At 73.0% G+C, this 55,078-nt stretch carries 52 protein-coding genes and 5 pseudogenes (1 of these 57 only partly in view); 27 read left to right on the top strand and 30 right to left on the bottom strand.

Annotated features, from left to right (window positions below):
• From ACFYOV_RS22790 to ACFYOV_RS22780, 3 genes are all read right to left on the bottom strand, one after another.
• Window positions 1-369: the 5' end (the start) of a DUF4142 domain-containing protein gene (locus ACFYOV_RS22790; protein WP_389090146.1), read on the bottom strand. Its footprint begins 381 nt before the window's first position; 369 of the gene's 750 nt are visible here — the first part of the coding sequence; it begins with the start codon at window positions 367-369; its stop codon lies beyond the left edge, outside the window.
• Between the two features lie 117 nt (window positions 370-486).
• Window positions 487-1,182 (bottom strand): HAD family hydrolase, encoded by a 696-nt coding sequence (locus ACFYOV_RS22785; RefSeq protein ID WP_389090145.1) that lies wholly within the window; start codon window positions 1,180-1,182, stop codon window positions 487-489.
• A gap of 20 nt (window positions 1,183-1,202) precedes the next feature.
• Entirely contained in the window at window positions 1,203-1,679 is a 477-nt protein-coding gene (locus tag ACFYOV_RS22780) for an Lrp/AsnC family transcriptional regulator (protein WP_389090144.1), read from the bottom strand.
• 275 nt (window positions 1,680-1,954) lie between these two features.
• On the opposite strand from ACFYOV_RS22780, the gene ACFYOV_RS22775 reads away from it, so the two are divergent.
• Both ACFYOV_RS22775 and ACFYOV_RS22770 read left to right on the top strand, forming a co-directional pair.
• Window positions 1,955-3,442 (top strand): FUSC family protein, encoded by a 1,488-nt coding sequence (locus tag ACFYOV_RS22775; protein ID WP_389090143.1) that lies wholly within the window; start codon window positions 1,955-1,957, stop codon window positions 3,440-3,442.
• 183 nt (window positions 3,443-3,625) lie between these two features.
• Complete coding sequence (locus ACFYOV_RS22770; protein WP_389090141.1) at window positions 3,626-4,651, top strand: lactonase family protein; 1,026 nt, start codon at window positions 3,626-3,628, stop codon at window positions 4,649-4,651.
• Window positions 4,652-4,746: 95 nt separating this feature from the next.
• Here ACFYOV_RS22770 and ACFYOV_RS22765 read toward each other — a convergent pair whose 3' ends face one another.
• The 6 genes from ACFYOV_RS22765 to ACFYOV_RS22740 all read right to left on the bottom strand — a co-directional run bounded on the left by ACFYOV_RS22765 (window position 4,747) and on the right by ACFYOV_RS22740 (window position 12,696).
• Window positions 4,747-5,670, bottom strand: coding sequence for a sirohydrochlorin chelatase (locus ACFYOV_RS22765; protein ID WP_389090140.1), 924 nt, complete (start codon window positions 5,668-5,670; stop codon window positions 4,747-4,749).
• Between the two features lie 84 nt (window positions 5,671-5,754).
• Window positions 5,755-6,786 carry an N-acetylglucosamine kinase gene (locus tag ACFYOV_RS22760; RefSeq protein ID WP_389090138.1) on the bottom strand — a complete coding sequence of 344 codons (1,032 nt, stop codon included), beginning with the start codon at window positions 6,784-6,786 and terminating at the stop codon, window positions 5,755-5,757.
• Entirely contained in the window at window positions 6,783-7,460 is a 678-nt protein-coding gene (locus ACFYOV_RS22755; RefSeq protein ID WP_389090137.1) for a uracil-DNA glycosylase, read from the bottom strand. Before ACFYOV_RS22755 ends, ACFYOV_RS22760 begins: the two co-directional genes overlap by 4 nt.
• A gap of 73 nt (window positions 7,461-7,533) precedes the next feature.
• Window positions 7,534-8,688, bottom strand: coding sequence for a WD40/YVTN/BNR-like repeat-containing protein (locus ACFYOV_RS22750; RefSeq protein WP_389090136.1), 1,155 nt, complete (start codon window positions 8,686-8,688; stop codon window positions 7,534-7,536).
• Between the two features lie 104 nt (window positions 8,689-8,792).
• Window positions 8,793-10,889: a HEAT repeat domain-containing protein gene (locus tag ACFYOV_RS22745; protein WP_389090134.1), complete on the bottom strand. Its 2,097-nt coding sequence runs from the start codon at window positions 10,887-10,889 to the stop codon at window positions 8,793-8,795.
• Between the two features lie 118 nt (window positions 10,890-11,007).
• The gene (locus tag ACFYOV_RS22740) at window positions 11,008-12,696 is read right to left on the bottom strand and encodes an acyl-CoA dehydrogenase family protein (RefSeq protein WP_389090133.1); all 1,689 of its coding nucleotides are present in this window, start codon (window positions 12,694-12,696) and stop codon (window positions 11,008-11,010) included.
• 93 nt (window positions 12,697-12,789) lie between these two features.
• Between ACFYOV_RS22740 and ACFYOV_RS22735 the strand changes: the two genes are divergently transcribed.
• Complete coding sequence (locus ACFYOV_RS22735; RefSeq protein WP_389090131.1) at window positions 12,790-13,542, top strand: PaaX family transcriptional regulator C-terminal domain-containing protein; 753 nt, start codon at window positions 12,790-12,792, stop codon at window positions 13,540-13,542.
• A gap of 64 nt (window positions 13,543-13,606) precedes the next feature.
• On the opposite strand, the pseudogene ACFYOV_RS22730 reads toward ACFYOV_RS22735, so the two are convergent.
• Both ACFYOV_RS22730 and ACFYOV_RS22725 read right to left on the bottom strand, forming a co-directional pair.
• Window positions 13,607-13,786: pseudogene (locus ACFYOV_RS22730) on the bottom strand (pectate lyase); the annotation flags it as partial.
• A gap of 51 nt (window positions 13,787-13,837) precedes the next feature.
• Window positions 13,838-14,917, bottom strand: a complete 1,080-nt coding sequence (locus ACFYOV_RS22725) for an NADH:flavin oxidoreductase/NADH oxidase (RefSeq protein ID WP_389090130.1) — start codon at window positions 14,915-14,917, stop codon at window positions 13,838-13,840.
• Window positions 14,918-15,071: 154 nt separating this feature from the next.
• On the opposite strand from ACFYOV_RS22725, the gene ACFYOV_RS22720 reads away from it, so the two are divergent.
• Window positions 15,072-15,431, top strand: coding sequence for an ArsR/SmtB family transcription factor (locus tag ACFYOV_RS22720; RefSeq protein ID WP_389090128.1), 360 nt, complete (start codon window positions 15,072-15,074; stop codon window positions 15,429-15,431).
• A 75-nt stretch (window positions 15,432-15,506) separates the two neighbouring features.
• Here ACFYOV_RS22720 and ACFYOV_RS22715 read toward each other — a convergent pair whose 3' ends face one another.
• A complete protein-coding gene (locus ACFYOV_RS22715; protein WP_389090126.1) occupies window positions 15,507-16,850 on the bottom strand; it encodes an FAD-dependent oxidoreductase in 1,344 nt (447 codons plus the stop codon).
• A 201-nt stretch (window positions 16,851-17,051) separates the two neighbouring features.
• On the opposite strand from ACFYOV_RS22715, the gene ACFYOV_RS22710 reads away from it, so the two are divergent.
• On the top strand, window positions 17,052-17,549 hold the full coding sequence (locus ACFYOV_RS22710; protein ID WP_389090400.1) for a DUF6214 family protein: 498 nt from the start codon (window positions 17,052-17,054) through the stop codon (window positions 17,547-17,549).
• A gap of 96 nt (window positions 17,550-17,645) precedes the next feature.
• Here ACFYOV_RS22710 and ACFYOV_RS22705 read toward each other — a convergent pair whose 3' ends face one another.
• Window positions 17,646-18,314 carry a DUF305 domain-containing protein gene (locus ACFYOV_RS22705; protein WP_389090124.1) on the bottom strand — a complete coding sequence of 223 codons (669 nt, stop codon included), beginning with the start codon at window positions 18,312-18,314 and terminating at the stop codon, window positions 17,646-17,648.
• 192 nt (window positions 18,315-18,506) lie between these two features.
• Here ACFYOV_RS22705 and ACFYOV_RS22700 point away from each other — a divergent pair, with 192 nt between their 5' ends.
• Window positions 18,507-20,009: an LVIVD repeat-containing protein gene (locus ACFYOV_RS22700; protein WP_389090123.1), complete on the top strand. Its 1,503-nt coding sequence runs from the start codon at window positions 18,507-18,509 to the stop codon at window positions 20,007-20,009.
• Here ACFYOV_RS22700 and ACFYOV_RS22695 read toward each other — a convergent pair.
• The 4 genes from ACFYOV_RS22695 to ACFYOV_RS22680 form a co-directional block, all read right to left on the bottom strand.
• Window positions 19,997-20,680 carry a TetR/AcrR family transcriptional regulator gene (locus ACFYOV_RS22695; protein WP_389090122.1) on the bottom strand — a complete coding sequence of 228 codons (684 nt, stop codon included), beginning with the start codon at window positions 20,678-20,680 and terminating at the stop codon, window positions 19,997-19,999. The two genes, ACFYOV_RS22700 and ACFYOV_RS22695, sit on opposite strands and share 13 nt — an antisense overlap.
• Before the next feature lie 165 nt (window positions 20,681-20,845).
• Window positions 20,846-21,526 (bottom strand): phosphatase PAP2 family protein, encoded by a 681-nt coding sequence (locus tag ACFYOV_RS22690; protein ID WP_389090120.1) that lies wholly within the window; start codon window positions 21,524-21,526, stop codon window positions 20,846-20,848.
• Window positions 21,527-21,619: 93 nt separating this feature from the next.
• Window positions 21,620-22,555, bottom strand: coding sequence for a M56 family metallopeptidase (locus ACFYOV_RS22685; protein WP_389090119.1), 936 nt, complete (start codon window positions 22,553-22,555; stop codon window positions 21,620-21,622).
• Between the two features lie 170 nt (window positions 22,556-22,725).
• Window positions 22,726-23,283 carry a DUF5134 domain-containing protein gene (locus ACFYOV_RS22680; protein WP_389090117.1) on the bottom strand — a complete coding sequence of 186 codons (558 nt, stop codon included), beginning with the start codon at window positions 23,281-23,283 and terminating at the stop codon, window positions 22,726-22,728.
• A 479-nt stretch (window positions 23,284-23,762) separates the two neighbouring features.
• Between ACFYOV_RS22680 and ACFYOV_RS22675 the strand changes: the two genes are divergently transcribed.
• The gene (locus ACFYOV_RS22675; protein ID WP_389090116.1) at window positions 23,763-24,344 is read left to right on the top strand and encodes a MarR family winged helix-turn-helix transcriptional regulator; all 582 of its coding nucleotides are present in this window, start codon (window positions 23,763-23,765) and stop codon (window positions 24,342-24,344) included.
• 37 nt (window positions 24,345-24,381) lie between these two features.
• Here the strand turns inward: ACFYOV_RS22675 and ACFYOV_RS22670 are convergent, their stop codons facing one another.
• Window positions 24,382-25,146: a VOC family protein gene (locus ACFYOV_RS22670; protein ID WP_389090115.1), complete on the bottom strand. Its 765-nt coding sequence runs from the start codon at window positions 25,144-25,146 to the stop codon at window positions 24,382-24,384.
• Window positions 25,147-25,326: 180 nt separating this feature from the next.
• Between ACFYOV_RS22670 and ACFYOV_RS22665 the strand changes: the two genes are divergently transcribed.
• A complete protein-coding gene (locus ACFYOV_RS22665) occupies window positions 25,327-26,241 on the top strand; it encodes a GNAT family N-acetyltransferase (RefSeq protein ID WP_389090114.1) in 915 nt (304 codons plus the stop codon).
• A gap of 81 nt (window positions 26,242-26,322) precedes the next feature.
• Here ACFYOV_RS22665 and ACFYOV_RS22660 read toward each other — a convergent pair whose 3' ends face one another.
• Window positions 26,323-26,715 carry a VOC family protein gene (locus ACFYOV_RS22660; protein WP_389090112.1) on the bottom strand — a complete coding sequence of 131 codons (393 nt, stop codon included), beginning with the start codon at window positions 26,713-26,715 and terminating at the stop codon, window positions 26,323-26,325.
• A gap of 158 nt (window positions 26,716-26,873) precedes the next feature.
• Between ACFYOV_RS22660 and ACFYOV_RS22655 the strand changes: the two genes are divergently transcribed.
• Window positions 26,874-27,416 carry a GNAT family N-acetyltransferase gene (locus tag ACFYOV_RS22655; RefSeq protein WP_389090111.1) on the top strand — a complete coding sequence of 181 codons (543 nt, stop codon included), beginning with the start codon at window positions 26,874-26,876 and terminating at the stop codon, window positions 27,414-27,416.
• Window positions 27,417-27,419: 3 nt separating this feature from the next.
• Here the strand turns inward: ACFYOV_RS22655 and ACFYOV_RS22650 are convergent, their stop codons facing one another.
• A complete protein-coding gene (locus tag ACFYOV_RS22650) occupies window positions 27,420-28,103 on the bottom strand; it encodes a glycerophosphodiester phosphodiesterase (RefSeq protein ID WP_389090109.1) in 684 nt (227 codons plus the stop codon).
• A 252-nt stretch (window positions 28,104-28,355) separates the two neighbouring features.
• Here ACFYOV_RS22650 and ACFYOV_RS22645 point away from each other — a divergent pair, with 252 nt between their 5' ends.
• The 5 genes and pseudogenes from ACFYOV_RS22645 to ACFYOV_RS22625 form a co-directional block, all read left to right on the top strand.
• Window positions 28,356-29,753 carry a DUF6421 family protein gene (locus ACFYOV_RS22645; protein WP_389090108.1) on the top strand — a complete coding sequence of 466 codons (1,398 nt, stop codon included), beginning with the start codon at window positions 28,356-28,358 and terminating at the stop codon, window positions 29,751-29,753.
• Between the two features lie 38 nt (window positions 29,754-29,791).
• Complete coding sequence (locus ACFYOV_RS22640) at window positions 29,792-30,538, top strand: SDR family NAD(P)-dependent oxidoreductase (RefSeq protein WP_389090398.1); 747 nt, start codon at window positions 29,792-29,794, stop codon at window positions 30,536-30,538.
• Window positions 30,535-31,605, top strand: coding sequence for a threonine aldolase family protein (locus ACFYOV_RS22635; protein ID WP_389090106.1), 1,071 nt, complete (start codon window positions 30,535-30,537; stop codon window positions 31,603-31,605). The genes ACFYOV_RS22640 and ACFYOV_RS22635 overlap by 4 nt, the downstream gene beginning before the upstream one ends.
• 75 nt (window positions 31,606-31,680) lie before the next feature.
• Entirely contained in the window at window positions 31,681-32,253 is a 573-nt protein-coding gene (locus ACFYOV_RS22630) for a transglutaminase domain-containing protein (protein WP_389090105.1), read from the top strand.
• A gap of 13 nt (window positions 32,254-32,266) precedes the next feature.
• Window positions 32,267-32,937: pseudogene (locus ACFYOV_RS22625) on the top strand (B3/4 domain-containing protein); the annotation flags it as partial.
• A gap of 84 nt (window positions 32,938-33,021) precedes the next feature.
• On the opposite strand, the gene ACFYOV_RS22620 reads toward ACFYOV_RS22625, so the two are convergent.
• Complete coding sequence (locus ACFYOV_RS22620) at window positions 33,022-33,750, bottom strand: lysophospholipid acyltransferase family protein (RefSeq protein ID WP_389090103.1); 729 nt, start codon at window positions 33,748-33,750, stop codon at window positions 33,022-33,024.
• Between the two features lie 238 nt (window positions 33,751-33,988).
• Here ACFYOV_RS22620 and ACFYOV_RS22615 point away from each other — a divergent pair, with 238 nt between their 5' ends.
• The 5 genes from ACFYOV_RS22615 to ACFYOV_RS22595 all read left to right on the top strand — a co-directional run bounded on the left by ACFYOV_RS22615 (window position 33,989) and on the right by ACFYOV_RS22595 (window position 38,691).
• Window positions 33,989-34,387: a thioredoxin family protein gene (locus ACFYOV_RS22615; RefSeq protein ID WP_389090397.1), complete on the top strand. Its 399-nt coding sequence runs from the start codon at window positions 33,989-33,991 to the stop codon at window positions 34,385-34,387.
• Between the two features lie 274 nt (window positions 34,388-34,661).
• Window positions 34,662-35,171, top strand: coding sequence for a flavin reductase family protein (locus ACFYOV_RS22610; RefSeq protein ID WP_389090102.1), 510 nt, complete (start codon window positions 34,662-34,664; stop codon window positions 35,169-35,171).
• Window positions 35,172-35,387: 216 nt separating this feature from the next.
• Window positions 35,388-36,176, top strand: a complete 789-nt coding sequence (locus tag ACFYOV_RS22605; protein WP_389090100.1) for an electron transfer flavoprotein subunit beta/FixA family protein — start codon at window positions 35,388-35,390, stop codon at window positions 36,174-36,176.
• 60 nt (window positions 36,177-36,236) lie between these two features.
• A complete protein-coding gene (locus ACFYOV_RS22600) occupies window positions 36,237-37,199 on the top strand; it encodes an electron transfer flavoprotein subunit alpha/FixB family protein (protein WP_389090099.1) in 963 nt (320 codons plus the stop codon).
• Between the two features lie 190 nt (window positions 37,200-37,389).
• The gene (locus tag ACFYOV_RS22595; protein ID WP_389090098.1) at window positions 37,390-38,691 is read left to right on the top strand and encodes a DUF6986 family protein; all 1,302 of its coding nucleotides are present in this window, start codon (window positions 37,390-37,392) and stop codon (window positions 38,689-38,691) included.
• A gap of 180 nt (window positions 38,692-38,871) precedes the next feature.
• On the opposite strand, the gene ACFYOV_RS22590 is transcribed toward ACFYOV_RS22595, so the two are convergent.
• Entirely contained in the window at window positions 38,872-39,966 is a 1,095-nt protein-coding gene (locus tag ACFYOV_RS22590) for a LacI family DNA-binding transcriptional regulator (protein ID WP_389090096.1), read from the bottom strand.
• Window positions 39,967-40,155: 189 nt separating this feature from the next.
• On the opposite strand from ACFYOV_RS22590, the gene ACFYOV_RS22585 reads away from it, so the two are divergent.
• The 3 genes from ACFYOV_RS22585 to ACFYOV_RS22575 all read left to right on the top strand — a co-directional run bounded on the left by ACFYOV_RS22585 (window position 40,156) and on the right by ACFYOV_RS22575 (window position 42,821).
• Window positions 40,156-41,109 carry an ROK family protein gene (locus tag ACFYOV_RS22585; protein WP_389090095.1) on the top strand — a complete coding sequence of 318 codons (954 nt, stop codon included), beginning with the start codon at window positions 40,156-40,158 and terminating at the stop codon, window positions 41,107-41,109.
• Between the two features lie 327 nt (window positions 41,110-41,436).
• Window positions 41,437-41,625, top strand: a complete 189-nt coding sequence (locus ACFYOV_RS22580) for a hypothetical protein (RefSeq protein ID WP_389090093.1) — start codon at window positions 41,437-41,439, stop codon at window positions 41,623-41,625.
• Between the two features lie 152 nt (window positions 41,626-41,777).
• Window positions 41,778-42,821 carry an NUDIX domain-containing protein gene (locus ACFYOV_RS22575; RefSeq protein WP_389090092.1) on the top strand — a complete coding sequence of 348 codons (1,044 nt, stop codon included), beginning with the start codon at window positions 41,778-41,780 and terminating at the stop codon, window positions 42,819-42,821.
• An 80-nt stretch (window positions 42,822-42,901) separates the two neighbouring features.
• Here ACFYOV_RS22575 and ACFYOV_RS22570 read toward each other — a convergent pair.
• Both ACFYOV_RS22570 and ACFYOV_RS22565 read right to left on the bottom strand, forming a co-directional pair.
• A pseudogene (locus tag ACFYOV_RS22570) lies at window positions 42,902-43,618 on the bottom strand (MBL fold metallo-hydrolase).
• 101 nt (window positions 43,619-43,719) lie between these two features.
• Window positions 43,720-45,087, bottom strand: a complete 1,368-nt coding sequence (locus ACFYOV_RS22565; RefSeq protein ID WP_389090091.1) for a dipeptidase — start codon at window positions 45,085-45,087, stop codon at window positions 43,720-43,722.
• A 194-nt stretch (window positions 45,088-45,281) separates the two neighbouring features.
• Here ACFYOV_RS22565 and ACFYOV_RS22560 point away from each other — a divergent pair, with 194 nt between their 5' ends.
• Window positions 45,282-46,514 carry a geranylgeranyl reductase family protein gene (locus ACFYOV_RS22560; protein WP_389090089.1) on the top strand — a complete coding sequence of 411 codons (1,233 nt, stop codon included), beginning with the start codon at window positions 45,282-45,284 and terminating at the stop codon, window positions 46,512-46,514.
• A 184-nt stretch (window positions 46,515-46,698) separates the two neighbouring features.
• Here the strand turns inward: ACFYOV_RS22560 and ACFYOV_RS22555 are convergent, their stop codons facing one another.
• A complete protein-coding gene (locus ACFYOV_RS22555; RefSeq protein WP_389090088.1) occupies window positions 46,699-47,148 on the bottom strand; it encodes a nitroreductase family deazaflavin-dependent oxidoreductase in 450 nt (149 codons plus the stop codon).
• Window positions 47,149-47,641: 493 nt separating this feature from the next.
• Between ACFYOV_RS22555 and ACFYOV_RS22550 the strand changes: the two genes are divergently transcribed.
• Complete coding sequence (locus ACFYOV_RS22550) at window positions 47,642-48,409, top strand: TetR/AcrR family transcriptional regulator (RefSeq protein ID WP_389090086.1); 768 nt, start codon at window positions 47,642-47,644, stop codon at window positions 48,407-48,409.
• A 7-nt stretch (window positions 48,410-48,416) separates the two neighbouring features.
• Window positions 48,417-48,878, top strand: a pseudogene (locus ACFYOV_RS22545) (LuxR C-terminal-related transcriptional regulator); the annotation flags it as partial.
• On the opposite strand, the gene ACFYOV_RS22540 reads toward ACFYOV_RS22545, so the two are convergent.
• Entirely contained in the window at window positions 48,842-49,123 is a 282-nt protein-coding gene (locus ACFYOV_RS22540; RefSeq protein ID WP_389090085.1) for a DUF6332 family protein, read from the bottom strand. The pseudogene ACFYOV_RS22545 and the gene ACFYOV_RS22540 overlap by 37 nt on opposite strands.
• A gap of 177 nt (window positions 49,124-49,300) precedes the next feature.
• Window positions 49,301-50,788: an MFS transporter gene (locus ACFYOV_RS22535; RefSeq protein ID WP_389090083.1), complete on the bottom strand. Its 1,488-nt coding sequence runs from the start codon at window positions 50,786-50,788 to the stop codon at window positions 49,301-49,303.
• A gap of 85 nt (window positions 50,789-50,873) precedes the next feature.
• Between ACFYOV_RS22535 and ACFYOV_RS22530 the strand changes: the two genes are divergently transcribed.
• Complete coding sequence (locus ACFYOV_RS22530) at window positions 50,874-51,269, top strand: MarR family winged helix-turn-helix transcriptional regulator (protein WP_389090082.1); 396 nt, start codon at window positions 50,874-50,876, stop codon at window positions 51,267-51,269.
• An 18-nt stretch (window positions 51,270-51,287) separates the two neighbouring features.
• Here ACFYOV_RS22530 and ACFYOV_RS22525 read toward each other — a convergent pair whose 3' ends face one another.
• The 3 genes from ACFYOV_RS22525 to ACFYOV_RS22515 form a co-directional block, all read right to left on the bottom strand.
• Window positions 51,288-52,022, bottom strand: coding sequence for a maleylpyruvate isomerase family mycothiol-dependent enzyme (locus ACFYOV_RS22525; RefSeq protein WP_389090080.1), 735 nt, complete (start codon window positions 52,020-52,022; stop codon window positions 51,288-51,290).
• A 44-nt stretch (window positions 52,023-52,066) separates the two neighbouring features.
• Window positions 52,067-52,945: an SDR family oxidoreductase gene (locus ACFYOV_RS22520; RefSeq protein WP_389090079.1), complete on the bottom strand. Its 879-nt coding sequence runs from the start codon at window positions 52,943-52,945 to the stop codon at window positions 52,067-52,069.
• Between the two features lie 333 nt (window positions 52,946-53,278).
• Window positions 53,279-54,442, bottom strand: a complete 1,164-nt coding sequence (locus ACFYOV_RS22515; RefSeq protein ID WP_389090395.1) for an MFS transporter — start codon at window positions 54,440-54,442, stop codon at window positions 53,279-53,281.
• A gap of 275 nt (window positions 54,443-54,717) precedes the next feature.
• Here ACFYOV_RS22515 and ACFYOV_RS22510 point away from each other — a divergent pair.
• Window positions 54,718-55,078: pseudogene (locus ACFYOV_RS22510) on the top strand (hypothetical protein); the annotation flags it as partial.

Below are 55,078 nucleotides of genomic sequence, written 5' to 3'. Positions count from 1 at the left end.
CTGCTGCTGCGGCGAGGCCTGGTTCGGCAGGGTGATGCCGAGCTCCAGGGCTATCTTGCGGCAGCTCGCGTCCAGCCGACCGTGTCCGACGATCAGGTGCTCGCCCGCCTCCTTCATCTCCGGCGTCGTACCCCGCTGCCTCGCCACCAGGCCCAGGGGGTGCTCCCACAGCCCGGCGGCGCGCACCTTGACCACGAAGTCGCGGTCCGCCTCGGTCAGGGGCCCGTAGTTGGTGTTGGCGATGACCCGGTCCTGCGAGGTCGACGTGTTCTGGACGCCCAGCATGGTGGGATAGGCGAGCGCGGTGAGGGTGAGGATCATGGCTCCGCCCACGAACGCGGTTCCTGCCGTGCTGCGCGAGATGCGCATCGTGCCTCCTGGGATATGAACGGCCCAACAGCAGGAAGTACGGACGGGAGGCGCGGGACAATCACCGTCGGGGAAAGATTTTTTCGCCGGGTGCGACGGGGAAGGAGCGGAGCGGGGTCAGTGGGGGCGGGCCGAGCCGGTCAGCCACTCGTAGGCGGACCGTGCCGTGAACTCGCGCTGGCCGCCGCGCAGCAGCAGGCCCGCGCAGGCGAACTCCGGGGCATCGGCCTGGGCCGCGACATAGGGGATCGCGATGCACCGCATCCCGGCCGCGTGCGCCGCCGCCGCTCCCGGGGCGGCGTCCTCCACCACCACGCAGTCCGCCGGCCGCGCGCCGAGGCGGCGGGCCGCCTCGAGGAAGACGTCGGGTGCGGGCTTGCCCTGGGCGACCTCCTCGGCCGAGACGACGGTGCGCAGACGGGTGTCGAGTCCCGTGCCGGCCAGGATCGCCTCGATCGCCTCCGGTGAGGAACCGGAGGCGACGGCCATCGCTACGCCGTCCCGGGCCAGCAGTTCGACGAACGCGTGCATCTGCGGATAGACGGGCGTCGAGACGCGCGCGAGCTCCAGGTAATGGCGGTTCTTCACGGCGAGCAGTTCCTCCACCGTGGCCCGCAGGCCGTACCGCTCCCGCCAGTCGGCGACGGTCTCGCGGGTACTGATCCCGACATAGCGCTCGTGCTCCGCCCAGGTGAAGCCGGGGACCCCGTGCTCGGCGAGGGTCCGGCGCCCGGCCTCGTAGTAGTTGGGCTCGCTGTCCACGAGCGTTCCGTCGAGATCGAAGACCACCGCGAGGCTGCCCAGCGTGCTCATGGCGTCCAGCATGCCAAGGCTCACTTGCGAGCCGCCCGCCCGATCGACTCCACCAGGGGCAGCATGCGGTGCGGGACGCGTTCCCGCAGGGCCACCTCGGTACGGGTGCGCACCACGCCGGGCAGGCTGATCAGCTTCTGGATCACGTCCTCCAGATGGGCGTTGTCCCGCGCCACGACCCGGGTCAGCAGATCCCCGCCACCGGTGATGGAGAAGGCCTCGACGATTTCCGGCACGGCGGCCAGGGCGTCACCCACCTCGTCCAGATGACCCTGGGTCACCTCGATGTGCACGAACGCGAGCACCGGATGGCCCAGCGCGGCGGGGGAGAGCGCCGGTCCCGTGCCGGTGATCACGCCCTCGCGCTCCAACCGGTCCAGGCGTGCCTGGAGGGTGCCGCGCGCGATCCCGAGGATGCGGGCGTACTCCCGCACGCTCGTCCGCGGCTGTTCCAGCAGCAGCCGCAGGATGCGGGTGTCGAGCTCGTCCACGGCCATGACGGCCCGCCTCCAGGTTCCTGCCGTTCGTTGATCCTTTCGACTGTACCAATGGCTTCGGAGCGCGCTCGGCGGCTGGGCCACCCGCCGTCGGCCGTTGGCACCCCGCCGACCGCAGTCACGGTGTCTGAGCTGAGCCAATGGCGCAGTCGTAAAGCAGCCGGTTGAGCCAGTGGTGACAGAGGTGCTGATATGGGGGTGTCAATGGCGCTGCGGACCCCGCGGCGCCTTTTTCGTGCCACGGTCCACACCATGTACGCAGGGGGCGGTAAGCAGTGCTGAAGAGGGTGTTCACGGCTCCGGATCCGGGCCGGATCCGGCTGCGCTTCGCGGCGCGTGCGGTGCTCGGCATCGGTCTCGCGGTCGTCCTGTGCGGCCTGGCCGGACACTCGCTCGCGGGAGTCGTCACCGGCGGGCTCGCCGCGCTGCTCGCCCTGTTCACCGTCACCGACGCCACGGTCCGGGGGCAGGCGGTCACCACCATGCTGCTGCCGGCCGTCGGACTGCCCGTGCTGGCCGCCGCGGCGGAGCTGCACGACCAGCCCGTGGCCCGCGACCTCGCCTTCCTCGCCGTGGTCGGGGTGGGTGTGTACGCACGGCGCTGGGGCCCGCGCGGACACAGCCTCGGCGTGTTCGCCTTCATGACGTACTTCGTGGCGCAGTTCCTCCACGCCACTCCGGAACGGCTGCCCGAGCTGTGCGCCTCCGTCCTGCTCTCCGTGCTCGCCGCCGGCGCGGTGCGCTTCGGGGTGTGGTGCTACGAGCGCCGCCTGCCCCCGGCGCCCGTGCCCGCCCCGCCCGGCGGCACGGGCCTCGCCCGGGTGACCACCCGGCAGGCGATCCAGGCCACGGCCGGTGCGGGCTTCGCCCTCTTCGTGGGCCAGCTGGTGTCCGGGCAGCGCTGGTACTGGGCCGTCGGTGCCACCTGGTGGATCTTCGTCAACACCACCTCGCGCGGCGAGACCCTGGTCCGCGGCTTCCGGCGGCTGCTGGGCACGGTCATCGGCATCGGACTGGGCCTGGTCGTCGCCGTGCCCGTGCACGGTGACGGGCCGCCCACGGCGTGGATCGTGGCCGTGTGCGTCTTCGGCATCTTCTACACGGCCGCCGTGTCCTACACCTGGATGATGCTCTGGGTGACGCTCCTCGCCGCGATGCTCTACGGCCTCCTGGGCGTGCTCACCCCCGGACTGCTGGCCCTGCGGCTGGTGGAGACCGGCGTCGGTGCGCTGGGCGCTGCGCTGGCCGTGGCCTTCGTCCTGCCCGTGACCACGCACAGCGTCACCGACGCCTGGATCCGGCGGGCGCTGCGCTGCGTCCACGCCTGCACCGCCGAGACGGCCGCGCGCCTGGCCGGGGCCGAGGACGCCGATCCGACGCCCAGGGTGGCCGAACTGGAGCAGCTGCTCGCCCGGGTCCGGCTGTCGGTCGCGCCGCTGGTGCATCCGCTGAACCCGATGTGCGGCCGCAAGCGGCGCGCCCGCCGCGTGCTCGACCTGCTCGACGACTGCGCCCGGGAGGTCCACGGCCTCGTCGCCGTCGCCGCCGACCCCGAGGCGTCCCACGACGCCCGTCTGGCCGCCGCCTGCTGGCGCGTCGAGGCCGCGGTCGAGGCACTCACCGGCGGTGGCGACATCTCCGTCCGCCCCACCCCGGCCGCGACGGAACCCGCCCTGGCCCACCTCCACGGCCTGGAACGCGCCCTGGCCGAACTCGCCACGCCCCTGCGCACGCCCCCCGGGTCACGACTCGTGGGGGCATGAGCCGGCACCGCGGGCCCGGGCCGTCGCGGACCGCCACCGCGGTGCTGCGGCACCCCGTCACCCCCGCGGCTTCCGTCGCCGGGCGGCCCCGTTGCGCGCAGCCCGGTCGGCCACTGTGGTCGGAGCGGCGGGTGATCGACTGCTAGCGTCGGGCCGACCGGCACCGGAGGAGAGGGGACGGACGTGGCGGACGGCAGGCGGAGGGCGTTCATCGGGTCGTTCACCGCGGCGGGAGGGCCGGGGATCGTCGGCGCGGCCGTCGCCGCCGGCAGCGGCGCCCTGACCGCGCTCGGCGCCGTGGACACGCTGCCCGACCCCTCCTACCTGGCCCTGTCGCCGGACGGGGACACGTTGTACGCGGTCAGTGAGACGGCCGAGGGCACCGTGGCCGCGTTCCGGGTGACCGGGGACCGTCCGCAGCAGCTCGGTCCGCCCGTCCCGGTCGAGGGCAGCGGGCCGACCCACCTCGGCCTGCACGCCGGCCACCTCCTCACCGCCAACTACGGCTCCGGCAGTGTCACCGCCGTCCCCGTCCGCCCCGACGGCGGCCTCGCCCCCACCGCCTCAGGTGTGTGCCGCCACAGCGGCTCGGGCCCGCACCCGCAGCGCCAGCAGGGCCCGCACGCCCACCAGGTGCAGTCCGACCCCAGCGGCCGCTGGGCCGTGAGCGTCGACCTCGGCACCGACTCGGTGCGCGTGTGCACCCTCACCGCCGGCACCCCCGTCCCGCACCGCGAGATCGCCCTGCGGCCCGGCTCCGGCCCGCGGCACCTGGCGTTCCATCCCGACGGCTCACGGGCGTACGTCCTCAACGAACTGGCCCCCACCGTCGTCGTCTGCCGCTGGGACGCCGCCGACGGCATGCTCAAGCCGCTCGGCGAGAGCCCGGTCCTCTCCGCCGCCCCGGCCGGCGACGCCTACCCGTCGGGCATCGCCGTCTCGGGCGACGGCCGCTTCGTCTGGACCGCGACCCGCGGCGAGGACGTCCTGTCCGTCCTGGCGATCGACGGGGACGGACTGCGCCTGCTCGCCACCGTGCCGTGCGGCGGCCACTGGCCGCGCGCGATCACCGAGTCCGGCGGTGTCCTCTACGTGGCGAACGAGCGCTCCGGTGACGTGACCTGGTTCGCGCTCGACCCGGTCACCGGTGTACCACGGCGGGAGGGATCGCTCCCGGTGCCCGCGGCCTCCTGCGTGGTCGTGGGCTGAACCGGCCCGTCCCGGCTCCACGTCGACGCGGAAAGGGCCCGCCCCCGTTCCCGGAGCGGGCCCTTCCGCGTCGACGTGCGTACGCGCCGTCCGCGTCAGTGCACCGGGGTGCCCGGCGCCTGCTGCGGGGCGATGCCCAGCGCGCTCGTGTACTTGGCGAGGGCGAGTTTGCCGATCGCCGGGTACGGGCCGAGCGCCTCGGACGCCGAGCAGCCGGCCTCCTTGGCGGCCTCGGCGATCACGCTCGCGTCGATCTCGGGGCCGATCAGATACGGCGCGAGCGCCAGCTGCTGCGAGCCGGAGCTGCGCAGCTGGTCGGCGACCGACGCGATCGAGCCCTCCTGGTCCAGGGCCGCCGCCATCACCGGCACGGCGAGGCGGGCGGCGAGCAGCATGCCGGTGATCCCGGCCGCCTGCACGGCCTCGTCACCGCCCACCGAGGCCAGGACGATGCCGTCGGCCGCGGTCGCGACGGTGAACAGACGGGCACGGTCGGCACGCGCCAGACCGGCCTCGGACAGCCGCACGTGCAGCGCCTCGGCGAGCAGCGGGTGCGGGCCGAGCACATCGGTCAGGTCGGCGGCGACCCGGCTGTCCATCACGGCCTGGCGGACCTGGCGCAGCAGCGCGCTGTCCGGGCCGGCGAGCAGCGGCACGACGACGGCGACGGGGCCGTCGGGCTCGGTGACGTTCAGGCCGGCCGCGCGGGCCTGCGCGAAGCGGGCGGTGCGCTCCTCCGCGGCGCGCGAGAGCACCGACTGGAGCGAGGGGAACTCCTCGTCGTCGCCGTCGAGGTAACCGATCCGGGCGTCCAGGCCCGGCAGCTCGGAGCGGGCGATGCTCACGACCTCGTCGACGAGGGAGCGGGTGGCACTACTGGGCGTACCCGGCACGGCGAGGACGAGCGCGGGCGCGCCCTCGGGAGCCACCAGGGGTTCGGGACGGCGGTGCCGCCCGGGCTGGCGGGGGCGCGGCATTCGTACTGGCAGGCCGGACGCGGGCCCAGTGGGGGTGCTCATGCTGCGGCATGTTAGTGGCTTCTCGGGCTCCTCCGTTCGGGGAGGGGGCAGGTGAGCGGTATCCGTCCGGATTTGTCTGATCGGTTACGTACGGACGGCACCCGCGGGGCTGGCCTCCTCACCAGCCGGAGTCATCACGCACAGCAGGTTTTCGTCACACGGAAGGGTGAAGGTCCCGGCCGTGAGGTCGGTCGCGACGCGCACCGACCCGTGCAGGGGGTCGCCCTCGGGCGTCACCCGCCGCGCCGACGGCAGCAGCCTCGCCAACTCCTCGTCCAGGGGCACGAGAAGAGGGTCTCCCATCCCGGACAGGCCACCGGTGAGAGCGATCAGCGGCGCGTCCCCGCCCGGGCACACCACCGCCGCGGAGTCCGCCATGTGCCGCGCCGCGGCGCGCAGGATGTCCGCGGCGACGGGATCGGCGCCCGCGCACTCGGCCACCCCGGGCGCGAAGGAGGCCAGGACGGCGGGCCGGTCGGTCCGCGGGTACAACCGGCCGGGCAGTTCCGCCGCCGGGCCGAACATCTCCTCGGCGCGGGCCAGCAGCGGCGCGGAACCGCCCCGGCGTCCGTCGTGCGCGCGCAGTGCGGCCTCCAGGCCCGCCCGCCCGATCCAGGCGCCGCTGCCGCAGTCGCCGAGCAGATGGCCCCAGCCGTCCGCCCGGCGCCATCCGGTGAGATCGGTGCCGACGGCGATCAGGCCCGTGCCCGCAGCGATCACCGCGCCGGGACGGGACCCGAGGGCACCCACGTAGGCGGTGACCGCGTCGGCGGCCAACGCGACCCGCCGGACGCCCAGTTCACGGGCCAGTGCGCCCGGGAGCTCCGCCCGCAGGGCGTTCCCCAGGCCGGCCAGCCCGGCCGCACCGATCACGGCCGTTTCCAGCCGCGCGAGCCCGGCCTCGACCGTCAGCGCCCGGGCCAGGGGCACCAGTTGCTGCATGAGGTGCCCGGCGTCGATTCCCCGGGCACCGGTGCGCACCGGCGTGCCGGATCCACCGCGGGCCAAGGGACCGTGTCCCACGGCGCCCACGACGACGCGCAGGCCCGAGCCGCCGGAGTCCACGGCGAGGAATCCCGGGCCGGCCGGCACGTCCTCCGTCCGCGCCCCGGTCACGGCAGGCGCCAGTCCACGGGCTGGCCGCCCTGGCGCATCAGCAGGTCGTTGGCCCGGCTGAACGGGCGGGAGCCGAAGAAGCCCCGGTCCGCGGACATCGGGGACGGGTGCGCCGACTCCACCGCGGGCAGGTCCCCCAGCAGCGGGCGGAGGTTGCGGGCGTCGCGGCCCCACAGGACGGAGACCAGGGGCTTTCCGCGCCCCGTCAGTGCCCGTATCGCCTGCTCGGTGACCTCCTCCCAGCCCTTGCCGCGGTGCGCGCCCGGCCTGCGCGGTGCCGTGGTGAGCGCCCTGTTGAGCAGCAGCACGCCCTGCTCGGTCCACGGCGTGAGATCGCCGCAGGACGGCTGCGGCAGGCCCAGGTCGGTGGTCAGCTCACGGAAGATGTTGACGAGGCTGCCCGGCAGCGGCCGCACCTCGGGCGCGACCGAGAAGGACAGCCCCACCGCGTGCCCCGGGGTCGGGTACGGGTCCTGTCCGACGATGAGGACGCGGACCTCGTCGAAGGGTTGCTGAAAGGCCCTCAGGACGTGCGGGCCGGACGGGAGATAGGTGCGTCCCGCGGCGATCTCCGCGCGCAGGAAGTCGCCCATCGCCGAGATCCGCCCGGCCACCGGTTCGAGGGCCTTCGCCCAGCCCGCTTCGACGATTTCGTGCAAGGGTCGTGGTGCCACGGACGTCACCCTACTGCCGTACGGGCAGCAGAGATCAACCGGTGGCCGGGACCGGACCGCACGGCGCCCGCGGTCATCCGACGACCGCGGCCCTTACGCACAGCACATCCGGCAGATGGGCCGCGAGTTGCTGCCAGCTGTCGCCGTCGTCGGCCGACGCGTACACCTCGCCGTTGCGGTTGCCGAAGTACACGCCCGCCGGGTCGGCGCCGTCGTGGCACATCGCATCGCGCAGCACCGTGCCGTAGTGGTCGCCCTCCGGCAGCCCCGCGCTGAGGGGCTCCCAGCTCTTGCCCGCGTCGGCCGTCCGGAAGACGCGGCAGCGCCGGTCGGCCGGCACGCGGTCGGAGTCGGCGTTGATGGGGAACACGTACGCCGTGTCACCGCGGTGCGGATGGGCCACCGCCGCGAAGCCGAACGTCGACGGCAGACCCTCGCCGATGTCCGTCCAGTGCGCGCCCGCGTCGTCGCTGCGGTACACGCCCCAGTGGTTCTGGAGGTACAGCCGGTCCGGGTTCGCCGCGTCCCGGGCGACCTTGTGCACGCACTGTCCGAACTCCGGGTTGGGGTCCGGCAGGAACACCGCGGACACCCCGGAGTTGGACGGGGCCCAGCTCACGCCGCCGTCCAGGGTGCGGAACACGCCCGCCGTGGAGACGGCCACCGTCACGGCCCGCGGGTCGCGCGGGTCGGTGAGGACGGTGTGCAGGCCCTCGCCGCCACCGCCCGGCACCCACTTGGAGCGGGTGGGGTGCTCCCACAGCGGACGGATCAGCTCGAAGGTCTCGCCGCGGTCCTCCGAGCGGTACAGCGCGGCCGGCTCGGTGCCCGCGTACACCACGTCCGGCTCGGCCGCGGCCGGGTGCAACTGCCAGACCCGCTCCAGCGAGGCCCCCGTGTCCTGGGGGAACCTGACGGCGGGACGGGCCGGTTCGGTCCAGGTCCGGCCCAGGTCGTCGGAGTGGAACACGGACGGGCCCCAGTGCGAACTGTCGCCGCCGACCAGCAGCCGCGGGGTCGGGCCGCGGGTGTCGACGGCGACCGAGTACACGGCCTGCGCGTTGAAGTAGGGGCTCTCGTCGAACTGCCAGGCGCCACCCCTCCGGCGCCCGATGAACAGGCCTTTGCGCGTCCCCACGGCGAGCAGTACCTCGGTCATGCCGATCACCTCCGCGACGTCTTCGTCGACGTCCTCGTCCCGGACACGGGCCAGTCTGCACCTCGCCACTGACAGTCACCTCTGGATCACCCGCCACCGCAGGTCAGACCGGTGAGGCGTCCCACGCCCGGGCACCTGCCCCGCCCCGGCCCCGCCGCCCGGCCCACAGCCCCTCACGCGCTCCCCAGCGCCTGTCCGCACAGCCGCAGCAGCCGTTCGTCCTCGTGGATGTCGTGGCTGCCGTGGCCGCCGGGGCCCGCCCGGTGGCGGCGCGGCGCGGCCAGTTCCGCGTGCAGCAGGTGGTGCAGGGGCGCCGCCGACGGGCCGAGGGACACCGCCAGCGTCGCGATGGCGGTGCGGGTGCACGGGTTCTCCCTCCAGCCCGCGCGCAGGACGTCCGCCGCCGGTTCCGGTTCGCCGGTGACGCGCCACAGCGCGCCCGCGGCCGCCGTCCGCTCCCACAGGTCGCCGGATCGGGCCAGCCGCCGCAGCGCGGGCACCGCGGGCCGAGCCGCGGGCCCCATCCGCGCCAGTGTCTCCGCCGCCGACCTGCGACCACCGCCCGCCTCGTCCTCCAACCCCCGGACCAGCACGGGCAGGACCACCTCGGCGTCCCCCTCCACCGCCCACAGCGCGGCCGCGGCCGCGGTCGCGAGGCGGACCCCGCCGTCCAGCCGCCGGCGCAGTACGGGTGCCGCCTCGCGCGCGGCGGCACCCAGCTCGCCCAGGGCCCGAACCACCGACAGCTCCACGGACTCCCGCGTCGGCTGGTCCGCGGGCAGGCCTTCCAGCAGCCGCAGCATCGCCGGCACCGACGCCGCGTCGTCCAGTGAGGCCAGTGCGTGCAGCAGGGAGGGAGCCCGCCCGTCGAGATCGGGGGCGTCGAGCGGGAGCGCGGCGAGCCGGCGCCGCAGCGCCGGGGCCAGGGGCGTGGCCGCCCGTCCGAGATGGGGGACGACCTGACCCAGATCGTGCGGGACGACCGGGCCGGCCAGCACCTCCGCCAGCACCGGCGTCGCTCGCGGGTCCCCGGCCCTGGCCAGGGCCTTCAGCGGACCCCCCAGGGTCCGGGCCCCGTGCTCCCACGCGCGTACACGCGTCTCGGGGCGGGCGACGACCAGTGCGTGGAGGTGGTCGGCGGCCGGGGCCGCCAGTTCGAAGAGATCCGCCAGGACCGAGACCGCGGCGTCACGCAACCGGTCGTTCTCCGCGTCCAGCTGCGCGCCGATCAGCGCGACCGGCTCCGTGCAGTCCGCGCGCCAGGTGCGGAACAGGCTTGCGGACATCCACACGGCGTTGCACCGGTCCACCGGGTCCGGGCAGCTCAACTGACCGGACAGCAGCGCGATCCGGTCGGCGACCCGGTGGTCCAGGGCGCCGTGCAGGGTCCGCAGCAGCCGGGAACCCTCCTCGTCCGAGGGCCGCAGCAGGCGCAGCCGGCCGATGAGGGTGCCGGTGTCCGGCCGCCCGGGGCCGTCCGCGGTGCGGGGCCGCTGCCGCGCCCGGTCGTCGAGCAGCCGCAGGACGGTCGGCACCAGATCGGCCGGGAGCCGCTCCGGCGCGCACGCCGCCAGCTGTCCCAGGGAGGCCAGCCGCAGACCGGGACCGTACGGGGGAGTGCTGTGGGCGGCGAGCAGTTCCACCGCGTCGGCGGCGTGGGAGGGGTGCCGCCGTGCGAACCGGCCCAGGCTCTCGGCGATCGCGAGCAGCACCCGGTCGTCGCGCTCCACCGTCATCCGCTCCCGCAGCAGGCCGAGCACCCGTGCCGGTTCGTCCAGGAACCGCACCACCGCGCCCGGTGCCGCGTGCCGCACCCCGGGGTCCGTGTCCGCGAGGAGCCGCGCGAAGGCCCCGGCCCGTGCCCGGACCGCGGCCCGGGCCTTCGCGTACGGCCCGCCGGAGCCGTCCTCCCCCCGGTGCCCGTCGACGGCCCCCACCGCACTCGCCCCGTCCGCGGCGGCCTTCGCCGGCTTCCCGGCGACGTCGCCGCCCTCCGGCTCCCCGCCGATGCTGACCAGCAGTTCCAGGATGCCCGCCCGGTCCCGGACCTCTTCACGGACGGCGAGCGCGAAGAGGAACGGGACACAGGCCAGGGTGGAGTCGTACACGTCTCCCTGGTGGTGCACGGCGCCGTACATCGCGTCGAGCGCGGTCTCCCGCTCGACGGCGTCCGCGGAGGCCAGCCCCGCGAGCAGCCGGGGCACGTCCTCGGCGCTGCCGTACGCATGCCGCATCGAGGCCCAGTCGACCTCGTCGATCCCCGTGAACACGTTCGTCCTCCCCAGGCGATGTGCCAACTGCCCGGGAGTCTGCACCACGGCACCGACAACCAAGCGCGTCCGGGTGGCGACTGTGCGCGATCTGTGCGCCCGGTGGCTTGATGCCGGGTCAGTCGCCGGGCAGCGCGCGGCCGAGGATCGCGTCCTCATCTGCCCCGTCGGGCAGCGTGCCGAACGTATGGCCCCAGTCGCCGCCGAGCCGCGTCGCGCAGAAGGCGTCGGCCACGGCCGGCGGGGCGTACCGGACCAGCAGGGAACCCTGCAGCGCCAGCGCCATCCGCTCCACCAGCCGGCGGGCCCCCGACGGCGACCCCTCGGCCGGCTGCTCCCGGAGCCGGGCCACGGCCGCGTCCAGCCGGGTGTCCGCGCCGCGGGAGAGGGCGAGTTCGTCGAGGAGCGCCTGGCCGGTGGCCGTGTCCCGGCCGAGGGCACGCAGCACATCGAGGGCGTTGACGTTGCCCGAGCCCTCCCAGATCGACAGCAGCGGGGCCTCCCGGTAGTGCCGGGGCATGCCCGACTCCTCGACGTAGCCGTTGCCGCCCAGGCACTCCAGTGCCTCGGCGGTGAAGGCCGGGCCCCGCTTGGTGACCCAGTACTTGCCGACTGCGGTCGCGATCCGCCGGAACGCGGCCTCCCCGGCGTCCCCGCGCACCGCGCGGTCGGCAGCCCCGGCCAGCCGCAGGGTGAGCGCCGTGGCGGCCTCCGACTCCAGGGCGAGATCGGCCAGAACGTTGCGCATCAGCGGCTGGTCCACCAGCCGCGCCCCGAACGCGCTGCGGTGACGCACGTGGTGCCCCGCCTCGACGAGTGTCTTGCGCATCAGCGCCGCCGACATCGTCACGCAGTCCAGCCGGGTGCAGTTGACCATGTCGATGATGGTCTTCACGCCCTGCCCCTCGGGTCCGACCAGCCAGGCCACCGTCCCGTCGAACTCGGGCTCGGAGGAGGCGTTGGACCGGTTGCCCAGCTTCTCCTTCAGCCGCTGGATGCGGAAGGTGTTGCGGGTGCCGTCGGGCAGCACGCGCGGCACCAGGAAGCACGACAGCCCTTCCTGGGCCCGGGCCAGCACCAGGAACACGTCGCACATCGGCGCCGAGGTGAACCACTTGTGCCCGCGCAGCGTGTAGACGCCGGATTCGGTGGTCGGCGTGGCCGTGGTGGTGTTCGTGCGGACGTCGGAGCCGCCCTGCTTCTCGGTCATCCCCATACCGGCCAGCAGCCCGCGCTTGCGCGTCGGCACCCGCAGACCCGGTTCGTACGCGCGGCTGGTCAGCAGGGGCTCGTACACCGCCGCCAGGTCGGGCTGCCGGCGCAGCGCGGGCACCGCCGCGTACGTCATGGACGTCGGGCAGCCGTGCCCCGCGTCGGTGTGGCCCCACACCAGCCCGCCGGCGGTGCGTGCCACATGGGCGCCGGGCCGGTCGTCGGCCCAGGGCGCGGCGGCAAGACCCTCGGCGACCGCCGTGCGCATCAGGTGGTGCCAGCTCGGGTGGAACTCCACCTCGTCGACCCGGTGCCCGTAGCGGTCGTGGGTGCGCAGTTCGGGCTCGTGCCGATTGGCCTGCTCGCTCCACTCCTGCACCTGCTCACTGCCGGCCAGCCGGCCGAGCCGACGCAGGTCCTCCTCGGCCCATCCGGCACCCTCGCGTCGCAACCCCTCCAGCAGGGCGGCGTCCCGTGAGGCGTCGTAGGGGGCGAGGGGACGGGGCTGGTTGGTCACCTCGTGCGTGGCGTACCCGCCGTGCCCGCGGGATTCCTCGAAGTCCTGGTGCCGGTCGTTCGCGAGTGTCGTGGCCATGCAGGGGAGTGTTGCAGTCTCTCTGCGGCTGCAGTAATAGTGCAACCACGGTCCCGGCGTACAGTACGGACCCATGCGGAAGGGACCACGGGGATGAGCGACCCGGCGCGCGACGACGACCTGCGGCTGCGCCCCCTGTCCGCGCGATCGGTGGTGCTGAGCGTGCTGCTCGGCACGCATCCCCCGGAGCTGCCGGTCAGGGAGCTCGCACGGCTGGTGGAGGGCTTCGATGTCGGCGGCTCCACGCTGCGCGCGGCGCTCAGCCGGATGACGGCCTCCGGAGACCTGCGGCGCACGGACACCGGGTACCGTCTCAGCGACCGGCTGCTGCGACGCCGGCAGCGCCAGGACGAGGCCGTGCGCCCGCGCACGCGCGCGTGGGACGGCGACTGGGAGCTGGTGGTGATCACCGCGACGGGCCGAGGTCCCGCCGAACGCGCCGACCTGCGCGCCCGGCTGACCGCGCTGCGTCTCGCCGAACTCCGCGAGGGCGTCTGGCTGCGGCCCGCCAACCTGACCCGCTCCCTGCCCGACGGCCTCGGGCATGTCGCCCAGACCGGCACCGCCCGCCCGGACCGCCCGGCCGGCGAACTGGCCGGTGCGCTGTGGCCGTTGGACGCCTGGTGCGCCACCGCGCGGGCACTGCTCGCGCACATCGGCCGCGCGGACCGCCCCGCCGACCGGCTCACGGCCTTCGCGGCCGTCGTGCGCCATCTGCTCGCCGACCCCGTACTGCCCCCCGAACTCCTGCCCGCCGACTGGCCGGGCGGCGTGCTGCGGGACGCCTACGCGGACTACCGGCGGGAGCTGACGGACCGTGTGCACGCGCGCGTGGGCCGCGCATGACGCGGGGTGCAGGGCGCCAGGACAGTGGGGGACCTCCGCGCGCGGGCCTGCCGGCGGCCCGCTCCTACCGATGGGTGATGTCGGAAGACGCGTACTTGCGGTAGGTGCCGTCGGGCCCCGAGCCGTTGGTGGTCGGCTCGTCGCGGTCGTCGTTGCCGATGTACCTCTGGCACGGGACGATCTTCCTGCCGGTGTCCCGGACGACGGTGACGTTGTGCAGGGTCGCACTGTCGCCGTAGTTGCTGCCGTTGGGAGTCGGCCAGGTGGTGGCGCTCGCCGGGGATGCGCCGTCCCCTCAGACCGAGCGGTGGTACTGCTCCGGGATCCGTACTTCGCCGCCCAGCTCACGGGCCGCGTGCCGGGCCCACGCGGGGTTGCGCAGCAGCTCACGGCCGAGGAGCACCGCATCCGCCTCACCGTTGCAGAGGATCTTCTCGGCCTGCCCGGCGTCGGTGATCAGCCCGACGGCACCGACCGGCATCGGCGTCTCGGCGCGCACCCGCGCGGCGAACGGGACCTGGTAGCCGGGGCCGGTCGGAACGCGGACCCCGGAGGCGTTGCCGCCGGTGGACACGTCGAGGAGGTCGACTCCGTGGTCGTGCAGGTCGGCCGCGAGGCGGACGGTGTCGTCCGGGGTCCAGCCGCCCTCCTCCAGCCACTCGGTGGCCGAGACGCGGAAGAACAGGGGCTTGTCGTCCGGCCAGACCGCGCGCACGGCGTCGACCACCTCCAGGGCGAACCGCGTCCGGTTCTCGTAGGAGCCGCCGTAGGCATCGGTGCGGTGGTTGGAGTGCGGGGAGAGGAACTCGTTGATCAGGTAGCCGTGGGCGCCGTGGATCTCGACGATCTCGAACCCGGCGTCGAGCGCCCGGCGCGCGGCCCGCGCGAACCGCCGCACCACCTCCTGGATCGCCTCGACGCTCAGCTCTGCCGGTACCGGGTGCCCCTGCGTGAAGGCGAGCGGGCTCGGGGCCGCCGGATGCCAGCCGTGCGCCTCGGGGCCGACGGGTGCGCCCCCCTTCCAGGGGCGTTCGGTCGAGGCCTTGCGGCCCGCGTGGGCGAGCTGGATCGCGGGCACCGTGCCGTGAGCGGCGAGGAACCGGGTGATCCGGCGGAACGCCTCCGTCTGGGTGTCGTTCCAGAGGCCGAGGTCGTACGGCGAGATCCGGCCCTCCGGCGTCACCGCGGTGGCCTCCACGACGATCAGGCCCGTTCCGCCGGTCGCCCGCGCGGCGTAGTGCGCGAAGTGCCAGTCGCCGGGGGCGCCGGCCCCGGGGCCGGCAGGCGCGGCCGAGTACTGGCACATCGGGGCCATCCAGACCCGGTTGGGGATGGTCACGCTGCGCAGGGTGCAGGGCTCGAACAGCGCGCTCACGGCGGGCTCCATTCGTCACGGGACCGGTGTCGCCTCATACGATAGGCATCGTAGTACGGGAACTGTCAAACTACGATGCCTTTCGTACGAGCGCCCTCCCCAAGCCCGGGGCGGCCTCGTACGATGGGACCTCCCGGACGAAAGTGGAGCCGCCGTGACGACCGCCCCCGCCGCCCCCAGCAGCCGCGATCTGCCGCACCCGGTGCTCGAGGAGATCCGGCTCGAGGGTGTGCTGCACGCGCTCGCCGATCCCGTGCGACTGCGGATCGTGCGCGAACTCAACGCGGGTGAAGCCGAGTTGACCTGCTCGGAATTCGCCCTGCCGGTCACCAAGTCCACCACCACGCACCACTTCCGGGTGCTGCGCGAGAGTGGGGTGATCCGGCAGACCTACCGGGGCACCGCCAAGATGAACGGACTGCGCCGCGAGGACCTCGACGCACTTTTCCCCGGCCTGCTCGACTGTTTGCTCACCGCGGCCGGCCGCCAGGCGGCACGCCGCGGCGAGGGCTGACCCGGCCGGAACCGGCCGTGGGTGCGGGCGCGTGACCGGACGTCCGCCGCCCCGCGGGAGCGGACCCCGCATCGGTCACGCGCCCGCCCTCCGCGCCGCCGCCAGCAGGGCATCCCAGTCGGGCAGCTTCACCACGCTCCGGCCGAGCGAGGCGCCCAGCTCCGCCTCCGCCCGCTCGATCGCCCGCCAGCCGGTCCACTCGACCGGTTCGATCCCCGCCGCGCGCAGCGCCGCGAGCGGATCCGCGGCGACGTCCCGGCGTTCGAGCCCTGCCGCGTCCTCGAGCAGGGACGTCACCGTCTCCTTGGCGCACGGCCGGTTCGTGCCGATGACGCCCGTGGGGCCCCGCTTGATCCAGCCCGCCACGTACTCGCCCGGTGACACGACGCCCCCGCGCACTACGCGTCCGGCGCTGTTCGGCACCGTGCCGGTCGTGTCGTCGAACGGCAGTCCCTCGAGCGGCACCCCGCGGTAGCCCACCGAGCGCAGCACGAGTTGCGCCTCGATGTCCTCGTGGCGGCCGGTGCCCGTCACGCCGCCGTGGCCGTCCGGCACCGTCCGCTCGAAGCGCACGGCACACACCCGGCCGTCCCGCGCCAGGAGTTCCACCGGGCGGAGGAAGAAGCGCAGCCGGATCCGGCGCCGGGTGCGCGGTCCGGCGGCCCCGGCCCAGCCGCGCAGTACCTCCACGTTGCGGCGCTGCGCCGCCGGGAGCGCGGACGGATCCGCGTACCCGGGGTCCAGCAGCAGTTCCTCGGGGTCCACGCAGACCGCGGTGTCCGGCAGCGTCCCCAGTTCGCGCAGTTCCTTGGTGGTGAAGCGGGCCTGGGACGGGCCGCGCCGGCCCACCATGTGGATGTCCGTCACCCGGCTCGCCGCCAGCGCGGTCAGCGCGCCGTGCGGCATGTCGGTCGGGTTCAGTTCCGCCACCGCGCGGGCCAGCATTCGTGTGACGTCGACGGCGACGTTCCCCACGCCGATCACCACGGCCGACCGGGCGCCGCGCAGGAAACCCTCCTCCGCGGCGTCGGGATGCGCGCTGTACCAGGACACGAACTCCGTCGCCGACCAACTGCCCGGAAGGTCCTCACCCGGAATGCCCAGCCGCCGGTCGGTGGCCGCGCCCACGCAGTACACCACCGCGTGGTACAGCTGCCGCAACCGCGCCACCGGCACGCCGCCGGGCCCGGCCGGAACCCCGCCGAGGAAGCGCACCCGCTCGTGCTCGAGGACGGTGCGCAGGTTGTTCTGAAGCGACTTGATCTTCTCGTGGTCCGGTGCCACGCCGTACCGGACCAGCCCGTACGGACACGGCAGCCGGTCCAGGACGTCGACGCGCACCTGGGGGTCCTGCTGGACGAGGCTCTGGGCGGTGTAGCACCCGCTCGGCCCGGATCCTACGACGGCGACACGGAGCACGGCCGGACTCCTCACCCCGGGGCAACACCAGGAGATCGCTGATGCCTCCAGCATGGCACCGTCGGCGCTCGTCTGACAGGGTGCCGTGCGCCGGTTGGGGTGCGTGTTCACCCGATTCGAAAGTGATCAAGAGATTACGTTGCGTGCGTGCCCGGTGAGGTCTTTCTTCGTCTTTCCGATCGTTCTCCGGTGGAAGGTGTGGTGTCCCTGTGGCCCGCGTGGGAGGTGCGGGTGGGGGAGCGCGCCACGCGGTGGTTCCACGTGCGGCTGGCCTTCCCCGACGGGGCGCGCGTCGAGGCGCTCGCCCTGGTGGCCGAGGGCCGGGTCTGCGTGGAGGACGTACGGGCGCGCCCGGCCCTCCCCGTGACCGACCTGGCGCTGTTCGCCGAACGGATCGCGGGGCCGCTGGGCCGCGCGGGCGGGGCCGGTGACGGGCCGGTGCACGCGGCACCGGAGGACGGCCCCGGCGGTGGGCGTGAGGGCGTGCGCGCGAGGGCCCGCCGGGGCGGTCGCGCAGGGCAGCGTGCACCGGAGCGACACCGGCTCGCGGCGCGGGAGTACCGCGCGGCACAGCAGGCGGGCGCCGATCCCGTGCTCGCCGTGATGGGCGCGACCGGGCACAGCCGGCGCGCCGCGCTCAGGCTGATCGGCCGGGCGCGCGACGCGGGCCTGCTGACCCCGCGCCACGCCCGGCGCTGAACGGAGCCGTCCCGGGCCGACCGGCGCGTCGGCCCGCGGTGCGCCGGGCCGGGATGCCACGGGCCGCCGCACGCCGACCGCACGGCGGCCCGTGGCTCACAGCAGGTCGCGCATCCGCGTGATCTCGCTCGTCTGCTGGGCGACGACGTCGTCGGCCATCTCCTCGATCCGGATGTTGTTCCCCTGCCCCTTGACGTCCGCGGCCATGGTGATCGCCCCCTGATGATGGGTGATCATCAGGGTCAGGAAGAGCTGGTCGAAGGCTTTCCCGTCGGCCGCGCGCAAGGTGGTCAACTGGGCCGTCGTGACCATCCCGGGCATCGTCGCGTGGCTGTGCCCGTGCGCCTGGGCGTCGTCCCGCCCGCCCTTGCCGTGGGTCTTCAGCCAGCCCTTCATCGCCTCGATCTCCGGCCGCTGCGCCGCGGCGATCCGCTCGGCCAGCTTGACGACCGCCGACGACTCGGCGCGCTCCGGGACGAGCCGGGTCATCTCCAGCGCCTGGGCGTGGTGCTCGATCATCATCCGCGCGTAGGAGACGTCCGCGGAGTTGGGGGAGTCGTCCTCCGCGCGCCGCTGTGCGGCCTCCTCGGCCGACAGGGTCCGGTTCGCCTCCCCGGGCTCGCCCGGAGCGATGACCGAAGGCCCGGCCGCGGCAGCCGACTTGGCGTCGTCCGAGCCGGAGTCGCAGCCCACGAGCCCGAGTAGGGCCAGGGCGGTCAGCCCGGCCGCGGCGACGGACACGCGTGACACACGGCGATTGTGCACAAGGACCTCCTGTGGCAGGCAGGTTGCGGGACACCTCGTGAGTGTCGACGACCGTCCTAGCACGCTTCCGCGTGGCGCTGATCGGAAAACTTCATTGCGACCGTGTTGCCCCCTGTTGGTATGTGCATGCTCAAGACGATACTGCCGGTGCGAAACCCGTTCCTAGTTGAACGGAACCAGGGAGGAAAAACAGTGATCCTGTTGAACGTTCCCCGAACCCGGCGCAGACGTCTCGGAGTTGCCGCGGCGGCAGGTGGCCTGCTCGCGACGCTCCTCACGGCCGCCCCCGCCGCGGCGATCCCCGACCCCGGGGACGCACCGGCCACTTCGAAGGAGGTCTCGCGAACCGACCAGGCCGAGGCACGCGCGGCCATCGAGAGCGGCGAGATTCCCGCCCAGGACCAGGTCGTCCACTCCGACAACATCCGGCACGTCGCCAACGTCCCCAAGGACCTGCTGCCCGGCACCAATTCCGACCTGGCCTTCCAGGGCGGATACGCCTTCGCGGGCAACTACGACGGCTTCCGCATCTTCGACATCAGCGACCCGGCGTCCCCCGAGACCGTCGCCCAGGTGCTGTGTCCCGGCTCGCAGAACGACATCTCCGTCTCCGGTGACCTGCTGTTCCTGTCCACCGACTCCTCGCGCAGCGACAGCAGTTGCAACAGCACCACCCAGCCGGCGACCGAGAAGTCCTCGTGGGAGGGCATGAAGGTCTTCGACATCAGCGACAAGAGGAACCCCCGTTACGTCGCCGCCGTCGAGACCGCCTGCGGCTCGCACACCCACACCCTCGTGCCCGAGCGCAGGAACGTCTACATCTACGTCTCCTCGTACTCCCCGAACGCCGCCTACCCCGACTGCCAGCCGCCGCACGACGGCATCTCCGTCATCAAGGTGCCGCGCAAGGCCCCCGAGAAGGCGGCGGTCGTCGGCTTCCCCGTGCTGTTCCCCGGTGAGGGCCCGGACGGCGGCGGCAACCCCGGCGCGCCCACCAACCCGGGCGTCTCCAAGACGACCGGCTGCCACGACATCACCGTGCTGCCCTCGAAGGACCTGGCCGCCGGCGCCTGCATGGGCGACGGCATCCTCTTCTCCATCGAGGACCCGGAGCGGCCCCGGGTGATCGACCGGGTCCAGGACAACCTCAACTTCGCCTTCTGGCACTCCGCGACGTTCAACCAGAAGGCCGGCAAGGTCGTGTTCACCGACGAGCTGGGCGGTGGCGGCGGCGCCACCTGCAACGCCGCCGTGGGCCCGAACCGCGGGGCGGACGGCATCTACGACATCACCGGCAAGGGAGACAAGCGCAAGCTGGTCTTCCGCAGCTACTTCAAGATCCCGCGCCACCAGGCGGACACCGAGAACTGCGTGGCCCACAACGGCTCGCTCATCCCGGTCAAGGGCAAGGACCTGATGGTCCAGGCCTGGTACCAGGGCGGTGTCTCCGTGTGGGACTTCACCGACTCCTCCGAGCCCAAGGAGATCGCCTACTTCGAGCGCGGTCCGCTGACCACCGACCGGATCGTCACCGGCGGTTCCTGGTCGGCGTACTACTACAACGGCTACATCTACTCGAACGACATCGCCAAGGGCCTCGACGTCCTGAAGATCGACGACCGGCGCACGGATCCGGCCCGCCGGGTCCAGCTGAACGAGCTGAACGTGCAGACGCAGCCGGACTACTTCGACTGAGCTCCGGGCTCCGGCCCGGTCGCGAAGAACCGCGCCAGATCCGTACGATCCGGCTCGCACGTCCCGCCGGGCGCCTCGGCGTCCGGCGGGACACCCATCTCCCAGTCGAGCCGGTAGCGCCGGAACAACTCCGCGCGCAGCACCGGGACGGGCATCGGCGCGCCCGGGACCAGCGCCGCGTACACCGCGCCCATGAGCAGGGCGCGCAGCATCGGGTAGTCGCTGTCGACGTCGCACGAGCCGTGCCGCGCGACGGTGTCCCGCAGCAGCTCGGCCAGACGCCGCTGCTCCGGGCACGGCACGAATCCCTCGGCCTGGAGCAGCCCGGCCATGTGCTGGCGCATCAGCACCGGGCGTACCCGCGCCAGGCCCAGGATCGCGTCGATCGCGCGGGCCATCCGCTCCTGGCCGTCGTCGGTGCGCGGCTCGCGCTCCAGCGCCTCCTCCAGGGTGCGGTGCATCAGCCGGTGCACCGCGGACTGGAGGAGCTGGCGTTTCCCGGGGAAGTAGTACGACACCAGGCCCCGCGCGGACCCCGCCCGGTCGGCGATGTCGCCGAGGGTGGTCGCGTCGTATCCGCGCTCGCTCACCAGTTCGACGGCTGCCTGCAGGAGCCGCTCCTTCGAACGCCTCCGCAACTCTTCATTGACCGAGGCGCTTCGCGGGGACATGCTGGACTCCTGAGTTGACTGGCTGCCAGCCAACTATACTCAGCGCGTCCGGCACGCCCTCTTTGGGGCCCGTCCGGGCTGCCGTCCGCCTCGGGCGACGCGGGGGATCGTCCGAGGTGGACGGCCTGGTCGGGCGTATGGTTGCCCCGGGCGCTTTCCCGGTGTTCAGGGATGCCGACGCCGGTGGGCCCACACCGCCACCGTCACCACCAGCGTTCCGAGCAGCCAGCCCCCGACGACGTCGGTGGGCCAGTGGACGCCCAGCCACACCCGGGTCAGGCCGACGCCGATCACGGAGACCACGGCCAGGGTCAGGACGGTGTGCCACAGCACGCGGCCCACACCGCGCCGGTGCAGCAGCCACAGCAGGAGCCCGAGGACCACCGTGGCCGTCATGGCGTGGCCCGAGGGGAAGGCCGCGTAGTGCGCGGAGTCGACCGGGTCGGGCCAGACCGGGCGGGCCCGGCCCACCGCGGCCTTCAGGCCCTGCTGCAACGCGGTTGCCGCGGCACACGTCACCACCAGCCACCACGCCGTCCACCGGGCGGCGTACCGCAGTGCGAGCAGCAGTGCGACGGCGCCGCACAGCAGACGCATCGTCCACGGGTCCCACACCCAGTCGGTCAGGATCCGGCAGACCTGGGTCAGACCGGGTTCGGCGACCGCCCAGCGGTGCGTGGTGCGGGAGATGTCGCCGTCGGCCTCGGTGAGCGGGCGCCACTCGACGGCGACCAGGGCCAGCAGCAGCACCGAGAACGGCGCCAGCACTCCGACGAAGCGGGCGGCCGGGCGGTGGTGCGGTGGGCGCGGCGGTCGCGGCGGGGAGTCGACGTGGGGGGTGTGCATCAAGTGATCCTTGCCGACCGGCGGGGCAGGGGGCCAATCCGGTCTCCGTGCCGGAGTGTCCTTGGTCCGTCCCCGGGTGGTTCCGGGGCACCGCTATCCCAGTGCCCGCAATCCCGGAACGAACGCCACCAGTACGGGGATCACCGGGACCAGCGAGGCGGCGGCCGTCAGCCGCAGCCGGCGCCCCGCCGAGAGCCGGTCCGGAGGCGTCAGGAGCCTGCGCACCCGGGCCGGTACCTGGGCCTGCGGGGTCGGGCAGGGGCCGAACACGGCGCGGTCCTCGTTGAGTTCCACCAGTGCGAGGGCCGTGGTGAGGCGGCCGCAGCGGCGGGACGCCACGTCGTCGGCGGCCAGTTCGACCAGGCGGTGCATCTCGTCGCGGAACGCCGCGAACACCGGCACCTGGGGAAACCCGCCGGCCAGGGCGGAGGAGCAGTGCAGCAACCAGTCGTGGCGAGCCCGGGCGTGCCCACGCTCGTGCGCGAGGACGGCGTCCAGCTGCCGGCCCTTCAGCCGACGCAACGCGGCCGTCGTGACGACCAGTTGGGGCGGGATGCCGGGCAGCCACCAGGCACCGGGCTGCTCGCCCTCCAGGACCACCAGTCGGTCCGACCGCGCCTCCTCACCGGGCAGCAGCGGCGCCCGCACCAGCAGCTCGGCCCGGCGCGCCCGACGCCGCGCACGGGCCCGCACGACCTCCCTGACCAGCATCGCGGCGCTCCACAGCCCACCGCAGGCCAGCGCCACCGCGGTGGCCGCAGCCCAGTGCCCGGCCGTGCCCAGGGCGTACGCCTCGACGACCGCGCGCGGCGCCGTGGCGAACACGTGCCCGCCCACCGCCCGCCAGGCCGCCGCCGCGCTGAACGTCATCGACAGGGCGCAGCACAGCAGCACGGCCGCGATCATGCACTGCCACATCCAGAGGGCCACCACCGGTTCCCGGTCCGGCCAGTCCGCCCGGGCGAGCAGCCGGGGGCCCACGACGGCGATCAGCACGCCGAGCAGCAGCAGGGCCACGGGGAGCATCATGCATGCAGCTTATGAGCGTGGCGCCGCTCAGCGGTACGGCCCACGGGGGCGAAGTGACGCAATCGACGGTGGCCCCGGGGCGTGGCGCGAGCGGGCGGCGGAGCGCCCGGACCTCCTCGGCAGGCGACCGGGCCGGCCCGGTCGCTCCCTCCGCCGTCGCCTCCCGGGTTTCACAGCGTCAGCAGCATCGCCACCATGGCGATGCCCATGGACAGCCGGCACGCCCGCACCAGCTCGGGCCGGTCGCCCCATCCGAGGTGCGTGCCGGGCCCGGACCCGGCGACCCCGGCCGCGGCGGTCACGGGCACCAGCCGGACGCCCGCGGCCAGCACGTACCCGGCGAAGTAGAGCAGCAGCGCCCCGGTCAGCGGGGGCAGGCCCGAGACGTCGTGGCCGTGTCCGGAGGAGCCCGCCATGGCCAGGGCCATGTAGACCATGGCCCCGGCTCCCACCAGGTGGTGCAGATGATGCGCGCCCGCGCGGGCCGCCCACAGTGCGTGCAGCCCGGCCGTGCCGAAGACCGCCGCGTAGACGGCCCATGCCCACACCGGTGGGGTGAACGCCGCCGCCGGGACGGCCATGACGGCCATGCCGAAAGCCATGAGGGCCTCGCCGCCCGCGGCGCGGCGCTGTTCCTCGACACTGCTGCGCATGCGCAGCAGACAGTAGGCGCCGGTCACCGCGCAGAGCGCGACGAGCAGCCAGCCGGACGACGCCGGTCCGTGCACACGCACCTCCCGATCGGTCGGCTCGACGGTCGGTCGACGGTCGGTCAAGGAATGCCCGGGCACGGCCGCGTGCACGCGAGCGCAAGGGTGTACGGGGGGAGCGTCCGGGGGAGCACGACGGGCCGGAGTGCTCAGCGGGCGCGCGGCATTCACCGGCGGGCGCGCGGGCGACCGGATCGAAGGGGCACGCGCCGCCGTCGACCGCGCCCGCCGACGCGCCGCGCGCCTCCTGGCCGAGCCAGGCCCACAGACGCCCGTCCAGTCCCCGCCGCGGCCTCGCCGCCGCGCTCGCGGGGCCTGCGTGCCACCGCCGGTGCCGCGGTCGGTGCAGGGCGGCAGCGGGCTGCTCCGGAGGCGGGTCGTCCGCGCCGAGCAGGCCGGACACCGTACGCTCGCCGCGACGGTACGCCACCGGGGAACCGCTCCCCGGACACCGGAAGGAACGCGACCACGCCCACGACCACGGAGGACGCACGGGCATGACCGAAGGACCCTCGGCCCTCGAAGGACCGCCGACTGAAGGACCGCCGGGGGGCGGGGTCCCGCCCGGGGCAGGGCGGGGCGACACCGTCGCCGAGGTGGTCCGGCAGTGGCGGGCCGTCCTCCCCGACCTGGACACTGCTCCCATGGAGGTCATCGGCCGCATCAACCGCTGCGCCGCCCTCCTCCAGCAGGCCGAGGACGCCCCGCTGCGCCGGGCCGGCCTGACCCGGCCCGAGTTCGACCTGCTCGGCGCGCTGCGCCGCACCGGGCACGAGCTGACCCCGAGCGACCTGGCCCGCGAGACCTACTCCTCGGGCGCCGCCGTCACCAAACGCCTCAAGCAACTCACCGAACGCGGCCTGGTCGAGCGCCGCGGCGACGCCCGCGACCGCCGCGTGGCGCACCTGCGGCTCACCGACGACGGACGCGACCTGGTCGACGCGATCGTGCCCGCCCAGCTCGCCTACGAGACCGCCGTGCTGTCCGGCCTGGACGGCCCGGAGCTGGGCGAGCTCGCCGCGCTTCTCGGGGAGCTGCTGGGCCAACTGGAGGGCCGCCTGGGCGCGCTCCGGGCCTGAGGAAGACCCGCTCGGGGCAGGGACCGTTTTCGTGGGCTCAGCCCCGCTCGTCCGCCCGGTACACACCGAACATCGCTCCCTGAGGGTCCCGCAGCACCGCGATGCGCGGCCCTTCCGGCACCGAGGTGGGCTCCATCAGCACGGTGCCCGCCGCGCGGGCCGCCGTGTCCCCGGCGGCGTCCACGTCCTCGACCGCGAAGTACGGCAGCCAGTGCGCCGGCACCTCGTGGGGGAACTTGTCGTCCATGGTGACCATGCCGCCGAAGTCCGTGCCGCCGACGCTCCACCGCGGATAGCGCCGCGAGGGGTCGACGCTCCAGCCGAACACCGACGCGTAGAAGTCGGCGGCCCGCTCCGGAGCGCGGGTCAGCAGCTCCACCCACCCCAGCGACCCGGGTGCGTTGAACAGCTCCGCGCCGCGGAAGCTCCCCGCCTGCCACAGCTGGAAGACCGCACCGGTCGGATCGGCGGCCACGGCGAAGCGTCCCAGGTCGAACACGTCCGTCGGTCCGAGCAGCACCGTTCCGCCCGCGGCAGTCACCTTCCCGACGGCGGTGTCGGCGTCGGTCGCCGCGAACGACACGTTCCAGGCGACCGGCTGGGACTCCTGGTAGAGCGGCGTGAGCGCGGCGACGGCGGCGTCCCCGAGGTGGGCGACCGTGTAACCGCCCGCCTCCTCGCGCGGATCCGTCTCGGGACGCCAGCCGAACAGCCGGGTGTAGAACCGTTTCGCCGCCTCCGGATCGCTGGTCCCCAGCTCCGTCCAGCAAGGTCCGCCGTCGACCGGTGCGGTCAGCCTCATGACGCTCCTCCCACGGGAAAGCCCCGGATGCGCCCCCTCCAGCACGCTAGGCCAGGCATCAGGGGTCGGCCATCCGGAGCGAAATCCGGTGGTGCGGTGCACGGGCCGGGCCGTACTCTCGGGTCCGTACCGCACCGTGTGGCGGCCTCCAGCTTCCTTCAGCCTGCCCGGAGGTCCTCCATGTCCGCACTCGAGGTGCGTTCCTTCCGCCGTGCCGACCGCGATCAGCTGACCGACCTGGTCAACGCGCACGTGGCGGCCGTCGTGCCCGGCGTCTCCGTCTCGGTGAACACCGTCCTCAGCGATCTCGAGCGCCGGCCCGGCGAGTTCGTCGTCGACCCCTGGGTGGCCGAGCGGGCCACACTCGTCGCCGAGCTGCGCGGACACGTCGTCGCCGGTGCACACCTGCTGCGCTACCGGTCCGGAGACGAGGTCGGCGCGTCCTACCGGAACGCCGGCGAGATCAGCTGGTTCGTCTTCCGTCCGCCGGCGTCGTTCCGGCCGGACGCCCGCGAGGCGGCCGACCTGCTGATGCGGGCCTGCCTGACGGTGCTCACCCGCTGGGACGTCCGCGTGCGCTACGCCGACGGTGCGCTGCCCGCTCCGGCCGTCCACGGGCTGCCCCGCACCTGGCCGCACGTCCGGGCGCTGTACGAGGGGGCCGGCTTCCGCCACGTCGGGGACACGGAGGTGGTCCTCCTGGCCAGGCCCGCCGACCTGGCGCGGCACGCGCTGCCCGAGGGAGTCACCGTGGAGCGCACCGTGGGGGAGTGCGGCACGCGCTTCACGGCGCACACAGCCGGGCGCGCCCTCGGCTTCATCGAGGTCGACACCACCCTGGCGCGCCCGGAACGCCACACGCGCGGGGCGGGTCTCGCGGACATCGGCAACCTGCACGTCGAGACCGCGGCACACGGCACGGGCCTGGAGCTCCGGCTCCTCGCCCACGCTGCCGACTGGCTCCTCCTGTGCGGGGTCGACCGCCTCCTGGCCTACGAGTCCGACACCGACCGCACCCGGCTCGACCAGCTCGCCGCGGCAGGCTTCCACGAGCTGACCCGCACGGACCGGGGCTGGCAGCACCTGCCGGGCTGATCGGCCCCGCGCGGCCGGGCTGATTCGCCCCGCGCGGCCGGGCCGATCGGTCCGTGCGGCCGATCGCCGCCGAGCCGGCGCTCAGATCCCCGGCCGGTACCGCAGCGGGTGGTCCGCCGGAATCTGCACCAGGACGATCGGGGTGCCGTCCGGGTCGTTCAGCCACATCTCGATCAGACCCCAGGGCTCCCGTACGGGAGGCCGGACGATCTCGACGCCCTTGGCCCGCAGTTCCGCCTCGGCCGCGCTCACGTCCTCGACCTGGAGCCACAGGCGGGCCGACGGGGGCGGGGCGGTTTCCGCGCGGCCGGAGAGTTCGAGGAAGCCGCCGCCCAGGAAATAGACCGTGCCGCGCTCCGGACCGGTGCCGAACTCGCGGTGCACGGCGAGGCCCAGTTGCCCGCCGTAGAAGGCCCGGGAACGCTCGGGGTCGGTGGGGCGGAGCAGGATGCGGCTGCCGAGTACGTGCACCATGCGGCCGAGACTAGGGCCTGCCGTCCGGACCGGCCGGTGCCCCGCCGCCCTCCGCCCCGGTCCGGCCGACGGGCCCTTCGTCGACCGGGTTAGTCTCGTCACCCGGCGAGCCGCGCCGGAAGGCGGCGAACACGTACCGACTCCGAAGGAAGCGCCCCATGGAATCCGTCACCGATCTGGCACTGACCTTCCGCGACGCCACCGACGGCGACGTGGACGAACTCGTGGCGCTGATCGAGTCGGCGTACCGGGGGGAGTCCAGCCGGGCGGGGTGGACCACGGAGGCGGACATCCTCGAGGGGCAGCGGACCGACCCGGAGGGTGTGCTGGAGGTCGTCAGGTCGCCGGACAGCCGACTGCTGACGGTGGAGCGCGAGGGCCGGATCGTCGCCTGCTTCCAGCTCGAACACCGCGGCGAGTACGCCTACTTCGGGATGTTCGCGGTCAGCCCGGCGCTCCAGGGAGCGGGCCTCGGCAAGACGATCATCGCGGAGGCGGAGCGGCGGGCCCGCGAGGCCTGGGGCGTGCGCGAGATGCACATGACCGTGATCTCCGTGCGCGAGGACCTGATCGCCTGGTACGAGCGGCGGGGCTACCGCCGTACGGGAAGGCGGACCCCCTTCCCCTACGGCGACGAACGCTTCGGCATCCCGCGCCGGGCCGACCTGGAGTTCGAGCTGCTGGTCAAGGAACTGAGCTGACCGTCACGCGGTGAAGCGGCCGGTGCGCTTGATCTCCGGCCGGTCGGTGGTGGCGCCGTCCAGCTCCAGCGCCCGGACCAGCCGCAGGTGCTTCTGTGTGTTCACCACCCAGCCGAAGATCCTCAACTCCGCGCGGCGTGCCCGTTCCACGATCTCCAGCGTGAGCCGGCGGATGTCCAGGCACACGGTGGCCGCCCCGGCCGCGACCGCCCGGTCCACCACGTCCGTTCCGTAGCGGCTCGCGACCAGCGCGGTGCGCACCCCGGGCACCAGCCGCGCGATCTCGGTGACCGCCTCGTCGTGGAACGACGAGACCTCGACCCGGTCGGCCAGGTGGCGCGCGTTCATCACCTCGGCCAGCGCCCGGGCCGCGTGGATGTCCTTGATCTCGGCCTGCAACGGAGCCCGGACGGCGTCCAGCACCTCCTCGAACACCGGGATCCGTTCACCGAGCCCGGCGTCCAGGGCACGCAGCTCGGCGAGCGTCATGTCGGCGATCGTGCCCGAGCCGTCGGTCGTGCGGTCCACATCGGCGTCGTGCATGACGACGAGTGCGCCGTCCTTGCTCAGGTGCAGATCGAGTTCGATGACGTCGAGACCGGCCTCCTCGGCGGCGACGAAGGACCTGAGGGTGTTCTCGGGCTCCACACCCATGACTCCGCGGTGACCGATGGTGAGGAAGTTCAAGAGTCCACTCGCTTCCGTCGACGGCGGCCGGGGCCGCGTCCCTGCGGCCCTCCTGGAACGTATCGCCTGTGCCCACACCGTGCAGCGGTCGAACCCGGTTGTGAAGCGCCCGCGCTCACGCAGGTGTCCCGCAGGAAAAAGTGCGGTGAAGGCAGGGGTGGGGCAGGATAATTTATTGAGGCTCCCCTTGCTGGGAGAAACGACGTATGTATACGGTCTCCATACGAGAGGTTCTCCGGTGGAGGATGGGACATGACGGAAATTCTTGTGCAGGCGGGTACCAAGGAAGGTGCTCCTTCGGAGGGCAGGGTGATCGAGCACCCGGCGTGGCCCGTGCTCAAGGATGCCGTGGAGCACATCAGGCCCTGGCAGTCCAAGGACGGTTCGATCGACCTCGGCGCCCAGGGTGCTCCTGCCCGCGCCGACGCCGAGCACGCCGTACAGCAGGTGATCGAGTCGGTCGAGCGACTCTCCCCGCTGCTGCCGCACGACCGCGCCTACCACGAGGCCCTCATCAAGGACCTGCGCCGCTGGGCCGAGGGGGGCTTCGAGGTGCCCGACTTCCTGGACTCGCTGCTGGCCTTCCAGCCGGCCGCGGACCGCCGGGACGGCCTCCAGCACCTGGTCGTCTTCCCGATGTACACGCAGAACGGCAACCCCGACCGCAACCTCGAGGCCGTCGTACTGCGCATGGTCTGGCCCGACTGGCTGGCCGAGCTGGAGCGCACCCGCTACGACAACCCGCTGTTCTGCGGCATCACCTTCGAGGACTTCACCGCCGGGTACGACACCAACTCCGCGGTCCTCTTCCCGGAGACCATCGCCGTGCGCGAGGCCCCCGAGCGCTTCACCTGGGGCGGCATCTTCTGCGACCGCGAGGCCGCCCGCTTCCGCCGGGTCACCGCCGCCGCCGTCGACATCCTGGGCCTGGAACTGCCCGAGGACGTCGCAGCGATGGTGCACGACCAGAAGCGCTGCGAAGCGGCGTTCGTGCTCTGGGACATGGTCCACGACCGCACCCACAGCCACGGCGACCTGCCGTTCGACCCGTTCATGATCAAGCAGCGCCAGCCGTTCTGGATGTACGGCCTGGAGGAGCTGCGCTGCGACCTCACCGCCTTCAAGGAGGCGGTCAGGCTCGCGGGTGACGGTGTCCCGCAGGCGCGTGACGTACAGGTCGCGGTGCTCTTCGACCGCATGTTCCGCTTCCCGGTCACCGGCGAGCGGGTCCGCAACTACGACGGCCTCGGCGGCCAGCTCCTCTTCGCCTACCTGCACAAGCACGACGTCGTCCGCTGGACCGACAACAAGCTCACCATCGACTGGGAGCGCGCCCCGCAGGTCACCAACCAGCTGTGCGCAGAGATCGAGAAGCTCTACCGGGACGGCATCGACCGTCCCAAGCTCGTCCACTGGTTCGCCGGCTACGAGCTCGTCTCCACCTATTTGTCCCCGCACCCCGGCTCCAAGTGGGCCAAGGGCCCCGAGGCCCTCGACCTGACGCAGCCGCCGCGCAAGCTCGTCGATGACGTGCTTCCCGACGAGTTTCCGCTGAGCATGTTCTATGAGGCACTGTCCAAGAAGCTGAAGAACGTGATCGCCTCCACCCGGGGGATCACGGCGGACGGCGCCGAGCGGATCGCCGCGTGAGCGATCTCGTTCGCAACACTGCTCAGGAGGCGAAGAAAATGGGGAACGGGGCGCTCGACGGCGCGGTCATCGCGGTGGCCGGCGCGGGAGGACCCGCCGGACGCGCGGCACTGCTGAGGCTGGCCGAGGCGGGGGCGACCGTCGTCGGCTCCGACAACGACCCGGAGCGACTGGCGGAGGCCGTCGACGCGGCGCGCTACGCACACGGCGGCGCCACCGTCGTCGGTGACACGGTCGACCTGCTGGACCTGAACTCCACCCGTGAGTGGGCCGCGCGGATTGAGAAGGAGTTCGGCCGCGTCGACGGCCTGGTCCACCTGGTGGGCGGCTGGCGCGGCAGCGAGACCTTTACCAAGACCAACCTCGACGACTGGGACCTGCTGGAACTGCTGCTGGTGCGCACCGTGCAGCACACCTCCCTGGCCTTCCACGAGGCGCTCCAGCGCAGCGACCGCGGCCGCTACGTCCTGATCAGTGCGGCCGGTGCGACCAGGCCCACGGCGGGCAACGCCGCCTACTCCGCCGCCAAGGCCGCAGCCGAGGCGTGGACGCTGGCCATGGCCGACTACTTCCGCAAGACCGGGGGTGAGCAGGGGCCGACGTCGGCGGCTGCGATCCTGGTGGTGAAGGCGTTGGTGCACGACGCGATGCGCGCCGAGCGGCCCAACGCGAAGTTCGCGGGCTTCACGGACGTCAAGGACCTGGCCGACGCCATCGCCGGAGTCTGGGAGAAGCCCGCCGCGGAAGTGAACGGAAACCGTCTGTGGCTGACCGAGAAGCCGTGAACCCACCGAGGACCGACGCGCGTCGTCATCACGACCCGGACGTCCGCGGTTTCGCCAGCGACAACTACGCCGGGGCCCACCCGGAGGTGCTCGCCGCGCTGGCCCTGGCCAACGACGGGCACCAGGTCGCGTACGGCGAGGACGCGTACACCGAGAACCTCCAGCAGGTGATCCGCAGCCACTTCGGCCCGACGGCGGAGGCGTTCCCGGTGTTCAACGGCACCGGGGCCAACGTCGTCGCGCTCCAGGCGGTCACCGACCGCTGGGGTGCGGTGATCTGCGCCGAGAGCGCGCACATCAACGTGGACGAGGGCGGGGCGCCGGAGCGGGTCGCCGGCATCAAACTACTGACGGTGCCCACGCCCGACGGCAAGCTCACCCCGGAGCTGATCGACCGGCAGGCGTACGGCTGGGACGACGAACACCGGGCGATGCCGCAGGTGGTCTCCCTGGCCCAGGCCACCGAGCTGGGCACGGTGTATACCCCGGAGGAGATCCGGGCCATCTGCGAGCACGCCCACGCGCACGGAATGAAGGTGCACGTCGACGGCTCCCGGCTCGCGAACGCCGCCGCCACACTGAACGTGCCGATGCGCGCGTTCACCAACGCGGTGGGTGTCGACCTGCTCTCGCTCGGCGGCACCAAGAACGGCGCCCTGTTCGGCGAGGCGGTCGTCGTGCTCAACCAGGACGCCGTGCGCCACATGAAGCACCTGCGCAAGCTGTCGATGCAACTCGCGTCCAAGATGCGCTTCGTATCGGTGCAGCTGGAGGCTCTGCTGGCCCGGGACCTGTGGCTGCGCAACGCGCGGCACGCCAACGAGATGGCCCAGCGCCTGGCCGAGGGCGTGCGCGCAGTGCACGGCGTGGAGATCCTCCACCCGGTGCAGGCCAACGCGGTGTTCGCCCGGCTGCCGCACGACGTGAGCGAGCGTCTCCAGAAGCGGTTCCGCTTCTACTTCTGGGACGAGGCGGCGGGCGACGTCCGCTGGATGTGCGCCTTCGACACGACCGAGGAGGACGTGGACACGTTCGTGGCGGCGCTCAAGGAGGAGATGGCCCGCTAGCAGCACATGCATAGGTATGCGACCGGCCGAAAGTTCATTGACTCGCGACCGGTCGCATTCCTATGCTCTGACGGCATGCAGCTGATCCAGGAAAACCCTGACCTTTCCGCCTACTTGGCCGCCGATGACGTGATCGACCATCATCATCCGCTGGTTCGGGCGACGGCGGCGCGGCTCGCCGCGCAGGTCGCGGACTCGTATGAGTATGCGCGAGTGGCCTTCGAGTTCGTGCGGGACGCCATTGCGCACTCGCAGGACGTGGGTGACGACCGGGTCACCTGGCGCGCCTCCGACGTCCTGGAGCAGCGCACCGGCGTCTGCTACGCCAAGGCCCACGCGCTGGCCGCGCTGCTGCGGGCCGAGGACATCCCCACCGCGCTGTGCTACCAGCGCTTCGAGGTGCTGCACGGGCTCGTCGCCGTACGGTTCAACGGTGCCTGGCATCGGCAGGACCCCCGTGGCAACAAGCCCGGAGTGGATGCCCGCTTCAGCCTGGACGGCGAGCGGCTGGCCTTCGCACCCGATCCGGCGTCCAGTGAACTGGACTACCCGGTCCTGTATGCTGCACCACACCCGGTCGTCCTGAAGGCCCTGCGGACCGCCGCCGACCGGCCGCACCTGTGGCGCACACTTCCCACCACGCTCTGACGGACGCCGAACCATGACGCTCACGCCGACCGTGTACGACGAGCTGCGCACCCTCGCACCCGGCTTCACCATGTCGCCGTCGAGGCGCACGGACGGGGGAACGGGCCCAGCCTGGAGACAAGTTCGGCCCTGCTCGACGAGGCGGCCCGTCGGCTCGCCGCCCGCCTGGACGGAAGGGCCCCGCACGAGGACCCGCACCTGGCGGCCCGGCGCGAGCTCTGCACGGCGTTCGGTGGCGTTCGGCTCGAAGCCCTCGCGTACCCGCAACTCGGCGGAGGCGCCGGCCGGTGAGCGCTCGGTGCGGCGGGACTCCCGCGGATCAGCCTGCTCGTCGACCTCTGCAACGCTGTCGGCGTCGCCCGTCCGATCCCGGTCGGCGGTGAGGACGCCGACCGGATCCGCGGCGCGGTGCGGCTGCTGAGGGCCACCGGCGAGGAGGAGTTCGTGACCGTCGCCGGCGGCGAGGAGACCGGCGAGCACCCGGACCCGGGCGAGGCGGTGTGGCGCGACGACACGGGGGGTGACCTGCCGCCGGTGGAACGGGCGTCGGGATCCGCGCACCCGCCTCACCGAGGCGACGACCTCCGGCCTCTTCCTCCTGGAGACCCTCGACCCGTTGACGGAGTCGCGGCCGGCGAACTCGCCGGACTGCTCGAGAAGTTCAGCCCCGGCGCCCGGATCACCAGCCGCCCGGCCGCACGAGCCGTCCCGGACGGCGACACAGCCGCCCCGGCGGGCGCGAGCGGTTCCCGGCCTCGCCCGCGGGCCTCAGCGGGTCTCGGTCTCGCGGACCTGCTCGGGGGTCGGAGCCGTGCCGCCGAGGTGCGCGGGCATCCACCACGTGTCGTCCGGGCCCTTGGGGCGCACCGGGTAGGCGCGCTGCGCGGCCTCCAGCAGTTCCTGCACCCGCTCGCGCAGCTGCCGGGTGATCGCGCCCGCGTACTTGTCCTTGGACGCCTCGATCGCCTCGCCCACGCGGATGGTGACGGGGATGTGGCTGCGCTTGAAGTTGCTGGCGTGGCCCTTGGTCCACAGCCGCTGCGTGCCCCACACCGCCATCGGGATCAGCGGTACGCCGGCCTCCTGCGCCAGGCGCGCGGCACCCGACTTGAAGCTCTTCAGCGTGAAGGACTGCGAGATCGTCGCCTCCGGGAAGACCCCCACGATCTCCCCGGACCGCAGCGACTGCAGGGCGTGGGTGTACGCCGCCTCGCCCTGGGTGCGGTCCACGGGGATGTGCTTCATCCCGCGCATCAGCGGACCGGAGATCCGGTGCCGGAAGACGGATTCCTTGGCCATGAAGCGCACGAGCCGCTTCTGCGGCAGTGCGGCCAGGCCGTTGAAGACGAAGTCCAGGTAGCTGATGTGGTTGCTCACCAGCACGGCGCCGCCCGAGCGCGGGATGTAATCCGAACCCCGGCAGTCGATCTTGAGGTCCCACACCTTGAACAGGGTGCGGGCGAAACCGATCACAGGAGGGTAGACGAGTTCTGCCATGGGCGGGGTGGAAACCCTTCCTTCTCTGCCTGGGAAGGGGGAACTCCCAGTCGAAGTTACGCAGCCGTAGGTTTTACGGCTTGCGCTGATGGTGCCCCAAGAACGGCCGGTGAACCAGCCCCAGTGCCCTGGTGCGGCGAGATTCTCGTCACGTCGTCCCCTGATCCACCTCGGGCTTTTGCGGCACCGTTACCTCGCCCGACCGTCGACCCGCCTCCGTGACGGTCGCCGGGCGGGAATCTTCGCGCCCCCGACGACGCTGACCACGGCAGGAACAGCCCAGGGCGGGCGGCGCGGGAGGAGAGTGCGGGTGCACGGGCGGGAAGACGGCGGGCGGCTCCGGGCCGCAGACCTCGGCGCGGAGCTCGGCGTGCGGGCCACGCTGGTGCAGTTCTCCAGCGCCTTCTGTGCCCCCTGCCGGGCGACCCGGCGGGTGCTGGCCGAGGTCGCCGGCATGGTCCCCGGTGTGGCCCATGTCGAGATCGACGCCGAGGCGAACCTCGGTCTCGTGCGCCGGCTGGAGATCCTGGGCACCCCGACGGTGCTGGTCCTCGACGCCGGCGGCCGTGTCGTACGCCGGGCGAGCGGTCAGCCGCGCAAGGCGGACGTGATCGCCGCGCTCGGACGGGCCGTGTGACGGGCCGAGGGAGAACGGTGCGGCGCGGCACGGAGCCCGTGGTGAGTCATCTCCCACATCCCGGGACCGGCTTGACTGTGCATGCCATCTATCGTCAGTCTGACGGCATGTCTTCGGAACTCCTTCGTCCCCCGCGGGTACCCGGCCGCCCGGCGTTCTCCGTCCGCGCCGCGCGCGAGCGCCGGCCCGGCCGGTGAGCGGCCGCGCGTCCCCGTCCGCGCTCGGGCCCGCCCGAGCGGGCACCCCGCCCCACCTTTCGCAGAAGGACAGTTCCATGACGGCCCCGTCCGACCTCGGCACCGCCCGGCTCGCCTCGCCCGACCTGCTGCGCTCCGTGTTCCGCAGGCACGCCGCGGGTGTGGCAGTGATCACCGCGCGCGGGGAATCAGGGCCGGTCGGTTTCACCGCCACCTCCCTCACCTCCGTTTCCGCCGACCCCCCGATGCTCTCCTTCGGGATCGGCACCGGCGGCTCCACCTGGCCCGCGATAGCCGCGAACGGCCACGTCGGCGTCCACGTGCTCGGTGAACACCAGCAGGACGTCGCGGCCACCTTCGCCCGCAGCGGAGCGGACCGCTTCGGCGGGGCCACCGCCTGGCGTGAGGGTCCCGAGGGCATCCCCGTGCTCGACGGGGTACTGGCCTGGATGGTGTGCAAGGTGGTGGCCCGGGTTCCCGCCGGCGACCACCGGCTCGTCCTCGCCGAGGTGCTGCTCGGCGACCCCAGCGGCCAGGGCCGCCCGCTCCTCTACCACCAGGGCCGCTTCAACGGTCTGCGGGATTGAGCACACGCCCTCCTGCTGCGGGCATGTCGAGTTCCGGTTACGCTGCGTTGCGAAGGTCACAGTTCAAAGCGCTTGCTTAGCGGGAACGAACTGGGTGTACTGACGAGTAACGTCTTGTGCGGGGCGTGGGTCGCCCCGATCGGGACAGGCCGCTTGAGGCGCCTATGCTGCCTGCAGGCAGGCAGCCAGAAATGACGATGCAGTAGGAGAGCCGGCGTGAGCTTGAGGATCGTTGTCACTGTGAAGTACGTGCCCGACGCCACTGGCGACCGGCACTTCGCCGATGACCTGACCGTCGACCGTGACGACGTGGACGGTCTGCTCTCCGAGCTGGACGAGTACGCGGTCGAGCAGGCGCTGCAGATCGCGGAGAACTCCGACGACGACGTAGAGGTCACCGTCCTCACGGTGGGCCCGGAGGACGCCAAGGACGCGCTGCGCAAGGCGCTGTCCATGGGTGCCGACAAGGGCATCCACGTCGAGGACGACGACCTGCACGGCACCGACGCCATCGGCACCTCCCTGGTGCTGGCCAAGGCGGTCGAGAAGGCCGGCTACGACCTGGTGATCTCCGGCATGGCGTCCACCGACGGCACCATGGGCGTCGTCCCGGCCCTGCTCGCCGAGCGCCTCGGCGTCCCGCAGGTGACCCTGCTCTCCGAGGTCTCCGTCGAGGACGGCACGGTCAAGGGCCGCCGCGACGGCGACGCCGCCTCCGAGCAGCTCGAGGCGTCGCTGCCGGCCGTCGTGTCGGTCACCGACCAGTCGGGCGAGGCGCGCTACCCCTCCTTCAAGGGCATCATGGCGGCCAAGAAGAAGCCGGTGGAGTCCTGGGACCTGTCCGACCTCGACATCGAGGCGGAGGAGGTCGGCCTGGAGGGCGCCTACACCACGGTCGACGCCGCGGCCGAGCGTCCGGCCCGCACCGCCGGCACGATCGTCAAGGACGAGGGCGAGGGCGGCAAGCAGCTCGCCGAGTTCCTCGCGAGCCAGAAGTTCATCTGAGCCCGAGGCTCAACTCGCTTCCCGCCCCTCTAACTTCGCAAGCAGGAGAGAAGAAGTCCCATGGCTGAAGTTCTCGTCTACGTCGACCACGTGGACGGCGCCGTCCGCAAGCCCACGCTGGAGCTGCTGACGCTCGCCCGCCGCATCGGTGAGCCGGTCGCCGTCGCGCTGGGCAACGGCGCCGCCGACACCGCCGCCGCGCTGGCCGAGCACGGCGCGGTGAAGGTCCTGACCCACGAGGCCGCCGAGTACGCCGAGTACCTGGTCGTGCCGAAGGTGGACGCCCTCCAGGCCGCGGTCGAGGCCGTCTCCCCGGCCGCCGTGCTGGTGCCGTCCTCCGCCGAGGGCAAGGAGATCGCCGCGCGTCTGGCGCTGCGCATCGGCTCCGGCATCATCACCGACGCCGTCGACCTGGAGGCCGGCGACGAGGGCCCGGTGGCCACGCAGTCGGTGTTCGCCGCCTCGTACACCACCAAGTCGCGTGTCTCCAGGGGCACCCCGGTCATCACGGTGAAGCCCAACAGCGCCGCCGTGGAGGCCGCCCCGGCCGCCGGCGCGGTCGAGGCCCTGTCCGTGACCTTCTCCGCCCAGGCGACCGGCACCAAGGTCACCGGCCGTACGCCGCGTGAGTCGACCGGCCGTCCGGAGCTGACCGAGGCAGCGATCGTGGTCTCCGGTGGCCGCGGCGTGAACGGCGCGGAGAACTTCGCGATCATCGAGGCACTCGCCGACCAGCTCGGCGCTGCCGTCGGTGCCTCGCGCGCCGCCGTCGACGCCGGCTGGTACCCGCACACCAACCAGGTCGGCCAGACCGGCAAGTCGGTCTCGCCGCAGCTGTACATCGCCTCCGGCATCTCCGGCGCGATCCAGCACCGGGCCGGTATGCAGACCTCGAAGACCATCGTGGCCATCAACAAGGACGCCGAGGCCCCGATCTTCGACCTGGTCGACTACGGCGTCGTCGGCGACCTGTTCGACGTCGTCCCGCAGCTGACCGAGGAGATCAAGACCCGCAAGGGCTGATTGTCCCCCCAGGGCGCACCGGGCCCCCGCGACCGCCGAGGTCGCGGGGGCCCCGCTGTGTTCCGGTGCTGTACTGGGAATGCGGACGGTCCCAGACGCCCGGCGCCGTGTTGACCAGGGGGAAGACGGCCCGATAACTTCAGTCTACGGATTGTTGATTCCGTATAGCGGAAGACTGGGAGGCTGTGGGATGGGTCAGGGCCAGCAGGAGCGGGTGGCGACGAGTCTCGCCGGCGCCGTCCGCGAGGAGATCGCCGCCTTTCTCACCCCCGTCGACGCCGAACTGGAGCGCCGCTATCCCGGGGACCCCGGCACCCGTCAGCCCGTCCACACCGTGTACGTCCCCGGTGACGCTTTCGCCGCCGACACCCTGCGCTCCTGGGGCGACCGGGCGCTCGCCGCGCTCGACGAGCACGCCCCGGACGCCGCCTCGTTCGCCACCGTGCTCGGGCTCGGCGAGGACCTGGCCGAGGACGTGTACCGCCGCGTCCGCGCCAAGCTGGAGCGCGAGCCGGTCGAGGATCTGCGCGTCGACTTCGAGGACGGCTACGGCACCCGCCCCGACGCCGAGGAGGACGAGACCGCCGCCCGCGCCGCCCGCCTCGTCGCCCGGTCGTACGCCGAGGGCACCGCGGCCCCGTACATGGGCATCCGGACGAAGTGCATGGAAGCGGCCGTGCGCGACCGCGGCATCCGCACCCTCGACATCTTCCTCACCGGGCTCCTGGAGGCCGGTGGCCTGCCCGACGGACTCGTGCTCACGCTGCCCAAGGTCACCTACGCCGAGCAGGTCACCGCCATGGCGCGGCTCCTGGAGGCCTTCGAGAAGGCGCGCGGCCTCGAGCCCGGCCGGATCGGCTTCGAGATCCAGATCGAGACCAGCCAGTCCATCCTCGCCGCCGACGGCACCGCCACCGTCGCCCGCATGATCCAGGCCGCCGAAGGCCGGGCCACCGGGCTGCACTACGGCACCTTCGACTACAGCGCCTGTCTTGGTGTCTCCGCCGCCCACCAGGCGAGTGACCACCCGGCCGCCGACCACGCCAAGGCCGTGATGCAGGTCGCCGCCGCGGGCACCGGCGTCCGGGTCTGCGACGGCTCCACCAACGTGCTGCCCGTCGGCCCCACCGAGAAGGTCCACGACGCCTGGCGCCTGCACTACCGCCTCACCCGCCGCGCCCTGGCCCGTGCCTATTACCAGGGCTGGGACATGCACCCCGGCCACCTGCCCACCCGCTACGCGGCGGTCTTCGCCTTCTACCGGGAGGGCTTCGAGCAGGCCGCGGCCCGCCTCGCCCGCTACGTCAGCCGGACCGGCGGCGACGTCATGGACGAGCCCGCCACCGCCAAGGCCCTCGGCGGCTACCTGCTGCGCGGCCTGGACTGCGGCGCCCTGGACGTCGCCGAGGTGGCCCGGCACACCGGTCTGACCCGCGCCGACCTGGAACGCTTCGCGGCGCCGCGGCGGAGCGACCTGACGGCGTCGGCCTGACCGGCCCGCCCCGGCGGGCCGACGGCGCGACCGGCCTCCCCGGCTCCCGCGGGTGCTCCGCCCGCCCGGACGCCGCTGCCGCGGCGACGACACCGGGCGGGCGCCCCACACCGTCCCCAGGTCACCACCGGCCCCCCGGGACTGTACGCGGCGACGCCACGGCTCGTGCGGCGCCGCTCCTCAGTCCGCAGGCGGCAGCTCGCCCGAGCCGCGGGTGATCAGCCTGGTCGGCAGTTCGATCCGCTCGGGGACGGGCAGGGTGCCGTCCAGCTGGCGGAACAGCCGCTCCGCGGCGGTCCGGCCGAGGGCGGCGGCGTCCTGGGCGACGACCGTGACACCCGGCTGGAGCAGGTCGGCCAGCTCGATGTCGTCGAAACCCACGAGGGCGACCCGGCGGGACCGCTCGGCCAGCACGCGGATCACGGTGACCGTCACCCGGTTGTTTCCGGTGAAGATCGCGGTGACGGGCTCCGGCCCGGAGAGCATCTCCTCGGCCGCCCGGCGCACCCGCTCGGGGACGGTGACGCCGAGGGACATCCAGGAGTCCGCCACCGGTATGCCCGCGTCCTCCATGGCGGCCCGGTAGCCGCGCAGCCGCTCGGCCGCCGTGTGGATGCGAGGCATGTCGCCGATGAATCCGATCCGGCTGTGTCCGTGCGCGATGAGGTGGGCCACGCCGTCGCGGGCGCCGCCGAAGTTGTCCGACAGGACCACGTCCGCGTCGATCCGTCCGGCCGGCCGGTCCACGAAGACGGTGGCGACGCCCGCCTTCAGCTCCGGCTCGAGATACCGGTGGTCGTCGCCCGCGGGGATCACCACCAGGCCGTCCACCCGGCGGGCACACAGCGCCAGCACCAGTTCCTGCTCGCGCTCCGGGTCCTCCGCGCTGGAGCCGTTGATCAGCAGGGCGCCGTGCGCACGGGCCACCTCCTCCACCGCCCTGCAGAGCGGGCCGTAGAACGGGTCCGCGAGGTCCTCCAGGACCAGGCCGATGCTCGCGGTGCGGCCCTTGCGCAACACCCGCGCACTGTCGTTGCGGCGGAAGCCCAAGGCGTCGATGGCTTCCTGGACCCGTCGTTCGGTCTCGGGGGTGACCCCGGGCTCGCCGTTGACCACCCGCGACACCGTCTTGAGCCCGACACCGGCGCGGGCGGCCACGTCCTTCATCGTCGGACGGTTGCCGTAACGGGTCCCTGAGAGGTGGTTGGCGCGGCGGGTCGTCTCCGGCACGGTGCGGTGTCCTGTCCTGTCGTCCACGGGGATGCGTGAGTCCATGGGGTTGTATGAGGATGTGGCGTCGAGCATAGAGCCTGGACAACGTTGTCAGGCGCGGGGGACACTGTCCACCGCACACTCCCGGCGCGCACATCCGGCGCGCCGGGTTGCCGTTCGCCCCGTACGCCGCCTCAGGGCCGCGCGCAGGGCCCGGCGTTTTGGCACGCTCAACGGGGAGATCCGACACTGATGCACACCGAGCTCGTGGCCGCGCTCGACATCGGCGGCACCAAGATTGCCGGCGCGCTGGTGGACGACCGTGGCCGGATCCTGGTCCGCGCCCAGCGGCCGACACCCGCACGGGAGGACGGTGCGACCGTGATGCGGGCCGTCGAGGCGGTGCTCGGTGAGCTCACCGCATCTCCGCTGTGGACGCACGCCACGGCCGTCGGCATAGGCAGCGCGGGGCCCGTCGACGCCACCACGGGCACCGTGAGCCCGGTGAACGTGCCGGGCTGGCGCGACTACCCGCTCGTCGCCGGAGTCCGGGCCGTCTGCGGGGGGCTGCCCGTCGAGCTGATTGGCGACGGCGTGGCGATCACCGCGGCCGAGCACTGGCAGGGTGCCGCCCGCGGCCACGACAACGCGCTGTGCATGGTCGTCTCGACCGGGGTCGGCGGAGGTCTGGTGCTCGGCGGTCGGCTGTACCCGGGCCCGACCGGCAACGCCGGCCACATTGGCCACATCAGCGTGGATCTCGACGGCGAATTCTGCCCGTGCGGCTCGCGCGGGTGCGTGGAGCGCATCGCCAGCGGCCCCAACATCGCGCGCCGCGCTCTGGAGAACGGCTGGCGGCCCGGCCTCGACGGTGACACGTCCGCCGCCGCGGTGGCCATCGCCGCGCGGGCCGGGGACCCGGTGGCCGTGGCGTCGTTCGAGCGGGCCGCCAGGGCGCTGGCCGCCGGGATCGCGGCCACCGCCGCCCTCGTGGAGATCGACATCGCCGTGATCGGCGGGGGAGTGGGCAAGGCGGGGGAGGTCCTGTTCACCCCGCTGCGCAGGGCCCTGACCGATTACGCCACGCTGTCCTTCGTCCGGCGCCTCGCGGTGACCCCGGCGCGGATGGGCACCGACGCGGGCCTGGTGGGCGCCGCGGCGGCGGCATTGACCCGGCGGACGGACCCGGCCGCGGCGGGCGTCTGAGGCGTGGGGCCGTCGAGGAGGCCCCGGACGGGGCCGACGTCGCCGGAGAGACTCCAGAGCGCGGACAGGGCTTGAAGTCTCCGAGGGGCCCGAGAGGACGGCGGGACCGATGGGACCGGCGAGGACGGGACACGGGCCGGAGACTCGGAGAGCAGGAATGGCGGGTGCCGCCTCGGCAACAGAACGTCCGATTCGAGGTGGTCGAAGGGCCTCTTTCCGGACATCGGGAGGGCCGTCCGGCCGAGTCGGGAGCCCGGCGGCGTCCGCCCGCGTGGTTTTTGCCGACCCGTGCGTGACCCCGGAGCGGTCCGGGCAGTTGGGCCGGGCATGAAGAAGCGCAGCATGCTCGCCATCGCCTCCCTCGCCACCGGTTTCGTCGTCGCGGCGATCACCCCGTCCCACGCCGACAACGGCCTCGGCGGCCTCGACGTCAAGGGTCCCCTGGGCGCCGTCGACCAGACCCTCTCCGCGGACGCCCTGGACCTGGGCGGCCAGGACCAGCAGGACGAGGACTGACGAGCCCCACCGATCAGCCGGCCGAACCACACGGCGCCGGTGCCCCTTCCGGAGGGGCACCGGCGCCGTTGTCACGCGTTCTCAACGGGAACTGGTTTCCGTGGCAGGGTGGAGCGGGCAAGCCACAGGGGGCCAACAGAAGAGGGGGAACCGTGACCGTGGTCTGGATCAACGGTGCGTTCGGTGCGGGGAAGACCACCACCGCACGGGAACTGGTCGAACTGATCCCGAACAGCACGCTCTTCGACCCCGAGGTCATCGGCGGAGCGCTGGGCCACCTGCTGCCGCCCAAACACCTCGCCGAGGTCGGCGACTTCCAGGACCTCCCGATCTGGCGACGTCTCGTGATCGACACGACGGCCGCGATGCTCGCCGAGCTCGGCGGGACCCTCGTGGTCCCCATGACCCTGCTGCGCCAGGAGTACCGCGACGAGATCTTCGGAGGGCTCGCCGCCCGCCGCATCCCGGTCCAGCACGTGCTCCTCGCCCCGGCGGAAACGATCCTGCGTGAGCGAATAGCCGGCCGTGAGGTCCCCGAGCGCCCGCCGCGCGGCGAGACGCGCGTACGGCAGTGGTCCTACGACCACATCGAGCCGTACCGGAACGCCCTCGGCTCCTGGCTCACCGCCGACGCGCACCTCGTCGACACCTCGGACCTCACCCCGTACGCCGCCGCCCTCCGCATCGCCGAGGCCGTCGGCAGCGGCGAGGTGCCCGCCTGCGACATCGTGCAGACGCCCGAGCCCACCTCCGAGACCGTCGCCGCCGGTGTCCTCCTCTTCGACGAGCAGGACCGGGTGCTGCTCGTCGACCCGACCTACAAGGCGGGCTGGGAGTTCCCTGGCGGCGTCGTCGAACCCGGTGAGGCACCCGCCCGCGCGGGCATGCGCGAGGTCGCCGAGGAGACCGGGATCCGGCTCGACGACGTACCGGGGCTGCTCGTCGTCGACTGGGAACCGCCCGCACCGCCGGGCTACGGCGGACTGCGCCTGCTCTTCGACGGAGGCCGGCTCGACTCCGCGGAGGCCGGGCGACTGCTGCTGCCCGGCCCGGAACTGCGCGACTGGCGCTTCGCCACCGAGGCGGAGGCCGCCGACCTGCTCCCGCCGGTGCGCTACGAACGGCTGCGCTGGGCACTGCGGGCACGGGAACGCGGCAGGGCGCTGTACCTGGAGGCGGGCGTGCCGGTCGGCTGACACCCCCTCGGACGACCCGGCCCCGAAGCGGCCCGCCCCACGAGAGGTGGGCCACCGCCGTCCGGCCGGGGCCGAGTGCGTCACCCGGGCGGCCCGGACGCGGTCGCCGCCGCGTGCAGCGCCCGGGCCGCCCCCTTCATGACCGGGCGCCGTGCCCGAAGCAGGCCGTGTCCGCGTCGAGGGCGGCGAGCCGGTGGCAGGCGGTGAGGACGCGCTCCCGGTCGAGGTTGAACACGCCCGGCATCACGGTGCCGTCGACCGGCGAGGCGGCGACCGTGTCGCCGGTGAACAGCACGCCGTACCGGGGGAGATGCACGGCCACACTGCCCTCCGTGTGCCCCGGGACGTGCACGACGTGCGCCCCGCCACCCAGGTCCAGGGACATCGCCGTCGGACAACTCCGCTACCTGCGAAGGCCGTGCGAAGTCCCCCGAGGGCAGCAGCTTCACCGCCTGTTCGTGCAGGGGACGTTCCCAGTCCTCGAACACCGGCGGCGGTCCCGGTGCCTCACCGCGGACGTATGGGGCGTCCAGCCGGTGGGCCAGCACCTCGGCGCCGCTGAGCGCCGCGATCTCGGCCCCACCGCCCGCGTGGTCCTCGTGGAAGTGGGTGAGCAGGACCCTCCTTACGTCCCGGGGGTCTCGGCCCAGCGCGGTGATCGCCCCGGCAATCGAGACGCCGGAACCGGCCGGCCCCGCATCGATCAGCGTCAACGCGTCGTCGTCGCGCCAGAGACAGGCCTGACCGACCGGACATCGCAGGAGGTGGAGGCGGGGGAGCAGCTCGACTGCGTCCATGCCTGCGACCGTAGGGCCGAGTCCCCGCCCCCGGACGGGAACTCGGCTCACAGCAGAGCGGCGAGCGCGCCGCAAGCCCCGGATCCAGGCCATTCCCGCCGTCAGTCCGCGACGGACTCCCGCGCGTAGTTGCGCAGGAAGACTGCCTCGGCCACCGACAACCGCTCCAGTTCGTCCGGGGACACGCTCTCGTTCACCGCGTGGATCTGCGCCTCCGGCTCGCTCAGGCCGATGAGCAGGATCTCCGCCCGCGGGTAGAGCGCGGCCAGCGTGTTGCACAGCGGGATGGAACCCCCCTGACCGGCGTACTGCATCTCCTGGCCCGGGTAGGCGACCGCCATCGCGTCGGCCATCGCCTGGTACGCCGGGCTGGCGGTATCGGCGCGGAACGCCTGGCCCTGGCCGATCTGCTCGGTGCTCACCCGCGCACCCCACGGCGTGTGCGTCTCCAGGTGGGCCTGGAGCAGCTTGGTCGCCTCCGCCGCGTCCACGCCCGGCGGCACCCGCAGGCTGATCAGTGCACGGGCGCTCGCCTGCACGGACGGCGTGGCGCCGATCACCGGCGGGCAGTCGATGCCGAGGACGGTGACCGCCGGGCGCGCCCAGATGCGGTCGGCGACCGTCCCGGAACCGATCAGCTCCACGCCGTCGAGCACCTTGGCGTCCTTGCGGAACTGCGCGTCGTCGTACTGGAGTCCGTCCCACGCGGAGTCGCCGGCCAGTCCGTCGACCGTCGTGCTGCCGTCCTCCGCGCGCAGCGAGTCCAGTACGCGCACGAGGGCGGCCAGCGCGTCGGGCGCGGCGCCGCCGAACTGGCCCGAATGCAGATTGCCCTCGAGGGTGTCGATCCGCACCCGCACCAGGGTCATGCCGCGCAGCGTCGAGGTGACCGTCGGCAGACCGGCGCGGAAGTTGCCCGCGTCGCCGATGACCACCGCGTCGGCCTCTAGGAGTTCGGGGTGCTCCTCCGCATACCGCTCCAGGCCGCCCGTGCCCTGCTCCTCCGAGCCCTCGGCGATCACCTTCACGTGCACCGGCACGCCGCCGTTCGCCTTGAGCGCGCGCAGTGCCAGCAGGTGCATGATCACGCCGCCCTTGCAGTCGGCGGCCCCGCGCCCGTACCAGCGGCCGTCCCGCTCGGTCAGCTCGAAGGGCGGCGTGGTCCAGCCGGCCTCGTCCAGCGGCGGCTGCACGTCGTAGTGGGCGTACAGCAGCACCGTCTTCGCACCCTCGGGCCCGGGCAGGTAGCCGTACACCGACTGGGTGCCGTCCGGGGTGTCCAGCAGCGCGACGTCCTGGAATCCCTCGGCGGTGAGCGCCTCGGCGACCCACCGCGCGGCGCCCTCGCTCTCGCTGCGGGGGAACTGCCCGAAGTCCGCCACCGACTTGAAGGCCACCAGCTCGGTGAGCTCCTCCTTCGCCCTGGGCATCAGCGAGGCGACGGTCGCGGCGACCGGATTCGACGACATGGGCACGCTCCTTGTGGGTGCGACGTTGTACCTCTGCGTACTTCTCGTACGCCGGATGATCGTGTGGTGTGCCCGCGAGCCCGTGTAGGGGACAGGCACGCTGCCGATCCTCCCACAGCGGCCTGCGGCAACCGCCGCCGTAGGATGCGGGAGACAGGTGCGGCAGGCGGCTTGATCGGGAGCAGTAGACCATCGTGAGCAGCGAGAACTCTTCGGCGGACGACGTGCGGCAGGTGTGGGACGTCGTTGTGGTGGGCGCGGGACCCGCGGGGGCTTCGGCCGCCTACGCGGCGGCGGTCGCGGGACGGCGCGTGCTGTTGCTGGAGAAGGCCGAACTGCCCCGCTACAAAACCTGCGGCGGCGGCATCATCGGCCCCTCGCGCGACACGCTCCCGCCGGGCTTCGAGCTTCCGCTGAAGGACCGCGTGCACGCGGTGACGTTCTCCAGCAACGGCCGGTTCTCCCGCACCCGTCGCTCCCGTCAGATGCTGTTCGGGCTGGTCAACCGGGCCGAGTTCGACCAGCATCTGGTCGAGCACGCCCAGAAGGCGGGCGCCGAGCTGCGCACCGGCATGACCGTGCAGCGTGTCGAGCAGCACGGCTCGGCGGTGCCGGACCGGCGCACGGTCGCCGTCGTCCTCCAGGGCGGCGAGACCGTCCTCGCGCGGGCCGTCGTCGGCGCGGACGGCAGCGCCAGCCGCATAGGAGCGCATGTCGGGGTCAAGCTGGACCAGGTCGATCTGGGCCTGGAGGCGGAGATCCCGGTCCCGGAGACCGTCGCCGAGGACTGGAAGGGGCGGGTCCTCATCGACTGGGGTCCGATGCCCGGCAGTTACGGCTGGGTCTTCCCCAAGGGCGACACCCTGACGGTCGGTGTGATCTCCCGGCGCGGCGAGGGCTCCGCCACCAAGCGGTACCTGGAGGACTTCATCGGCCGGCTCGGCCTCGCCGGCTTCGAACCCAGCATCTCCTCCGGCCACTTGACCCGCTGCCGCGCCGACGACTCGCCGCTGTCACGTGGACGGGTGCTGGTGTGCGGGGACGCGGCGGGGCTGCTGGAGCCCTGGACCCGTGAGGGCATCTCCTTCGCGCTGCGCTCCGGCCGGCTCGCGGGCGAGTGGGCCGTGCGGATCGCCGAGGCCCACGACGCCGTGGACGCGCGCCGCCAGGCCCTCAACTACGCCTTCGCCGTCAAGGCGGGACTCGGCGTCGAGATGAGCGTCGGCAAACGGATGCTCGCGGTGTTCGAGCGGCGTCCCGGGGTCTTCCACGCCGTCCTCACCGGCTTCCGCCCGGCCTGGAAGGCGTTCAAGGACATCACTCGGGGTTCCACGTCCCTCGGCGAGCTCGTGCGCACCCATCCGATGGCGCACCGCGCCCTGACGGCACTGGACCGGCGTCCGGCGCCCGACGGCGAGGAGGCGTGAGGGGAGCAGACGTGACGTGGGGGAAGCAGACGTCAGGGGAGCGGCTGCGGCTGCGGCTCCGACGCCCGGTGGCGGGCGGTGCTCGTCAGGGCGGTGTTCGGTAGGGGCGGGGCGGTCGGCGCGGTGCCGTGCGGTCGGCATGGTGCGGTCGGCGTGGCGCGGTGTGCGTGCGGCTGATGCCGCTTCAGCCGGTGCTCGTGATGCGGAAGACCGGGTGATCGGGGGCGATGCGGCGCAGCTCCTCGTCGGATGAGTCGGGGCCGACTCCCTTGAAGAACACGCCGACCTCCGCCTTCCAGCGCTTGAGGTAGGCGCGCAGCAGCGGCGGCTTGTCGTCGTCGGCGACCTCCGTCGCGCTGAAGACCTCGACGTTCCTGCCGAGGCGGAGCTCGCCGCCGCGCGCCGCGCGCATGTTGTGCGTCCACTGGACGTGGCCGCGGGGGGCGACGAGGTACCGCTCACCCTCCAGGGTCAGCAGGTTCACCGGCGTGGTCCGCCACTGGCCGCTCTTGCGGCCGCGGACCGCCAGGATGCGGGATCCCCAGACGCTCAGCCCGCGACGGGTCACCCAGGCGACGAGACGGTTGAAGACGTTGACCGTGAACCAGCCGGGCTTCTGGACGTGCGTGGACATCGGGTCTCCTTCGGGATGCCGAACCTGCGGGGGGTGATGCCGAACCGGCCGGGAGAGCGGCGATCGCGTTTGCGAGCACTGCTCTCTGTCGTGGGTCACAGTCTGCCCGGAGCGGCGCCCCAAAGCAAGAGCGCTGCTCTTCGTCGTGTGCGCCGCTCACCGTTGGTGCACGCTCTCCGGCGCCGTCGCTGCGTGCTGCCTCCGCAGACACCGCTCACAAAGCAGGGGCGCCGTTCATGCAGGCGTGCGCTGCTCTTCGTGGCGTGCGCTGCTCTCCGAGGCGTGCGCCGCCCTCCGTAGCGTGCGCCGCCCTCCGCAGCGTGCACCGCTCCTGTCGCACGCATATCCGTTCCCCTTCGCGCGTGCATCCGCTGCTCTCTGTATGCGCCATTCACGTCTGTGTGCACTGCTCGCACGGGTGTGCGCCGCTCGCTTTCGGGTGCAGCGCTCGCGTCTGTGTGCACTGCTCCGACTCCATGCCACACTGACCGTCATGAGCACCGCACACGGCGCCCGTGCCCGGGCCAGGATCGAAGTGACCGCGGCGATCAAGGAAGAGGCCCGCAGACAGCTCGCCGCCGAAGGCGCCGCGAAGCTGTCGCTGCGGGCGGTGTCCCGTGAGCTCGGCATGGCGTCGTCCGCGCTGTACCGCTACTTCCCGAGCCGTGACGACCTGCTGACCGCCCTCATCATCGACGCCTACGACTCCCTCGGCGAGGCCGCCGAGGTGGCGCACGGCGCGGTCTCCGACGCCGGGCCCGCACAGCGCTGGACGGCCGTGTGCGAGGCGGTGCGCGGCTGGGCGCTCGCCCATCCGCACGAGTATGCGCTGATCTACGGATCGCCGGTCCCCGGCTACCGCGCCCCGGAGACCACCGTCCCGGCGGCGTCCCGTGTCGGTCTCCTCCTCATCGGTGTCGTCCGCGACGCCTACCGCGGTCCCGGTCTGGCCAGGACCCCGCTGCCGGCCGAACTGCGGCCCGAGGCCGAGCGGATGGCCGCCGACCTCGCCCCCGACCTGCCGCCGGAGGCGGTAGCGGTGATGGTGGCGGCCTGGGCGCAGCTGTTCGGGCTGGTCGGTTTCGAGCTGTTCGGGCAGTTCAACCGGGTCGTGGAGGACCGTGACGCGTTCTTCCGGCACGCCGTCGCGCAGCTCGCCCATGGCGTCGGCCTGGTGTTTCCACCGCGGGGCGGAACCGGGCAGGGCTGGGCTGACGGTGCCGCCGGAACCGGGGGCAGGCCCGGCGTCACCGGGTCCTGACGTGCCCCGCGGGGTCACCGGGGACGCGGAGCCGGCGGACGTGAGGGTGGTCGTGCTCACCACCTCGTACGGGACGAGTACGTCTTCGAGGCGATCCGCTCCGGCGCCCCGGACTCCCTGGTGAAGGACACCGGGCCCGAGGAACTGATGTATGCGGTACCGCGGTGGTCGCCGGGGACGTGCTGCTGCCTCCGGGGTGCCCGGCGGCTGATCGCCGAGTTCGCGGCCCGCTCCAAGGAACCGATCGCCGCCGACGTGCTCGCCCGGCTCACCGAACGGGAATGGGAGGTGACGGCCCTGGCCGGAACGGGCCCGACCAACGAGGAGATCGTCCGCCGCCTGGTCGTCAGGCCGCCAACCGCCAGGACCCATCGTCAGCCACACCATGATCAAGTCGGGGGCGCGTGACCGTGCCCAACCGGTCGGGCCGGCCTATGAGCCGGGGCTGGTGCCGGGCCGGCTGGGCTGATCCGTCCGCCGGAAGCGCACCAGCACGCTGACCACCCGCGCGAAGAAGAGCACCGGCGCCAGCACCAGACCTGCCCGCAGCAGCAGGGCCGTCACCGGTTCCGGCAGATCGAAGAGCAGCGCGGGCCCGGCCACGGCACCGAGGACGACGGCTGCCGCGAACGCCGCGCTGCACAGCGCGTATCCGATCTCCACGGTGATCGCGTCCCGCTCGGCCTGGGTGCGCCGTCGCCCCTGACTGTTCATGCCGTCTCCCCCATCGGTCGTACCCGGGAGTCAAACAGGTGTGCGCCCGGCGGGCAAGGAAGCCGGCCGGGCGCCCGCGTGGAGACGGCCCCCTGGGACATGTCGTCGGATCACGCCCAGACGCGGGGTCCGGCACGTGCGATCGCGGCGTCGGTTGCCGACGCTCGCGGCGACCAGTTAGTCGCGGGCGCCGACGCGCTCCGCCTCCGCCTCTGCGTCCGGCGCGGCGGACTTGGCCACGACCACGGACCGGCCCGTTCGGCGGGGGCGCAGTCCCGTGAGCGTGATGAGCAGCCCCGCGACGGCGATGCCGGTCACGACCACGAGGCCGGGCCGGTAGCTGTCGAGCACGGCCTGGGGGCTGGCGTTCTCCGGGGCGTGTGCGGTCACCACCGCCGTCACCACGGCCAGGAAGATCGCCCCGCCCACCTGGACCGAGGTGTTGAGCAGCCCGGAGACCATGCCCTGCTCGTGCTCGTCGACGCCGTTGGTGGCCTGGACGTTGAGCGAGGGGAAGGTCAGCGCGAAACCGGAGCCGACGAGCAGCATCGTCGGCAGGATCACCGCGGCGTAGACCGGGTCGAGGTCGACGCGCAGGAACAGGACGTAGCCAGCGACCATCAGGGCGAAGCCGAGCACGATCAGTCGCGCCGTGCCGAACCGGTCGATGACCGCGCCCACCTTGGTCGCCGACAGGGCCACCAGCGCGCCCGCCGGCAGGAAGGCCAGCGCGGTGTGCAGCGCCGACCAGCCGAGCAGCTGCTGCATGTACAGGGTGACCAGGAACTGGAAGCCGAAGTAGCTGCCGACGAACGTCAACGCCCCCAGCTGCGCCCGCACCTGGGGCCCGGAACGCAGCACGCCCAGCCGGATCAGCGGGCTCGGGCTGCGCCGTTCCACGGTCACGAAGACCGCGAGCAGGACGGTGACGGCGGCGAAGGACACGATCGTGCGGGCCGAGGCCCAGCCCACCTCGGGCGCCTGCACCACGGTGAAGACGAGCAGCAGCATGGACGCGGTGCCGAGTACGGCGCCGGGGACGTCGTAACCGCCGTGGTTGCGCTCGCGCTCGGTGCGCGGCAGCAGTCGCATGCCGACGAGCAGGGCGATCAGCGCGACGGGCGCGGGCAGCAGCATGGTCAGCCGCCAGTCGGCCTCGGTGAGCAGGCCGGAGAAGACCAGGCCCATCGAGTAGCCGGTGGCGCCGCAGGTGGTGTAGATGGACAACGCCCGGTTGCGCAGCGGTCCTTCCGGGAACGTGGTGGTGATGATGGACAGGCCGGCGGGCGCGGTGAAGGCCGCGCTCAAGCCCTTGACGAACCGGCTGGCGATCAGCAGCGGGCCCGAGTCGACGAGTCCACCGAGCAGCGAGGCGACCGCGAAGACACCGAGGGCCACCAGGAACACCTGGCGTCGGCCCAGCAGGTCGGCGGCGCGGCCGCCGAGGAGCAGCAGACCGCCGTAGCCCAGGACGTAGCCGCTGATGATCCACTGCAGGGACGAGGTGGACAGGCCGAGGTCGGCGCCGATGGAGGGCAGGGCCACGCCGACCATGGACACGTCCAGCGCGTCCAGGAACATCGCTGCGCAGAGCACGAGCAGCGTGCCCCACAGCCGGGGAGTCCAACGCCCGCCGGACGCGGAGGTGTTGAGCGGAGAGGTCATACCGGAGACACTTTCATGTACCTGCATGTGATGCAAGTGCATTTAATTACGGTGCAATGGACCGCCTCTCTGCTACGGTGCGGCCATGGCGGCGAAGCAGGCCGAAGAGGCGCTGGTGGAACAGTGGCGGCAGTTGCTGGCCCTGCACGCGCGCACGCAGTGCGAACTCGACCGCGCGCTGCATCCCTACGGCTTGTGCGCCAGCGATTTCGAGGTCCTCGACGTGCTGTCGGAATGCTCCCGGTCGAAGATGGGCTGGGCATGCCGGGTGCAGGAGATCTCCGCCCGGGTCCACCTGAGCCAGAGCGCCCTGTCCCGGCTGATCGCCCGCTTGGAGAAGGAAGGGCTGCTCGCGCGCGGCATGTGCCCGGAGGACCGGCGCGGTGTGCGGGTGTCCCTCACGGCCAAGGGGCGCGCACTGCACGGCGAGGTGCTGCCGGTGCAGCGCGCGGTACTGGCCCGGACGCTGGCGGACGACTGAGCGACCGGGCCGGCAGGCTCACACGACGGCGGACGTCTCCCGCCAGAGGGCGGCGAGCGCGGGATCACCCGTCACCGTCGGCACCGGCGCCCGGTTCCACAGGGCCAGGTACAACCGGTCGGCGGGACCACTGAGTTCGCACTCCGCCTCCCCGGACGCCCCGGGCGTCGTCACCGGAGGTTCCGCGGAGAGCCGTACGGTCCACACCGCGTCCGTGTCCGCGGTGCGCACCCGCAGGACGCGCGGGGTCCCGGTGCGCACCCGGCTCCTTCCACGCGCGTGGAAGCCGCGCAGCAACTCGTCGATGCCGTCCACCGCGAAGTCCGTGGCGATCGGCCCCGGGACGCCACCGCGCGCAGACTCCGCGTCGAACCGGTGTACGGCCGTCTCGTGCGCCTGCCGACGGGCCCAGAAGGCCAGCGGAGAGGACGCTCCGGGCAGGAAGGTGAAGCACTGCACGTCGGGCGCCGCGGCGTGCAGGGTGTCGACGAGACGCCGGTGGCTGTCGCGGTACCAGGCGACGACCGCGGCGTCGTCGAGTTCCGGGGGCTTGCCCATCGGGCGGGGTGCGGTGTGCCGGTCGGCGACGAAGCCCGCCGCCCACCGGTGCACCACGCCGGTGTGCAGGAGCAGGTCGCGTGTCCGCCACCCGGGACAGGTCGGCACCGCGGCGTCCACCCCCGCCTCCTCGGCGGCCGCGGCCAGCGACCGGCCCTCCTTGTCGAGCACGTCGAGAAACCACGCAGTGTCCATGGGGAGGAGTGTGCCGCACGGAGCCGCGCCGCCGCCCCGCGGTCCTACGGCAGCGGCGTCCCGCCGGTCGCGTTGACGATCTCGGCCGTGATGTAGGACGCCTCCTGAGAGGCGAGGAACACGTACGCCGGGGCCATCTCGGCGGGCTGCGCGGGCCGGCCGATGGGGGCCTGCTTGCCGAACTCCCTGGTGTCCGGAAGAGTCGCCGGGATGAGCGGCGTCCACACCGGACCGGGCGCCACCGCGTTGACCCGGATGCCGCGTTCGATCACCATCTGCGCCAGTCCCTGGGTGAAGGTGACGATCGCGCCCTTGGTCATGGCGTAGTCCAGCAGGTGCGGACTCGGCTTGTACGCCTGAACGGACGTGGAGTTGATGACGGAGCCGCCCTCCGGCATGTGCGGCAGGGCCAGCTTGCACAGCCAGAACATGCCGTACAGGTTGGTGCGCACGACCCGGTCGAACTGCTCGGTGGAGATGGCCTCAATGCCGTCGGGCTGCGACATCTGGTACGCGGCGTTGTTCACCAGGATGTCGATCCGGCCGAACTCCTCGACGGCACGGTCGACCAGTGCCCGGCAGTTGTCCTCCTCCCGTACGTCGCACTCCACGGGCACCGCACGCCGGCCCGCCTCCTCCACCCATCGGGCGGTCTCGGCGGCGTCGTCCTTCTCGCTGTCCAGGTGGGTGAAGAGCACATCGGCGCCCTCGCGCGCGAACGCCAGCGCCACGGCCCGCCCGATACCGGAGTCTCCGCCGGTGATGACCGCCTTGCGACCGGCCAGCCGGCCGCTGCCCCGGTAGGAGTCCTCGCCGTGGTCCGGGGGCGGATCCATGGGGCCGGTCCACCCCGGGTGCGGCTGATCCTGGGCCGGGAAGTCGGGCGTCGGGTGCTGCTCGGCGGGGTTCTGCTGCTCCGTCACGGTCTTGCTCCCTGGTCGGCGGGGTCCGTCGGGTCCTCCAGCCACCCGTCGACGACGATCGGCGGGCGCGGAGGAGCGAGTACCCCCGGACGGCGCGGCCGATCCCCGACCACTGCGCCGATCGGCCCAGGAAGTCGCACGGACGGCCCCCCAGGGGGCCGGAGCCCGGGCGCCTCGCGGGCCGGCCGCACCGGGAGCATCGGCCCGCGGCCGACTCCGTCCGATGCCCCCGCCCCGTCCGATGCCCCCGCCCCGGCCGCCGCCGCCCGTGCCCCGTCCGCTCCGTCAATGTCCTGGCCGATGCCCGTGCCCCGACCGGTCGGCCCGCGCCCCTCAGCCCGTGTTCACCCCGCGGGTCGCGAAACCGATGGCCGTGGCGACCGCCGCCAGGACCGCCACGCTGGTGAGCGCGGCCGGGAGGCTGAACCAGTCGGCCATGAAACCGATCGCGGGCGGACCGAGGAGCATGCCGCCGTAGCCCAGGGTGGAGGCCACGGCGACCCCGTCGGGACCCGCGAGCGCTCCAGCCCGCTCCACGGCCACGGGGAAGAGGTTGGCCAGACCGATCCCGGTGACGGCGTAGCCGAGCAGCGCCGCCCACAGGGACGGGGCGAGCGCCCCGAGCAGCATCCCGGTGGCCGCGGTGGAACCGCCCGCGACCACGGTGCGGGTCCGGCCGAGCCGCTCCAGCAGCGTCGTGCCGGTGAGCCGCCCGATCGTCATGGCGAGCGCGAAGCAGGAGTAGCCGACGGCCGCGACGCCGGGGGAGGCGCCGAGGTCCTGCTCCAGGTGCAGCACGCCCCAGTCGGCCAGCGCCCCCTCGCCGTACGCGGTGCACAGGGCGATCAGCCCGAAGACGATCACCAGGGCGCGGGTACGGCGGTCCGGTCGGGGCCGGGTGCGCGGCTCGGCCCGTCCGCGGTCCGCCGGTGTCAGCGGCGCGCACCGCATCAGCGCCCGCCCCGCGAGGGCCGTCACGAGCAGCCCCACCAGCGCCAGCCCCCACAGATGCGGGGCGGGCGAAAGGGATCCGGCCACCAGGGCGCCCGCCCCCGCGCCGATCATGCCGCCCAGACTGAAGGCGGCGTGGAAGCTCGGCATGATCGGCCGCCGCAGGACGTTCACCAGGTCGACGGCCGCGCTGTTGAAGGCCACGTTGATCCCGCCGTAGGCCGCCCCGAACAGCAGCAGTACCGCGCCCAGGGTGAGTGCGGAGTGGGTCAGCGGGGGCAGCGTGACGCTCAGACAGAGCAGGACCGCGCAGACCACGGTGACCGGGTGACTGCCGTAGCGGCGGCACAGGCGGCCGGTGAGCGTCATGGTGACGACGGCCCCGGCGGACACCCCGAGCAGGGCGAGCCCTAGAGCGCTGGCGGAGGCGCCGGTCTGCTCCTTGATGGCGGGGATGCGCACCACCCAGCCGGCGAAGACGAAACCGTCCAGGGCGAAGAAGGCGGTCAGGGCACGTCGGAGACGGAGGAGGTCGTTGCCCGGCACGACACTGTGCGAGCGGGTTTTGTTTATTAGCGGCACAAACTCAGGCTAGGGGGACACCTGCCCTGGGGCAAGGGGGCCGAGAACGGTGGCCCACGGGAGCGCGCGGGACGGGCCGGCCGCCGGGTCCGTGGCGCCGTAGGGGTGGGGGCGTTAACCCGTGTGAACGCCCCGGATGGTGAGACCGGACGACCTGGATGACGGTGGATCACGTCGAAGCCGGGTCCATCGTGCTGACGAGGCGTCAGCAGCCCGGTCGTCGACGGAAGGACTCTCAGATGCGCTCAGCCCGCATGGTGCTCGCCACCGCGACGGCCACCGCCGCCCTCGCGATCGCGGCGCCCGCAGCCTACGCCGACCACTCGGGTGACTGGGATCACGGCACGTCCCACAGCAAGGAGCACGACAAGGACAAGCACGGCAAGCCGCACGGTGGCATGCACACCGGTGGTGGCGCTCTGGCTGCCGTGAGCGAGGGGGACTGGGGAGGCAAGGAGAAGAGCGGCGGCTCGCAGGGCGAGGAGTCCTGGAGCGGCAAGGAGGAGCACGGCAAGCCGCACGGTGGCATGCACACCGGTGGTGGCGCTCTGGCTGCCGTGAGCGAGGGGGACTGGGGAGGCAAGGAGAAGAGCGGCGGCT

Source organism: Streptomyces sp. NPDC005931 (assembly GCF_042871235.1).
Taxonomy (GTDB): Bacteria; Actinomycetota; Actinomycetes; order Streptomycetales; family Streptomycetaceae; genus Streptomyces.
This window is presented reverse-complemented; position numbering and strand designations above follow the sequence as displayed.

What these genes read in the sequence shown, in the direction of transcription:
- ACFYOV_RS22785 (WP_389090145.1), bottom strand. Translation starts at nt 1,182, where the DNA reads ATGAGCACGCTGGGCAGCCTCGCGGTGGTCTTCGATCTCGACGGAACG.
- ACFYOV_RS22780 (WP_389090144.1), bottom strand. Translation starts at nt 1,679, where the DNA reads ATGGCCGTGGACGAGCTCGACACCCGCATCCTGCGGCTGCTGCTGGAA.
- ACFYOV_RS22765 (WP_389090140.1), bottom strand. Translation starts at nt 5,670, where the DNA reads ATGAGCACCCCCACTGGGCCCGCGTCCGGCCTGCCAGTACGAATGCCG.
- ACFYOV_RS22740 (WP_389090133.1), bottom strand. Translation starts at nt 12,696, where the DNA reads ATGGCCACGACACTCGCGAACGACCGGCACCAGGACTTCGAGGAATCC.
- ACFYOV_RS22735 (WP_389090131.1), top strand. Translation starts at nt 12,790, where the DNA reads ATGAGCGACCCGGCGCGCGACGACGACCTGCGGCTGCGCCCCCTGTCC.
- ACFYOV_RS22695 (WP_389090122.1), bottom strand. Translation starts at nt 20,680, where the DNA reads ATGTCCCCGCGAAGCGCCTCGGTCAATGAAGAGTTGCGGAGGCGTTCG.
- ACFYOV_RS22690 (WP_389090120.1), bottom strand. Translation starts at nt 21,526, where the DNA reads ATGCACACCCCCCACGTCGACTCCCCGCCGCGACCGCCGCGCCCACCG.
- ACFYOV_RS22685 (WP_389090119.1), bottom strand. Translation starts at nt 22,555, where the DNA reads ATGATGCTCCCCGTGGCCCTGCTGCTGCTCGGCGTGCTGATCGCCGTC.
- ACFYOV_RS22675 (WP_389090116.1), top strand. Translation starts at nt 23,763, where the DNA reads ATGACCGAAGGACCCTCGGCCCTCGAAGGACCGCCGACTGAAGGACCG.
- ACFYOV_RS22670 (WP_389090115.1), bottom strand. Translation starts at nt 25,146, where the DNA reads ATGAGGCTGACCGCACCGGTCGACGGCGGACCTTGCTGGACGGAGCTG.
- ACFYOV_RS22665 (WP_389090114.1), top strand. Translation starts at nt 25,327, where the DNA reads ATGTCCGCACTCGAGGTGCGTTCCTTCCGCCGTGCCGACCGCGATCAG.
- ACFYOV_RS22660 (WP_389090112.1), bottom strand. Translation starts at nt 26,715, where the DNA reads ATGGTGCACGTACTCGGCAGCCGCATCCTGCTCCGCCCCACCGACCCC.
- ACFYOV_RS22655 (WP_389090111.1), top strand. Translation starts at nt 26,874, where the DNA reads ATGGAATCCGTCACCGATCTGGCACTGACCTTCCGCGACGCCACCGAC.
- ACFYOV_RS22645 (WP_389090108.1), top strand. Translation starts at nt 28,356, where the DNA reads ATGACGGAAATTCTTGTGCAGGCGGGTACCAAGGAAGGTGCTCCTTCG.
- ACFYOV_RS22640 (WP_389090398.1), top strand. Translation starts at nt 29,792, where the DNA reads ATGGGGAACGGGGCGCTCGACGGCGCGGTCATCGCGGTGGCCGGCGCG.
- ACFYOV_RS22630 (WP_389090105.1), top strand. Translation starts at nt 31,681, where the DNA reads ATGCAGCTGATCCAGGAAAACCCTGACCTTTCCGCCTACTTGGCCGCC.
- ACFYOV_RS22620 (WP_389090103.1), bottom strand. Translation starts at nt 33,750, where the DNA reads ATGGCAGAACTCGTCTACCCTCCTGTGATCGGTTTCGCCCGCACCCTG.
- ACFYOV_RS22610 (WP_389090102.1), top strand. Translation starts at nt 34,662, where the DNA reads ATGACGGCCCCGTCCGACCTCGGCACCGCCCGGCTCGCCTCGCCCGAC.
- ACFYOV_RS22600 (WP_389090099.1), top strand. Translation starts at nt 36,237, where the DNA reads ATGGCTGAAGTTCTCGTCTACGTCGACCACGTGGACGGCGCCGTCCGC.
- ACFYOV_RS22595 (WP_389090098.1), top strand. Translation starts at nt 37,390, where the DNA reads ATGGGTCAGGGCCAGCAGGAGCGGGTGGCGACGAGTCTCGCCGGCGCC.
- ACFYOV_RS22590 (WP_389090096.1), bottom strand. Translation starts at nt 39,966, where the DNA reads ATGGACTCACGCATCCCCGTGGACGACAGGACAGGACACCGCACCGTG.
- ACFYOV_RS22585 (WP_389090095.1), top strand. Translation starts at nt 40,156, where the DNA reads ATGCACACCGAGCTCGTGGCCGCGCTCGACATCGGCGGCACCAAGATT.
- ACFYOV_RS22580 (WP_389090093.1), top strand. Translation starts at nt 41,437, where the DNA reads ATGAAGAAGCGCAGCATGCTCGCCATCGCCTCCCTCGCCACCGGTTTC.
- ACFYOV_RS22565 (WP_389090091.1), bottom strand. Translation starts at nt 45,087, where the DNA reads ATGTCGTCGAATCCGGTCGCCGCGACCGTCGCCTCGCTGATGCCCAGG.
- ACFYOV_RS22555 (WP_389090088.1), bottom strand. Translation starts at nt 47,148, where the DNA reads ATGTCCACGCACGTCCAGAAGCCCGGCTGGTTCACGGTCAACGTCTTC.
- ACFYOV_RS22550 (WP_389090086.1), top strand. Translation starts at nt 47,642, where the DNA reads ATGAGCACCGCACACGGCGCCCGTGCCCGGGCCAGGATCGAAGTGACC.
- ACFYOV_RS22540 (WP_389090085.1), bottom strand. Translation starts at nt 49,123, where the DNA reads ATGAACAGTCAGGGGCGACGGCGCACCCAGGCCGAGCGGGACGCGATC.
- ACFYOV_RS22535 (WP_389090083.1), bottom strand. Translation starts at nt 50,788, where the DNA reads ATGACCTCTCCGCTCAACACCTCCGCGTCCGGCGGGCGTTGGACTCCC.
- ACFYOV_RS22530 (WP_389090082.1), top strand. Translation starts at nt 50,874, where the DNA reads ATGGCGGCGAAGCAGGCCGAAGAGGCGCTGGTGGAACAGTGGCGGCAG.
- ACFYOV_RS22525 (WP_389090080.1), bottom strand. Translation starts at nt 52,022, where the DNA reads ATGGACACTGCGTGGTTTCTCGACGTGCTCGACAAGGAGGGCCGGTCG.